The sequence below is a fragment of the Streptomyces sp. A012304 genome (genome assembly GCF_026008495.1).
Lineage (GTDB): Bacteria > Actinomycetota > Actinomycetes > Streptomycetales > Streptomycetaceae > Streptomyces.
Window position 1 is genome coordinate 1 of sequence record NZ_BQUN01000203.1, and the last position, 57,671, is coordinate 57,671.

Annotated in this window: 48 protein-coding genes (1 of these 48 running past the window's edge); 14 read left to right on the forward strand and 34 right to left on the reverse strand. The window is 72.3% G+C overall.

The features are described from left to right. Window positions 1–439, reverse strand: a 439-nt coding sequence (locus ALMP_RS41380; RefSeq protein WP_309299618.1) for a carboxyl transferase domain-containing protein, incomplete at its 3' end; no start/stop codon positions are given. Window positions 440–772: 333 nt separating this feature from the next. Between ALMP_RS41380 and ALMP_RS41385 the strand changes: the two genes are divergently transcribed. The 3 genes from ALMP_RS41385 (at window position 773) to ALMP_RS41395 (ending at window position 3,214) form a co-directional block, all read left to right on the forward strand. Beyond that, window positions 773–1,384, forward strand: coding sequence for a YceI family protein (locus ALMP_RS41385; RefSeq protein ID WP_264937186.1), 612 nt, complete (start codon window positions 773–775; stop codon window positions 1,382–1,384). Window positions 1,385–1,562: 178 nt separating this feature from the next. Next, complete coding sequence (locus ALMP_RS41390) at window positions 1,563–2,189, forward strand: hypothetical protein (protein ID WP_264937187.1); 627 nt, start codon at window positions 1,563–1,565, stop codon at window positions 2,187–2,189. 239 nt (window positions 2,190–2,428) lie between these two features. Beyond that, the gene (locus tag ALMP_RS41395) at window positions 2,429–3,214 is read left to right on the forward strand and encodes a trypsin-like serine protease (RefSeq protein WP_264937188.1); all 786 of its coding nucleotides are present in this window, start codon (window positions 2,429–2,431) and stop codon (window positions 3,212–3,214) included. An 88-nt stretch (window positions 3,215–3,302) separates the two neighbouring features. Here ALMP_RS41395 and ALMP_RS41400 read toward each other — a convergent pair whose 3' ends face one another. From ALMP_RS41400 to ALMP_RS41440, 9 genes are all read right to left on the reverse strand, one after another. Continuing rightward, window positions 3,303–4,655: a hypothetical protein gene (locus ALMP_RS41400; RefSeq protein ID WP_264937189.1), complete on the reverse strand. Its 1,353-nt coding sequence runs from the start codon at window positions 4,653–4,655 to the stop codon at window positions 3,303–3,305. 79 nt (window positions 4,656–4,734) lie between these two features. Further along, window positions 4,735–7,746, reverse strand: coding sequence for a carbohydrate binding domain-containing protein (locus tag ALMP_RS41405; protein ID WP_264937191.1), 3,012 nt, complete (start codon window positions 7,744–7,746; stop codon window positions 4,735–4,737). 174 nt (window positions 7,747–7,920) lie between these two features. Next, entirely contained in the window at window positions 7,921–9,531 is a 1,611-nt protein-coding gene (gene cimA / locus ALMP_RS41410; RefSeq protein ID WP_264937192.1) for a citramalate synthase, read from the reverse strand. Between the two features lie 433 nt (window positions 9,532–9,964). Beyond that, on the reverse strand, window positions 9,965–11,053 hold the full coding sequence (locus ALMP_RS41415; RefSeq protein ID WP_264937193.1) for a branched-chain amino acid aminotransferase: 1,089 nt from the start codon (window positions 11,051–11,053) through the stop codon (window positions 9,965–9,967). A gap of 241 nt (window positions 11,054–11,294) precedes the next feature. Then, window positions 11,295–12,338 (reverse strand): 3-isopropylmalate dehydrogenase, encoded by a 1,044-nt coding sequence (locus ALMP_RS41420; protein WP_264937194.1) that lies wholly within the window; start codon window positions 12,336–12,338, stop codon window positions 11,295–11,297. Between the two features lie 195 nt (window positions 12,339–12,533). After that, window positions 12,534–12,668, reverse strand: a complete 135-nt coding sequence (locus tag ALMP_RS41425) for a hypothetical protein (RefSeq protein WP_264937195.1) — start codon at window positions 12,666–12,668, stop codon at window positions 12,534–12,536. Window positions 12,669–12,941: 273 nt separating this feature from the next. Next, window positions 12,942–13,784 carry an alpha/beta fold hydrolase gene (locus ALMP_RS41430; RefSeq protein ID WP_264937196.1) on the reverse strand — a complete coding sequence of 281 codons (843 nt, stop codon included), beginning with the start codon at window positions 13,782–13,784 and terminating at the stop codon, window positions 12,942–12,944. A 66-nt stretch (window positions 13,785–13,850) separates the two neighbouring features. Continuing rightward, the gene (gene pruA, locus ALMP_RS41435) at window positions 13,851–15,482 is read right to left on the reverse strand and encodes an L-glutamate gamma-semialdehyde dehydrogenase (RefSeq protein WP_264937198.1); all 1,632 of its coding nucleotides are present in this window, start codon (window positions 15,480–15,482) and stop codon (window positions 13,851–13,853) included. A 40-nt stretch (window positions 15,483–15,522) separates the two neighbouring features. Further along, window positions 15,523–16,449 carry a proline dehydrogenase family protein gene (locus ALMP_RS41440; protein ID WP_264937199.1) on the reverse strand — a complete coding sequence of 309 codons (927 nt, stop codon included), beginning with the start codon at window positions 16,447–16,449 and terminating at the stop codon, window positions 15,523–15,525. 174 nt (window positions 16,450–16,623) lie between these two features. Between ALMP_RS41440 and ALMP_RS41445 the strand changes: the two genes are divergently transcribed. From ALMP_RS41445 to ALMP_RS41465, 5 genes are all read left to right on the forward strand, one after another. Next, entirely contained in the window at window positions 16,624–17,817 is a 1,194-nt protein-coding gene (locus tag ALMP_RS41445; RefSeq protein WP_264937200.1) for a CdaR family transcriptional regulator, read from the forward strand. A gap of 158 nt (window positions 17,818–17,975) precedes the next feature. After that, a complete protein-coding gene (locus tag ALMP_RS41450; RefSeq protein ID WP_264937201.1) occupies window positions 17,976–19,469 on the forward strand; it encodes an ABC transporter substrate-binding protein in 1,494 nt (497 codons plus the stop codon). Then, window positions 19,466–21,211 carry an ABC transporter permease subunit gene (locus ALMP_RS41455; protein WP_264937202.1) on the forward strand — a complete coding sequence of 582 codons (1,746 nt, stop codon included), beginning with the start codon at window positions 19,466–19,468 and terminating at the stop codon, window positions 21,209–21,211. Before ALMP_RS41450 ends, ALMP_RS41455 begins: the two co-directional genes overlap by 4 nt. Continuing rightward, the gene (locus ALMP_RS41460) at window positions 21,201–22,178 is read left to right on the forward strand and encodes an ABC transporter ATP-binding protein (protein WP_264937203.1); all 978 of its coding nucleotides are present in this window, start codon (window positions 21,201–21,203) and stop codon (window positions 22,176–22,178) included. The genes ALMP_RS41455 and ALMP_RS41460 overlap by 11 nt, the downstream gene beginning before the upstream one ends. Beyond that, window positions 22,175–22,852, forward strand: a complete 678-nt coding sequence (locus ALMP_RS41465; RefSeq protein WP_264937204.1) for a dipeptide/oligopeptide/nickel ABC transporter ATP-binding protein — start codon at window positions 22,175–22,177, stop codon at window positions 22,850–22,852. Before ALMP_RS41460 ends, ALMP_RS41465 begins: the two co-directional genes overlap by 4 nt. Window positions 22,853–22,945: 93 nt before the next feature. Here the strand turns inward: ALMP_RS41465 and serA are convergent, their stop codons facing one another. The 6 genes from serA to ALMP_RS41495 all read right to left on the reverse strand — a co-directional run bounded on the left by serA (window position 22,946) and on the right by ALMP_RS41495 (window position 32,920). Beyond that, the gene (gene serA, locus ALMP_RS41470) at window positions 22,946–24,535 is read right to left on the reverse strand and encodes a phosphoglycerate dehydrogenase (RefSeq protein WP_264937205.1); all 1,590 of its coding nucleotides are present in this window, start codon (window positions 24,533–24,535) and stop codon (window positions 22,946–22,948) included. A 246-nt stretch (window positions 24,536–24,781) separates the two neighbouring features. Next, on the reverse strand, window positions 24,782–25,780 hold the full coding sequence (gene ilvC, locus ALMP_RS41475) for a ketol-acid reductoisomerase (RefSeq protein WP_264937206.1): 999 nt from the start codon (window positions 25,778–25,780) through the stop codon (window positions 24,782–24,784). A 118-nt stretch (window positions 25,781–25,898) separates the two neighbouring features. Then, window positions 25,899–26,423 carry an acetolactate synthase small subunit gene (ilvN, locus tag ALMP_RS41480; RefSeq protein WP_059128941.1) on the reverse strand — a complete coding sequence of 175 codons (525 nt, stop codon included), beginning with the start codon at window positions 26,421–26,423 and terminating at the stop codon, window positions 25,899–25,901. A 29-nt stretch (window positions 26,424–26,452) separates the two neighbouring features. After that, window positions 26,453–28,303, reverse strand: a complete 1,851-nt coding sequence (locus ALMP_RS41485) for an acetolactate synthase large subunit (protein WP_264937207.1) — start codon at window positions 28,301–28,303, stop codon at window positions 26,453–26,455. 232 nt (window positions 28,304–28,535) lie between these two features. Further along, the gene (locus ALMP_RS41490; RefSeq protein WP_264937208.1) at window positions 28,536–31,541 is read right to left on the reverse strand and encodes a bifunctional diguanylate cyclase/phosphodiesterase; all 3,006 of its coding nucleotides are present in this window, start codon (window positions 31,539–31,541) and stop codon (window positions 28,536–28,538) included. Window positions 31,542–31,954: 413 nt separating this feature from the next. Beyond that, a complete protein-coding gene (locus tag ALMP_RS41495) occupies window positions 31,955–32,920 on the reverse strand; it encodes a 2-hydroxyacid dehydrogenase (protein WP_264937209.1) in 966 nt (321 codons plus the stop codon). 73 nt (window positions 32,921–32,993) lie between these two features. Here ALMP_RS41495 and ALMP_RS41500 point away from each other — a divergent pair, with 73 nt between their 5' ends. Continuing rightward, entirely contained in the window at window positions 32,994–33,992 is a 999-nt protein-coding gene (locus tag ALMP_RS41500; RefSeq protein ID WP_264937210.1) for an aldo/keto reductase, read from the forward strand. Window positions 33,993–34,174: 182 nt separating this feature from the next. Further along, window positions 34,175–35,332: a sorbosone dehydrogenase family protein gene (locus ALMP_RS41505; RefSeq protein ID WP_264937211.1), complete on the forward strand. Its 1,158-nt coding sequence runs from the start codon at window positions 34,175–34,177 to the stop codon at window positions 35,330–35,332. Between the two features lie 13 nt (window positions 35,333–35,345). Here ALMP_RS41505 and ALMP_RS41510 read toward each other — a convergent pair whose 3' ends face one another. From ALMP_RS41510 to ALMP_RS41540, 7 genes are all read right to left on the reverse strand, one after another. Continuing rightward, window positions 35,346–35,558 carry a DUF6191 domain-containing protein gene (locus ALMP_RS41510; RefSeq protein ID WP_264937212.1) on the reverse strand — a complete coding sequence of 71 codons (213 nt, stop codon included), beginning with the start codon at window positions 35,556–35,558 and terminating at the stop codon, window positions 35,346–35,348. A gap of 9 nt (window positions 35,559–35,567) precedes the next feature. After that, window positions 35,568–38,660 carry a LuxR family transcriptional regulator gene (locus tag ALMP_RS41515; protein WP_309299620.1) on the reverse strand — a complete coding sequence of 1,031 codons (3,093 nt, stop codon included), beginning with the start codon at window positions 38,658–38,660 and terminating at the stop codon, window positions 35,568–35,570. Window positions 38,661–38,800: 140 nt separating this feature from the next. Further along, on the reverse strand, window positions 38,801–39,028 hold the full coding sequence (locus ALMP_RS41520; protein WP_264937214.1) for a hypothetical protein: 228 nt from the start codon (window positions 39,026–39,028) through the stop codon (window positions 38,801–38,803). 200 nt (window positions 39,029–39,228) lie between these two features. After that, on the reverse strand, window positions 39,229–39,816 hold the full coding sequence (locus ALMP_RS41525) for a hypothetical protein (RefSeq protein ID WP_264937215.1): 588 nt from the start codon (window positions 39,814–39,816) through the stop codon (window positions 39,229–39,231). Between the two features lie 35 nt (window positions 39,817–39,851). Continuing rightward, the gene (locus ALMP_RS41530) at window positions 39,852–40,427 is read right to left on the reverse strand and encodes a GNAT family N-acetyltransferase (protein WP_264937216.1); all 576 of its coding nucleotides are present in this window, start codon (window positions 40,425–40,427) and stop codon (window positions 39,852–39,854) included. Then, window positions 40,405–42,639, reverse strand: a complete 2,235-nt coding sequence (locus tag ALMP_RS41535; protein WP_264937217.1) for an MMPL family transporter — start codon at window positions 42,637–42,639, stop codon at window positions 40,405–40,407. Before ALMP_RS41535 ends, ALMP_RS41530 begins: the two co-directional genes overlap by 23 nt. Before the next feature lie 221 nt (window positions 42,640–42,860). Next, the gene (locus tag ALMP_RS41540) at window positions 42,861–43,205 is read right to left on the reverse strand and encodes a hypothetical protein (protein WP_264937218.1); all 345 of its coding nucleotides are present in this window, start codon (window positions 43,203–43,205) and stop codon (window positions 42,861–42,863) included. A gap of 127 nt (window positions 43,206–43,332) precedes the next feature. Here ALMP_RS41540 and ALMP_RS41545 point away from each other — a divergent pair, with 127 nt between their 5' ends. Beyond that, window positions 43,333–44,145 carry a cyclopropane-fatty-acyl-phospholipid synthase family protein gene (locus ALMP_RS41545; protein WP_264937219.1) on the forward strand — a complete coding sequence of 271 codons (813 nt, stop codon included), beginning with the start codon at window positions 43,333–43,335 and terminating at the stop codon, window positions 44,143–44,145. A 62-nt stretch (window positions 44,146–44,207) separates the two neighbouring features. On the opposite strand, the gene gatB is transcribed toward ALMP_RS41545, so the two are convergent. The 5 genes from gatB to ALMP_RS41570 form a co-directional block, all read right to left on the reverse strand. Further along, window positions 44,208–45,722, reverse strand: coding sequence for an Asp-tRNA(Asn)/Glu-tRNA(Gln) amidotransferase subunit GatB (gene gatB / locus ALMP_RS41550; protein WP_264937220.1), 1,515 nt, complete (start codon window positions 45,720–45,722; stop codon window positions 44,208–44,210). Window positions 45,723–45,737: 15 nt separating this feature from the next. Further along, window positions 45,738–45,977, reverse strand: a complete 240-nt coding sequence (locus tag ALMP_RS41555; protein ID WP_264937221.1) for a hypothetical protein — start codon at window positions 45,975–45,977, stop codon at window positions 45,738–45,740. Further along, complete coding sequence (gatA, locus tag ALMP_RS41560) at window positions 45,974–47,467, reverse strand: Asp-tRNA(Asn)/Glu-tRNA(Gln) amidotransferase subunit GatA (RefSeq protein ID WP_264937222.1); 1,494 nt, start codon at window positions 47,465–47,467, stop codon at window positions 45,974–45,976. The genes ALMP_RS41555 and gatA overlap by 4 nt, the downstream gene beginning before the upstream one ends. Window positions 47,468–47,471: 4 nt before the next feature. Next, window positions 47,472–47,768 (reverse strand): Asp-tRNA(Asn)/Glu-tRNA(Gln) amidotransferase subunit GatC, encoded by a 297-nt coding sequence (gene gatC / locus ALMP_RS41565; RefSeq protein ID WP_018531282.1) that lies wholly within the window; start codon window positions 47,766–47,768, stop codon window positions 47,472–47,474. A 92-nt stretch (window positions 47,769–47,860) separates the two neighbouring features. After that, window positions 47,861–48,352: a cupin domain-containing protein gene (locus ALMP_RS41570; RefSeq protein WP_264937270.1), complete on the reverse strand. Its 492-nt coding sequence runs from the start codon at window positions 48,350–48,352 to the stop codon at window positions 47,861–47,863. Between the two features lie 230 nt (window positions 48,353–48,582). Between ALMP_RS41570 and ALMP_RS41575 the strand changes: the two genes are divergently transcribed. Further along, window positions 48,583–48,735 carry a hypothetical protein gene (locus tag ALMP_RS41575; RefSeq protein WP_264937223.1) on the forward strand — a complete coding sequence of 51 codons (153 nt, stop codon included), beginning with the start codon at window positions 48,583–48,585 and terminating at the stop codon, window positions 48,733–48,735. Between the two features lie 293 nt (window positions 48,736–49,028). Here ALMP_RS41575 and ALMP_RS41580 read toward each other — a convergent pair whose 3' ends face one another. From ALMP_RS41580 to ALMP_RS41600, 5 genes are all read right to left on the reverse strand, one after another. Further along, on the reverse strand, window positions 49,029–51,287 hold the full coding sequence (locus ALMP_RS41580) for a bifunctional diguanylate cyclase/phosphodiesterase (protein ID WP_264937224.1): 2,259 nt from the start codon (window positions 51,285–51,287) through the stop codon (window positions 49,029–49,031). 270 nt (window positions 51,288–51,557) lie between these two features. Further along, the gene (ligA, locus tag ALMP_RS41585; RefSeq protein WP_264937225.1) at window positions 51,558–53,750 is read right to left on the reverse strand and encodes an NAD-dependent DNA ligase LigA; all 2,193 of its coding nucleotides are present in this window, start codon (window positions 53,748–53,750) and stop codon (window positions 51,558–51,560) included. A gap of 15 nt (window positions 53,751–53,765) precedes the next feature. Then, complete coding sequence (locus ALMP_RS41590; protein WP_264937226.1) at window positions 53,766–54,764, reverse strand: methionine synthase; 999 nt, start codon at window positions 54,762–54,764, stop codon at window positions 53,766–53,768. A 68-nt stretch (window positions 54,765–54,832) separates the two neighbouring features. Next, window positions 54,833–55,522 (reverse strand): SDR family oxidoreductase, encoded by a 690-nt coding sequence (locus ALMP_RS41595; RefSeq protein ID WP_264937227.1) that lies wholly within the window; start codon window positions 55,520–55,522, stop codon window positions 54,833–54,835. A gap of 27 nt (window positions 55,523–55,549) precedes the next feature. Further along, window positions 55,550–56,110 carry a TIGR00730 family Rossman fold protein gene (locus ALMP_RS41600; RefSeq protein ID WP_264937228.1) on the reverse strand — a complete coding sequence of 187 codons (561 nt, stop codon included), beginning with the start codon at window positions 56,108–56,110 and terminating at the stop codon, window positions 55,550–55,552. 51 nt (window positions 56,111–56,161) lie between these two features. On the opposite strand from ALMP_RS41600, the gene ALMP_RS41605 reads away from it, so the two are divergent. Both ALMP_RS41605 and ALMP_RS41610 read left to right on the forward strand, forming a co-directional pair. Then, a complete protein-coding gene (locus tag ALMP_RS41605; RefSeq protein ID WP_264937229.1) occupies window positions 56,162–56,485 on the forward strand; it encodes a DUF427 domain-containing protein in 324 nt (107 codons plus the stop codon). A gap of 38 nt (window positions 56,486–56,523) precedes the next feature. Then, a complete protein-coding gene (locus tag ALMP_RS41610) occupies window positions 56,524–57,306 on the forward strand; it encodes an alpha/beta fold hydrolase (RefSeq protein ID WP_264937230.1) in 783 nt (260 codons plus the stop codon). Between the two features lie 48 nt (window positions 57,307–57,354). Here ALMP_RS41610 and mnmA read toward each other — a convergent pair whose 3' ends face one another. Continuing rightward, on the reverse strand, window positions 57,355–57,671 hold the 3' portion of the coding sequence (gene mnmA / locus ALMP_RS41615) for a tRNA 2-thiouridine(34) synthase MnmA (RefSeq protein WP_264937231.1). 814 nt of this gene lie beyond the right edge of the window; 317 of the gene's 1,131 nt are visible here — the last part of the coding sequence; its start codon lies beyond the right edge, outside the window — the gene reads right to left on this strand; its stop codon occupies window positions 57,355–57,357.

Sequence of the window (57,671 nt, forward strand, 5' to 3'; positions counted from 1 at the left end):
TGAGCGACACCAGCGGCGCACCGGCCGCGATCGCCATGTCCATGATCTTGTGGATCTTCGTGGCATGGGCCTCGCCCAGAGCGCCGCCGAAGATACGGAAGTCATGGGCGTACACGAAGACCGTACGGCCCTCCACCGTGCCCCAGCCGGTGATCACACCGTCGGTGTACGGCTTCTTGGCCTCCAGACCGAACCCGGTCGCCCGGTGCCGGCGCAGCTGCTCGACCTCCTGGAAGGACCCCGCGTCGAGCAGCAGCTCGATCCGCTCCCGGGCGGTCAGCTTGCCCTTGGCATGCTGCGCCTCGGTCGCCTTCTCGCTCGGCCCGGCCAGCGCCTGCGCCCGGATTCCGTGCAGTTCGGCGACGCGGCCGCGGGCGTCCGCGGGCTCCTCGATCGCCCCGTCGGTCGGGTCACCCGTCGCTTCTTCCAAAACGGTCATGTAGCGACCTTACGAAGAGCACCAAGCAAAGGGAGACGTCGACTCCGTACAGTCTCCGGCACGTTTTCCTGGTACCACTGAACAGAACCCGGGGGGCGTGCAGGCGTTCCGACTGCTCAGAGGGCTTCCCCGTTGTGGGGGTCACACAAAGGCGGGTGGGGAGACTCAGCGCACATTCAAGGAGGGGCGGGTACTCCGGTGGAGTGACGGGGTGAGCCTAACCGGTCTGGGATGTTGAAAATTAAACGGAATAGACCTACGGTGGTCCTCGTTGAACTCGTTGAACGTTCAACATCAACGACATCGATGGCCCCCGTCCCCAAGGAGCACGCCATGAACCTCTTCGGCCGCAAGAACACCGAGTCCAGCCCGACCGCCACCGCCTCGTCCGCCGTGAACCCGGAGCTCGCCGCGCTGACCGGCGACTACGCGATCGACCCGGCGCACTCGACGATCGGCTTCGTCGCCCGGCACGCGATGGTCACGAACGTCAAGGGGAAGTTCAACGACTTCACCGGTTCGCTGCACCTGGACGGTGCCGACCCGTCGCGTTCGACCGCCTCCATCGACGTCAAGATGGACAGCATCGACACCGGGTCCGCCGACCGGGACGGGCATCTGAAGAGCGCCGACTTCTTCCGGATCGAGGAGTTCCCGACCATGACCTTCCGCTCCACGAGCGCGGAGGCCCTCGGCGGCGACGACTACCGCATCACCGGTGACCTGACCATCCTCGGCGTCACCAAGCCGCTCACCATCGACCTGGAGTTCAACGGCTTCGCCAAGGACCCGTTCGGCAACGAGCGCGTGGGCTTCGAGGGCAAGGCGGAGATCCTGCGCTCGGAGTGGGGTCTGACCTGGAACGCGGCGCTGGAGACGGGCGGTGTGCTGGTGTCCGACAAGATCAAGCTGAACTTCGACATCTCGGCGATCAAGAACGCCTGACGCCTCGCCGGCGCTCCCTGACGCCACCTCCTGAGCGCGCCCGCCCTCCACTCTCCTCGAAGAGGGCGGGCGCTCGGCGTGCCGTCCGGTGCGGGTGCGCCACGGTCCGTGGCGCCGGTCGTTCATCAGGGCGCCCCTGCCGACGCGCGGCCGGGGAATCCCCGACACAGGAGGCGCCATGAGCACCAGGACCGGACCGCAGCACTACCCGGGCGCGAACCGCGACCACTGGTACCAGGACGACTTCGGCGGCGACCGCATGGAGGTCAACGTCGTCGTCCTGCACACCACCGAGGGCCGCTCCCTGCCCGACTACCGGGGTGGCGCCGCCGCCCCCAACCTGACGGCGGTGCCGGACCCGGCCGCCAAGAAGCTGACCTGGTACCAGCACTTCGACATCGACATCTCCTCCCGCGCCCTGGTCAACCGGCCCGGCGGTGTGGAGACGAACACGCTGAACGTCTGCCAGGTGGAACTGGTCGGCACCTGCGACCCCGAGCTGCACACCAAGTGGAGCACGAAGGGCCAGGCCCACATCTACTGGCCCAAGGCGCCCGACTGGGCGCTGGCCGGCGTGGCCCGCTTCCTGGCCTGGATGCACACCCACCACGGCGTCCCGCTGCGCGGTCCGGCCCTGTGGCCCGCGTACCCCGAATCCGCCGGGAACGCCGGGGGCCAGCGGATGAGTGCCTCCCGGTGGAACGCCTTCAAAGGCGTCTGCGGCCACATGCACGTCCCTGAGAACGCGCACGGCGACCCCGGGGCGATCGACTCCGAGCGGCTGCTGGAGCTGGCCAGGGGCTGAGGCGGCCGACGGCACTGCGGCGGCTCGGGGCTCCGGGCCGCGGCACCCAGGGCGTGCGCCTGGCTGAATCGCACCCCTTGTGTGAAGGCTTGCGGCGTTCTCATAATCCAGCAACAGATTTGACCTGCCCATGCCAGCGAATGGGCCTTCTTTTTCGGCCGCCTTTGTCATGCGCGCGTCAATCCCACGGTTTCACCCGGCTCCACACCCCAGGTCGACCCCCCACGGAAGGCATCACCTTGAAGAGACTCCTCACGACGATGAAGAGACTCGCGGTCGGCGCCGCGGCCGCCCTCGCGGTCGTCAGCCTCCAGCCCGTCTCCTCCGCGCAGGCCGCCCCCTCGCCCGTCGTCGGCGGAACCCGCGCCGCACAGGGCGAGTTCCCGTTCATGGTCCGGCTCTCGATGGGCTGCGGCGGCGCGCTGTACACCCAGCAGATCGTGCTCACGGCGGCCCACTGTGTGGGCTCGACCGGCCCCAACACCGGCATCACGGCCACGGCCGGTGTCGTGGACCTCCAGTCCACCTCCGGCCGGGTCCAGGTCCGCTCCACGTACGTGTACCGGGCCCCCGGCTACAACGGCACCGGCAAGGACTGGGCGCTCATCAAGCTCGCGCAGCCCATCAACCTGCCGACGCTGAAGATCGCCACCACCACGCAGTACAACACCGGCACCTTCACCGTCGCCGGCTGGGGCGCGGCCCGCGAGGGCGGGGCCCAGCAGCGCTACCTGCTGAAGGCGACCGTGCCGTTCGTCAGCGACGCCACCTGCCGCGCCTACGGCGGCTACTACAGCGACCTCGTCGCGAACGAGGAGATCTGCGCCGGCTACGCCGCCGGCGGCGTCGACACCTGCCAGGGCGACTCCGGCGGCCCGATGTTCCGCCGCGACGCCAACGACGCCTGGATCCAGGTCGGCATCGTGAGCTGGGGCGACGGCTGCGCCCGGCCCAACGCGCCCGGCGTGTACACCGAGGTCTCCACGTTCGCCTCGGCCATCGCCTCGGCGGCCGCCACCCTCTGAACCCCACCCCGGCAGCGGGGAACACGACGTCCACGGGCCCGGCGCGTTCCAGCGCCGGGCCCGTGCCCATGGCCGTGACCGAGGCGGATCAGAAACCTCCGCCGAAGTCCCCGCCGCCGCCGAAGTCCCCTCCCCCGCCGCCGAAGTCGCCGAAGTCGCCGGTGTCGAAGTCGGCGCCGGAGACGTCCCCGCCCTCGTAGCCGCCGAAGTCGCCGTAACCGGAGCCATAGTCGGAGCCGTAGGCCGGGGTGGCCATCATGCCGCCGAGCATCGTGCCGATCAGCAGGCCCGGCAGGATGCCGCCGCCGAAGTAGCCGCCCGCCCACGGGCCGTAGGCCGGTCCCGCCTCCCAGTAGGGGCGGCGGCCGTAGTCGGTGTCGACCTCGCGGACGACGGGGTCGCGGCCGTCGGCCAGCCGGGTGCGGTCCGCCGCGCAGACCGGAACCTCGCGCGCGGCCCCGCCGGGCGGCGCCCAGGCGGCGTCGGTGACGGACGGGCCGTGGCGCGGGTCGAAGAAGCAGGGCGGGCGGCGCTCGGGCAGCGGGGTGCCCGCCCTGCGGGCGGCGAGCCGCGCCAGGGAGAACCGGCCGTCCTCCAGGGCCTGGGTGACGGCGCGGACGTCCTCCGGTCTCGTCGCGGCCGCCATGAGCGACTTGGCCTGCTCGTAGGAGTCGAGGGCGTGTTCGTAGTCGGCGCGCATCGCGTCGTCGGCGCCCGGTTCGGCCGGATGGAAGTCGAGACGGTCGAGTTCCTCGCCGAAGGCCGTGATGTCCTCGTCGACCACGACCCGCAGCTTCTCCAGCGCGGCCCGCTGCTCCTGCGCGTGCCGCATGCGGTTGCGTCGTACGAGCGTGTACGCGCCCGCGCCGCCGGCCGCCAGGACCGCGCCGGCGGTGATCAGCGCGGCGGTCGAGACGCCGTCGCCGTCCGAGGGGCTCCAGCTCGCGGGGGCCGAGCCGCCCATGTTGGCCAGCGCGCGGTCGGTGAAGTCGTCGAGCTGGACGGCGGTGTCGCTCTCGCCCCGGACGCTGGTGACGAGGTTGCGGACGGCCGCGTTCGACAGGACCTCCTGATCGGCGCGGGCGTCGAAGGAGTCACCGAGCCGGATCGCGTACAGTCCGGTCACGCCGGTGGCCGTGCGCACGTCGGAGAAGAGGTTCTCGGTCGGCTGGTCGGCCGGCAGGACCGCCACGAAGACCGGCTTGTCGGCGCCCTCGATCTTCTTCTCCAGACTGCCCTCCTCCGCCGGGGAGAGCTGACCGGCAGCGGCCGGGTCGACGTAGACGGGGTCCTCGCGCAGCGCCTGGGCGATCGTGGACACGCTGCTCTCGGCCGCCGCGGGCGGGGCGCCCGCCCACAGCGGCGTCAGGATGGCGAGCACCAGCGCGAACAGCAGCCCGGTGAAGCCCCGGGCCGCCGGCGTGGCCATCTTCCTGCGCATACTTCGAAGCTACCCGAATATGGACAAAATAGGGCACCCTCGAAGGTTTCCGATGCCTCCGAGGGTGCTCCGGGTGGAACTAGGCGTTCCGGTACGCCTCGGTCAGCTTCCACACCGCCTGCGCGTACCGTCCGGTCAGCAGCAGGTGGTCGGCCTCGGCGAAGGGGCGCGCGACGGCGGCCGTCATCCGCTGGGCCTTCCGCTGCACGATCAGCCGGGCCTTGGTCACCAGCGCACGGCCGGCCCCGTCGGCGCCCGCCCGCTCGGCCGCCGCCGCCGCCGACGCGAGGGCGCGCAGCGTGTCCGCGCCGCCCGCCGGGACCTTCGTCAGGGTGGTCAGGCCCCAGCCGTAGGGGAACTGCGGGTCGTAGGAGGTGTCCCCGACGTTGATCGGCAGTTGCGCCTCCGACCTCGGCCAGGTGACCGGGAGCTGCCCGGTGAAGGGCCGCCTGCCGTACAGCACGTCGGCGACGCCGTCGCCCTCGGTGCCCGGCAGCCAGGACGCCACCAGCGCGTCGATCGCGTCGAGCCGGTCACCGATCAGCTGGGGGCGCCCGGAGACGATCAGCACCGCGCACCTCATCGCCGCGCACACCCGGTCGACAGCGGCCTGGTCGGCGGCGGACAGCAGCAGGTCGTGGCCGTTGCCCACGTCGCCGACCCCCTCGGCGTAGGGGGTCTCGCCGACGACGACCACGCCGACGTCATGGCCGTCGGTGGGCGCGGAGGCGTCCTTGGAGTAGGTGACGGATCCGCCGGCCCGGCGCAGGCCCTGAAGGATCGTGGTCCCGGGGGTGATGGCGCCGGACGCGCCCTGCCAGGTGACGGTCCAGCCGCCGGCCTGGTTGCCGATGTCGTCGGCGTTGGAGCCGGCGACGTAGACCTTCTGTGTCTTCTTCAGGGGCAGCAGGCCGCCGGCGTTCTTCAGCAGCACCTGCGACCCGGCGGCGGCCTCGCGGGCCACGGCGCGGTGGGCGGCGGAGCCGATGCGGGCGGCGTGGGTCGTGTCGGCGTAGGGCCGCTCGAAGAGGCCCAGCCGGAACTTCTGGGTGAGGATGCGGGAGACGGCGTCGTCCACGCGCCGTTCGCTGACGCGGCCGGCCCGCACCTCGTCGACGAGCGTGGCGCGGAAGTCCCGGTACGCGTACGGGACCATGATCATGTCGAGGCCCGCGTTCACGGAGGTCCGTACGTCGCTCGCGAGGTCGCCGGGGAGCTGGTCGATCGCCGCCCAGTCGCTGATGACGAACCCGTCGAAGCCCATCCTGCCCTTCAGGACGCCGTTGAGCAGGTCCGCGCGGGCGTGCATCTTCACCGGGCCCTGTCCGTCCCCGACGATGTCGAGGGAGGAGTACGACGGCATGACCGTGCCGACGCCCCGGTCGACGGCGTCCTGGTACGGGGCGAGATGGACGGCCTCCAGCTCCCGCCGGGTGACCTTGGTGACGCCCTGGTCGATGGTGTAGCTGCCGGTGGTGGAGGAGCCGTACGCGGTGCCGCCGTCGGCCACGAAGTGCTTGGCGGTGGCGAGGACCTTGTCGGCGCGTTTCAAGTCCCGTCCGTCGGCGGCCCCTTGGAATCCCTGGACGACGGTCTCCATCGCCTCGACGAGAGCCGGGTCCTCCCCGAAGGCCTCGTAGGAGCGGCCCCAGCGTTCGTCGCGGGTGACGCAGAGACAGGGCGCGAAGTCCCAGGGGACGCCGGTGGCGCGGACCTCGGTGGCGGTCACCTCGGCGGTCCTCCGGGCGAGTCGGGGGTCGCGGGTGGCGCCGATGCCGATGTTGTGCGGCATCACCGTGGCGCCGACCAGGTTGTTGTGCCCGTGGACGGCGTCGACGCCGTAGATCAGCGGGATCTGGAAGCGGGTGGCCTGCGCCCGCAGCTGGAAGCCGTCGATCATTTTGGCCCAGCCGTCGGGGGTGTTGGGCGTGGGGGTGGAGCCGCCGCCGGACAGCAGCGAGCCGAGGCCGTACCCGGCGATGTCCCCGGGCGCGGTGAGCGCGCCGCGCTCGGCCTGGGTCATCTGGCCGGCCTTCTCCTCCAGGGAGAGCCGGGGAAGGAGGTCGGCGACGCGTTCACCGACCGGCAACCGGCTGTCGAGGTACGGCAGTCCGTGCGCGTCGATCACGATCTGCGGGGTCTCGGCCGGGGACTTGGCGCCGGTGACGGTCAGCTTCAGCGGGACGGTCTCCGCCGCCTCGGCCGTCCGGTCCTTCAGCGTGGGCACCCGGACGGTGCGGGTGGTGCCGGAGGCGGTGCCGGCGGGGAAGGTGAACTCGCCCCGGACGGGCGTATGGTCGCCGTCGGTCGCGGTGCCGCCGCCGGTCTCGTACGCGACGGTCACCGGCTCGTCGACCGGCGCGGAACCGGTGGTGGCGAGGGTGACCCGGACGGTGGCCGTACCGCCCTCCGTCACCGGGTACACGGCGGCGTCGGTCGTCACCGAGGCGCGGCGGGACTGGTCGGCCCGGCCGTACAGCTCGACGCCGTCCATGGCGAAGTCGCCGCGTGTCCCCGCCGGGAGGGTGACGGCGTACCCCCACATCGCGGTCAGTCCGAGGACCTGGTCGATGCCGCCGACGGGCTGGTAGTCGGTGCGGTAGGTGAAGTCGGTGAAGGGGATCTCGATCCGCTTCCAGCCGGTGAAGTCGTCGGTGAAGGACGTGGTCCACAGCTCGGAGGCCTCGCCGTGGGCGCCGCCGTCCTTGAGCTCGAAGGTGATGCGGCGGCCGTTGTTCCGGCCCTCCCACCAGAAGCGGATGCCCTGGTGGGCGGACCAGTCGTGGGCGGGCTCCTGCGCGGCGTAGTCGTGGGTGAAGCCGCCCCAGCCGCTGATGTCGTAGTCGCCGGTGAGCACCTTCTCGCCCTCGGGGGCGTCGGGGCGGGCGGTCAGCCGGAGGGCGGGCGGGTCGTCGGTGTCGCTGCCCCAGGTGAAGATGCCCTCGGCGGGCTGGGCGGCGAAGGGGACTTCGCCCTCGAACCGGTCGACGACGGTGACGGCCGGGGACGGGGGGTCGGCCGCGTCGGCCGCGGACAGCGGCAGCAGGGTGGCGAGCAAGCTGGCGGAGACGAGCAGGGCGGCTCTTCGCATTGACCTTCCCTCGGGTCGCGGTGCGCTCAGGACTCTCGTCGTTCACTCGTGCCTTGGATCAAAGGTGAGTCAAAGGGCGCACCGCGGGCCCGTCAAGTGGGCCACGGCCCCGTCGGGACGTCCGCCGGCCGGGCTCGGGGCGGCGCGTCCGGTGGCGCCGCCCCGCCCCGGGGGCTACTCCGCGGGGTCGACTCCCGCGCGCAGCAGGCCGTACGTGTAGGCGTCCTCCAGCGCCTGCCACGACGCCGCGATCACGTTCTCCGCGACACCCACCGTCGACCACTCGCCCGCGCCGTCGGTCGTGGAGATCAGCACGCGGGTGGTGGACTGCGTGCCGTGCACGCCCTCCAGGATGCGGACCTTGTAGTCGACCAGGTCCAGCTTGGCGAGCTGGGGGTAGATCTTCTCCAGGGCGACGCGCAGGGCCCGGTCGAGGGCGTTGACCGGGCCGTTGCCCTCCGCCGTGGCGACGATGCGCTCGCCCTTGGCCCACAGTTTGACGGTGGCCTCGTTGGCGTGGCTGCCGTCGGGGCGGTCCTCGGCGATGGAGCGCCAGGACTCGACGTCGAAGTACTTCAGGGGCTTGCCCTCGACCTCGGCCCGCAGCAGGAGTTCGAAGCTCGCGTCGGCCGCCTCGTAGGTGTAGCCCTTCAGCTCGCGTTCCTTGACCCGCTCGACGACCCGGCCGACCAGCTCGCGGTCGCCGCCCAGGTCGATGCCCAGTTCCTTGCCCTTGAGCTCGACCGAGGCGCGGCCCGCCATGTCGGAGACCAGCATCCGCATGGTGTTGCCGACCAGTTCGGGGTCGATGTGCTGGTACAGGTCCGGGTCGATCTTGATGGCGGAGGCGTGCAGGCCCGCCTTGTGCGCGAAGGCGGAGACACCGACGTACGGCTGGTGGGTGGAGGGGGTGAGGTTGACGACCTCGGCGATGGCGTGCGAGATGCGCGTCATCTCCCGGAGCCTGCCCTCGGGGAGGACCTTCTTGCCGTACTTCAGTTCCAGGGCGGCGACCACCGGGAACAGGTTGGCGTTGCCGACGCGCTCGCCGTAGCCGTTCGCCGTGCACTGGACGTGGGTGGCGCCCGCGTCGACGGCGGCGAGGGTGTTGGCGACCGCGCAGCCGGTGTCGTCCTGGGCGTGGATGCCGAGGCGGGCGCCGGTGTCGGCGAGGACGGTGGAGACGACCGCCTGGACCTGCGCGGGGAGCATTCCGCCGTTGGTGTCGCAGAGGATGACGACGTCGGCGCCGGCCTCCGAGGCCGTGCGGACGACGGCCTTGGCGTACTCGGGGTTGGCGCGGTAGCCGTCGAAGAAGTGCTCGCAGTCGACGAAGACGCGACGGCCCTGGGAGCGCAGGTGGGAGACGGTGTCGCGGACCATCTCCAGGTTCTCCTCGAGCGTGGTGCGCAGGGCCAGTTCGACGTGCCGGTCGTGGGACTTGGCGACGAGGGTGATCACCGGCGCGCCCGAGTCCAGGAGCGCCTTGACCTGCGGGTCCTCGGAGGCTTTCGCGCCCGCCCGGCGGGTGGCGCCGAAGGCGACGAGCTGGGCGTGTGCGAAGTCGATCTCCTGCTGGGCGCGGGCGAAGAACTCGGTGTCGCGGGGGTTGGCGCCGGGCCAGCCGCCCTCGATGAAGCCGACGCCGAAGTCGTCCAGGTGCCGTGCGATCGCGAGTTTGTCGGCCACCGTGAGGTTGATGCCCTCACGCTGGGCGCCGTCGCGCAGAGTGGTGTCGAAGACGTGGAACGAGTCGTCGAGCTCGCTGGTTGCCGTCTCGGTCATGGTCTCAAGGCTCCTGTTGTGGATCTTCGGTCTTTACCGGAATGACCGGCTCCACCGTTCCTCCATGGTCCCTCGCGCTCTCGCTCCCGGATGCGGGTGGTCCAGGAAAACGAAAAACCTCTCGCGGGTGCGAGAGGTCTGCGCGCGGGTCGAGGACGACGGTGGCCGCCCGCACCTGGTCGTGCGTGGCGGTCACTGCGGACCGGCGCGCCTGCTGCCAATAATCGTGGCGAACGAGAGCACGGAGGCAGTCTGGCACACGCCGCACCGGCGTTCACGGCGTGTCTCAGGATGCGGGAAGCGCTCTCGCGGGCTCACTCGCGGACTCAGGGGCCGGTGAGGAGGCTCTCGTGGACCAACTCGCGCACCTGGCGCGGGACCTGCTGCCGCCACCGACGCCCGGGTCGGTGGCGGCCCCGAAGAATGGCGTGTGTCAGCCCAGCTGGTGCATCCAGCCGTGCTTGTCCTGCGCCGTGCCGCGCTGGATGTCCAGCAGGGCCTCACGGAGCTTCAGGGTGACCTCGCCGGGTTCGCCGCCCGACTGCTGCCACTCGGCGCCGGTGCGCTTGACCGTGCCGACGGGGGTGATGACGGCGGCGGTGCCGCAGGCGAAGACCTCGGTGAGGGTGCCGTTCTCGGAGTCGCGCTGCCACTGGTCGATGGAGACGCGGCCCTCCTCGGCCTCGTAGCCGAGGTCACGGGCGACCGTCAGGAGGCTGTCGCGCGTGACGCCCTCCAGGATGGAACCGGTCAGGGACGGCGTGACGATCTTGTCGCCGTAGACGAAGTACAGGTTCATCCCGCCGAGTTCCTCGACCCACCGGTGCTCGACCGCGTCGAGGTAGCAGACCTGGGCGCAGCCCTGGGCTGCGGCCTCGGCCTGGGCGAGGAGGGAGGCGGCGTAGTTGCCGCCGGTCTTGGCGTCGCCCATGCCGCCGGGGACGGCACGGACATGGTCCTCGGAGACCCAGATGGAGACCGGCTTGACGCCGCCCGGGAAGTAGGCGCCGGCCGGGGAGGCGATGACCAGGAACAGGTACTCGTTGGCGGGCTTCACGCCCAGGCCGACCTCGGTGGCGATCATGAAGGGGCGCAGGTAGAGGGACTCCTCGCCGCCGTGCGCCGGCACCCAGTCCTTGTCCTGCCGGACCAGGGCGTCACACGCCTCGATGAAGGTCTCCACCGGCAGTTCGGGCATCGCGAGGCGGCGGGCGGAGCGCTGGAAGCGCTTGGCGTTCTGGTCCGGGCGGAAGGTGGCGACCGAGCCGTCGGGGCGGCGGTAGGCCTTCAGGCCCTCGAAGATCTCCTGGGCGTAGTGCAGGACGTTCGTCGCCGGGTCGAGGGGGATCGGCGCGTACGGAACGAGCTGGCCGTCGTGCCAGCCCCGCCCCTCGGTCCACTTGATCGTCACCATGTGGTCGGTGAAGTGGCGGCCGAACCCGGGGTTGACCAGGATCGCCTCGCGCTCGGCGGCGGAGAGCGGATGGGCGGAGGGCTTCAGCTCGATCGTGGGCGTCGTCATGAATAGGTGTCCTTCACCGGTTGTAGTGACGGGCCGCGCTCACTCCCGCACGGTCGGTGGCCAGTGCTAGGACGTCCGAGCATTCCCTCATTCCGCGGCTCCGCGTTCGATTATCTCGCGGGGGCGACGGTGGAAGGAATCGGGGTGAATACGACCCAGGGGTTGATGGTGGCACCCGGCGAGGCATACGAAAAGCCGCCGGGTGCGGATGCGACCCGGCGGCTTGCGGTAGCGCGGCGGGTCAGCCGGCTACTCGTACGGCGAGCGCGTCGCCGATCTCCGAGGTGGAGCGGGCGGGCAGCGAGCCGCGCTCGGCGAGGTCGGCGGAGACGGCGTCCTCGATGCGGCCGGCCTCGGCCTCGTGGCCGAGGTGGCGCAGCAGGAGGGCGACGGACAGGACGGTGGCGGTGGGGTCGGCCTTGCCCTGGCCGGCGATGTCCGGCGCGGAGCCGTGCACGGGCTCGAACATGGAGGGGAACGCGCCGGACGGGTTGATGTTCCCGCTCGCGGCGACGCCGATGCCGCCGGAGACGGCCGCGGCGAGGTCGGTGATGATGTCGCCGAAGAGGTTGTCGGTGACGATGACGTCGAACCGCTCGGGCTGGGTGACCAGGTAGATGGTCGCCGCGTCGACGTGCATGTACTCGGTGGTGACCTCGGGGAACTCCTCGGCCACCTTGTTGAAGATGTTCGTCCACAGGTGACCGGCGAAGGTCAGCACGTTGTTCTTGTGGATCAGCGCGAGCTTCTTGCGCGGGCGGGCCTGGGCGCGGGCGAAGGCGTCACGGACGACGCGCTCCACGCCGAAGGCCGTGTTGACGGAGACCTCGGTGGCGACCTCGTGCTCGGTGCCCTTGCGGATCGTGCCGCCGTTGCCGGTGTACGGGCCCTCGGTGCCCTCGCGGACGACGACGAAGTCGATCTGCGGGTCGCCGGCGAGCGGGGTGGCGACACCCGAAAGCAGCTTGCTCGGCCGCAGGTTGACGTGGTGGTCGAAGGCGAAGCGGAGCTTGAGCAGGAAGCCGCGCTCCAGGACGCCGGAGGGGACGCTCGGGTCGCCGATCGCGCCGAGCAGGATGGCGTCGTGCTGCTTGAGGGCGGCGAGGTCGGCGTCGGTGAGGGTCTCACCGGTGGCGTGGTACCGCTTGGCGCCGAAGTCGTACTCCTTGGTCTCCAGCTTCACATCCTGCGGGAGGACGGCGGAGAGGACCTTGAGGCCTTCGGCCACGACTTCCTGCCCGATGCCGTCACCGGGGATCACTGCGAGATTGAGGCTGCGAGACATGCCCGGCACCCTACTCCTCGTCCCATGGGATGACATGGACCGTCCGCGATGCGGACAGTGGATGTCGTGCGGGACAGGGTAGTTCGCGGTGCGGCTCCCGGACCGGTGCGGCCGGCGGCCTGTGCCCTGATGACCCACAGGCGGCCCGGCCTGGCGCAGATGGCCTACAGGCGGGCCCGGCCTGGCGCGGATGGCCTACAGGTGGCCGGTCTCGCCGCCGTTGTCGCGGCGGTCGAGGGCGCGCTGGAGCGCGGCCGCGGCGTTCTTGCGGTCGGACTCGCTCGTGCGGGAGGCGTGGCGGACTCGGCGGCGGACGGTCGTCTCGGCCATGGGGCATCGACTCCTTGGAAAGCGCGGGGAGTGCGGAAAAGGGGGGTGCGAGACGCCGGAAGAGGCGGGGAGCTGCGGGGCCGCAGGGGTTGCCTGCACGGGCTCCGGCTCACGACCGCCATTCGCTGGGTCGAGCGAGACGTTCGGCTCCTACAAAGCTAAGCGAGGAACCCGCGACTGTCTCCACAATTACTCGGACTTCCTACTATCTGAGACAGTGCGATGGACCACATGGCGCTGACCTGCGGTTTCCTGGTCCGGGGCCGGGGCGGATCAGAGGGCCGTCAGCACGGCCGCCCGGAAGCCACGAGGGTCCTCCACCCACGGCAGGTGGCCGGCCTCCGGAAGGATCACGCGGCGCGCGTCGGGCAGGGCCCGTTCCAGTGAGTCCACCGCCGAGCGCGGACGGATGTCCCGTGCGCCGTCCACGATGAGGACGGGCACGTCGAGGCGCCGGCAGGCGGCGTACAGCTCCGGGGTGCCACAGGCCCGCTTGCTCTCCTCGTTGAGGGCCCTGTTGCCATCGGTGTTGACGGGGAACCAGGGGTCGGCCATGTCCCGGGCGTGCTCCAGGGCCCGTTCGCGGTCCTCGAACTCGACCGACCACTGGAGGACCGCGCTCTCGCGCTCCTCCTCCCGCGTCAGCGATCGGCGGCCCGTCAACTGCCGCCAGCGGGCCAGTCGCTCCGGGTGTTCGCCGAGCCGGGCCAGGAGATTCCTCCGGTACTCGGAGTGCCAGTCGGCGTTCGGGCCGATGCCCGTGCCGCTCACATAGACGAGCGCGCTCACCCGCTCCGGGTGCGCGAGGGTGTAGCCGAGCGCCAGCTGGGCGCCCCAGGAGTGTCCGAGCAGGGCGATCCGGCCGAAGCCGAAGTGGGCGCGGACCGCGTCCAGGTCGGCCACGAACCGTGCGCTCGTCCACGGCCCGTCGCACCGCTGCGAGCGCCCGCAGCCGCGCTGGTCCCAGCGCACGACGGTGACCCGGTCGCGAAGCATCGCGCCGACGTCCTCGAACATGTCCCACAGGCCGGGTCCGCCGTGGCACAGGACCAGCGGCTCCCCCTCGCCCGAGCGTGAAACCCACAGCCGTACGCCGTCGTCCGTCGTCACGGTCATGACCGCATCCTGCCCACGCGAAAGGGGCCGGGCAACCGCCCGGCCCCTCGGCACACCGGCGGACCGTCAGCCCATGTGCGGGTACGCGTAGTCGGTCGGCGGGACCAGCGTCTCCTTGATGGAGCGGGTCAGGGTCCAGCGCGTCAGGTTCTGCGGCGCGCCGGCCTTGTCGTTGGTGCCGGAGGCCCGGCCGCCGCCGAAGGGCTGCTGGCCGACGACGGCGCCGGTCGACTTGTCGTTGATGTAGAAGTTGCCGGCCGCGTAGCGGAGCTTGTCCATCGTGTACGCCGCCGCCGCGCGGTCGCCCGCGATGACCGAGCCGGTCAGGGCGTAGTCGGACACCGACTCCATCTGCGTCAGCATCTCGTCGTACTTGTCGTCCTCGTAGACGTGCACGGCGAGGACCGGGCCGAAGTACTCGGTGGTGAAGACCTCGTTCTCCGGGTCGGTGCACTCGATGACGGTCGGGCGGACGAAGTACCCGACCGAGTCGTCGTAGGAGCCGCCGGCGACGATCGTGCAGGCGGGGTCCTGCTTGGCGCGGTCGATCGCGGCCTTGTTCTTGGCGAAGGCGCGCTCGTCGATGACGGCGCCGATGAAGTTGGACAGGTCGGTGACGTCACCCATGGTGATGTAGTCGACCTCGGCGGCGAACTCCTCCTTGAAGCCGGAGTTCCAGATGGACGCCGGGATGTACGCCCGGGAGGTCGCCGAGCACTTCTGGCCCTGGTACTCGAAGGCGCCCCGGGTGAGGGCGGTCTTCAGCACCGCGCGGTCGGCGCTCGGGTGGGCGACCACGAAGTCCTTGCCGCCGGTCTCGCCGACCAGACGCGGGTAGGAGCGGTACTTCTCGATGTTGGCGCCGACCGTCTTCCACAGGTACTGGAAGGTCTTGGTCGAGCCGGTGAAGTGGATGCCGGCCAGGTCACGGTGGTTCAGGGCGACCTCGGAGACCTCGATGCCGTCGCCGGTGACGAGGTTGATGACGCCCTTGGGCAGACCGGCCTCCTCCAGGAGCCGCATCAGCAGCACGGCGGCGTGGGTCTGCGTCGGGGACGGCTTCCACACCACGACGTTGCCCATCAGGGCGGGCGCGGTCGGCAGGTTGCCCGCGATCGCCGTGAAGTTGAACGGCGTGATCGCGTAGACGAAGCCCTCCAGCGGGCGGTGGTCCAGCCGGTTCCACACGCCCGGGGAGTTGGCCGGGGGCTGCTCGGCCAGGATCTGGCGGGCGTAGTGGACGTTGAAGCGCCAGAAGTCGACCAGCTCGCAGGGGGTGTCGATCTCGGCCTGCTGGGCGGTCTTGGACTGGCCGAGCATGGTGGAGGCGGCCAGGGTCTCGCGCCACGGGCCGGCCAGCAGCTCCGCGGCGCGCAGCAGGATCGCGGCACGGTCGTCGAAGGACATCGCACGCCAGGCGGGCGCGGCGGCGAGGGCCGCGTCGATGGCGTCCTGGGCGTCCTGCCGGGTGGCGTTGGCGTACGTGCCCAGGCGGGCCTTGTGGTTGTGCGGCTGCACGACGTCGAACCGCTCGCCGCCGCCCATCCGCTTCTCGCCGCCGATGGTGCAGGGCAGGTCGATCGGGTTCTCGGCCAGCTCCTTGAGCTTGACCTCCAGCCGGGCACGCTCGGGCGAGCCGGGGGCGTAGCCGTGCACCGGCTCGTTGACGGGGGTGGGGACCTGGGTCACAGCGTCCATGAGATCCGTAACTCCTTGACTTGAGCGGGTGGTTCGGGGCTCAGCCCTTGCTGACCATGGAGCGGAGGAAGAAGCGCAGGTTCGCCGGCTTCTCGGCCAGCCGCCGCATGAAGTAGCCGTACCAGTCGGTGCCGTAGGCCGTGTACACGCGCATGCGGTGGCCCTCGGCGGCCAGCCGCAGGTGCTCCTCGCCGCGGATGCCGTACAGCATCTGGAACTCGTACTCGTCGAGCTTGCGGCCGGCGCGCCGGGCCAGCTCCTGGGCGACGGAGATCAGGCGCGGGTCGTGCGACCCGATCATCGGGTAGCCCTCGCCTTCCATCAGCGTCCGCAGGACACGGACGTACGCCTTGTCGATCTCGTGCTTGCGCTGGTGGGCGACCTCGGCGGGCTCCTTGTACGCGCCCTTCACGAGCCGTACGCGGCTGCCGTTCGCGGCGAGGCGGCGGGCGTCGGCCTCGGTACGGAAGAGGTAGGCCTGGATGACGCAGCCGGTCTGCGGGAAGTTCTTCCGCAGCTCCTCGTGGATGGCGAACATCGAGTCGAGCGTGGTGTGGTCCTCGGCGTCCAGGGTGACGGTGGTGCCGATGGCGGCGGCGGCCTCGACGACCGGGCGGACGTTGCGCAGCGCGAGCTCATGACCGCCCTCCAGCGCCTGGCCGAACATCGAGAGCTTCACGGACATCTCGACGCGGTCGCCGAGCTGAAGCTCCGCGAGCCGGTCGACGAGCCGCAGGTAGGCGTCGCGGGCGGCGGTGGCCTGCTCGGGTCGGGTGATGTCCTCGCCGACGACGTCCATCGTCAGCTCCAGGCCCTTGGCGGTGAGATCCTCGATGATCGGCACGATGTCGTCGACGGTCTCACCGGGGATGAAGCGGTCGACGACCTGCTTGGTCACCGGGGCCGCCGAGATCAGGCGTCGCATCCGGTCGCTGCGCGACGCGGCGAGAATCACGGGACCCAGCACGGGGCACCTCCACATACCAACCCATACGAGGCCGTACCCCGCATTCGGGGAACGGCACGGAGAACCACCGTGAAACCTAAGGATCCCTCCGATCGTCGGCCATCGACAGCTGTCACGCATCCGTGCCGCAGATCTCAGACAGATGTATGAAGGGCACGGTTCGACCGGCCTGGAATGCGGGAGAATGCCCAGGTGGCATCGGAACACAAGAGCGACTACCAGGAGCTGGTCGACGAGATCTCGGAGCTGCTCGGCGCCCCCGCGACCCTGGAGAGCCGTGACTTCGAACTGATCGCCTTCGGCGCGTACGACAGTGAGGGCGACCTCGACCCCTCGGCACTGGACCCGGTGCGCACCCGCTCGATCCTGACCCGGCGCTCCACGGCGGCCGTGCGGACCTGGTTCGAGAGCTTCGGCATCACCCGGGCGACCGCCCCCGTGCGCATCCCGCCCACCCCGGAGGCCGGCGTCTACCGGGGCCGCGTCTGTCTGCCCGCCCGGCACCGGGGGGTGGTCTTCGGTTACGTCTGGCTCCTCGACGACGATCCCGGCCCCTCCGACGCCCAGCTCGCCGCGGCGATGGAGGTGACCGGCCGGATCGGCGCCCTGCTCGCCGACGAGGCCCAGCACGGCGCCGACCTGACCCGGGAGCTGCGGGCGGTCCTGACCGCCGAGCGGGGCTGGCAGCGGGACATGGCGGTGGCGGAGCTGCGCACGGCCCTCGGGGCGCGCGGGGACGGCCCGCACACGGTGGTGTGCGTGGCGCCCTGGCCCTCGGCCGACCCGGACGACGCCCCGTCGCTGCGCACCCTGCCGGGGGCGGAGGCGCTGTGCACGGTGCCGTGGGGGGTGGCGGGGCAGTGCCTGGCGGTGCTGGTGCGGCTGCGGTCGACGGACGCCCCGGCGCCGGCGGTGTCGGTGGCGGGGCGCCTGCTGGAACGGGCGGGCGGACACGGGTCCGCCGCCGGGGTCGCCCCGGGCCGCGTCGGCCTCGCGGAGCTGGGCACGGCCTGGCAGGAGGCGTCGGCATCCGCCCGGGCCGCGCTGGCGGAGCCCCGCCTCGGGCCGACCGCCGAGTGGGCGTCCATCGGCCCCTACCGGCTACTGACCTCCCTCCCCGCGGACGGCGCCCACGACCCGGCCGTACAGGCCCTGTTGACACCCGCGCACCGCGAACTGGCCCGCACCGCCGAGGTGTACCTGGACCTCGCGGGCCAGGCGGGCCGTACGGCGGCGGAGTTGGGGATCCACCGGCAGACCCTCTACTACCGGCTCTCGCGGGTGGAGCAGCTGACGGGCCTGGACCTGGACGACGGCGAGGACCGGCTCCTGCTGCACATGGCCCTCAAGGCGCACCGGCTGCCCTGAGGCCGTCGCAGGCCGCCCAGGCCGTCGCGGACCGCATCCGCGGGCCGCCTTAAAGCCATCGCGCGATCACTTCCGGCCAGATATTGAAAACGATTGTCATCGTGCTACCGTCTGGCGCGACAGTTGATCCTTTGACCATCCCTCTACGGAGTGCCCCCGTGCGCCTGTCCGCCCGCCGCCTGCTCCCCGTCACGGCCCTCACGGCCGCCTCAGCGCTGCTCACCGGCTGTTTCACCGGCGACGGCGGCACGGCCTCCGGCGCGGACGGCAAGCGCGTCCGCCTCGCGATGATGCTGCCCCCGCGCTCGGGACTGTCGCCGCTCTCCGACGACGCCTTCAAGCTCTCCCGCTGGTCGACCGCCGAGACCCTGGTGAAGCTGGACGCGATCGGCGACGCCAAGCCCGCGCTCGCCACCTCCTGGCAGCAGAGCGGCAGGACCTGGAGCTTCGAGATACGCGACGGCGTCACCTTCCACGACGGCACGAAACTCGACGCCGAGGCCGTCGTCCGCTCCCTCACCAGGGCCGCCGCCGCCTCCCCCAAGCCCCGCATCCTGGACGGCGTCGACCTGATCGCGAAGGCCGCCGACGCCGACACGGTCACCGTCACCACCGCCGCCGAGGACCCCCTGATCCCGCAGCGGCTCAGCTCGCCGCAGCTGTCGATCCTCGCCGCCAAGGCGTACACGGGCAAGACGGTGAACCCGGTCGGCGCGGGCACCGGCCCCTTCGAGCTGACCGAGGTCAACGGCACCTCCTCCGCCACCCTCGACCGCTACGACGCCTACTGGGGCGGCAAGGCCAAGGCCCCCGGCATCGACGTGCGGTTCGTGCCCGACGGCACCGCCCGCGCCGCCGCCCTGCGCACCGGCGAGGCCGACATCGTCGAGGCGGTGCCGGTGTCGCAGGCCGCGCTCCTCGAGCAGGACCTGATCACCGAGGTGCCCATGCCGCGCACCAACACCCTGTACCTCAACACCGAGAAGGGCGTCTTCAAGGACGCCTCGCTGCGCGCCGCCGCCCGCGAGGCCATCGACGCGGAGTCGATCGTGAAGGGCGTGTACGAGGGCCGCGCCGACGTCGCCCAGGGTCTGCTCGGCCCGGCCCTGCCCTGGGCGGCCGGGCTGCGCAAGCCGGTGACCCGCGCCAAGCCGGGCACCCCGGCCGGGAAGACCGTCACCATCGGCACCTTCACCGACCGCGCCGAACTCCCCGAGGTCGCCGCCGCGCTGCAACAGCAGCTGCAGAAGGCGGGCTTCAAGGTGAAGCTCGACGTGCGCGAGTACGCCAACATCGAGTCCGACGCGCTGGCCGGTGCCTTCGACGCCTTCATCCTGTCCCGGGCCACCGTCCTGGACTCCGGCGACCCGGCCGCCTACCTGTACAGCGACTTCGCCTCCGACGGCTCCTTCAACATCGCCCAGCTGAGCGACCCGACCGTGGACACGGCCCTGAAGAAGGCCGGCGGGACGCCCGCCGGTGACGCCCGCCGCCAGGCCGTCATCGCCGCCGAGGCCGCCGTGCTCGCCACCGACGCGGCCGTGCCGATGCTGCACGAGCGGGTCATCCAGGGCGACGCCGCCGGGGTCGTCGGCGCCGCCCACGACCCGCGCGAGCGGGAGCTGGTCACGGCCGCCACGTACGTCAAGTGAGGCCGACCGCCGCCGGGGTGACCCGGGCCGTCTCCCTCCTCGCGGTGGTCGCGGCCGTGGGCCTGCTGCCCTGGCTCTCCGGCCGCGACCCCGCCCTGACCGTCCTGCGCGCCCGCTCCGCCGAACAGGAACCCACCCGGGAGGCCCTGGACGCCATCCGCCGCGACCTCGGTCTGGACGCGGGCCCGCTGTCCCTGCTGGGGAACTGGGCCGCCGGCCTGGTCCGCGGCGACCTCGGCACCTCCTGGGTGTCGGGCACCGACGTGCTGCCCTCGGTGACCGCAGGGCTCCAGGTGTCGCTGGCCCTGATGGGCGCCGCCCTCGGCGTGGCCGTGCTGCTCGCCGTCGTGCTGGTCGCCCCCGTCCTGGTGCGGGGGCGCGGATCGGCCGGGACGGGCGCCGCGATGCTGGCCGCCGTCCCCGAGTTCCTGCTGGCCACGGTGGGCCTGCTGGTGTGCGGGGTGTGGCTCGGCTGGCTGCCGACGTCCGGCTGGGCGGGCCCGGAGTACATGGTGCTGCCCGCCGTCGCCCTCGGCGTCCCGGCGGGCGGGCTGCTCGGCCGGCTGGTCGCGGACGCGCTGCCGGCCGTGCTGGAGGAACGGTGGGTGGAGTTGTGGCGCGGCGCCGGGGTGAGCCGGGCGCGGATCTCCGCCGCCGCGCTGCGCCGCGCCCTGCCGCCGCTCGTCCCGCAGTTCGGCATGGCCGCCGTCGGCCTGACCGGCGGCGCGGTCGCGGTGGAGACGGTCTTCGCGGTACCCGGCATCGGGCGTACGGCGCTGGGTGCGGCCAAGTCGCAGGACCTGCCGCTGCTCCAGGGCTCGGTGCTGGCCCTACTGCTGCTCGGTCTGGTCGCCGGCGCGCTGGCGGCCCTCCTCAGGCGCCGGCTGCTGGGCCCGGCCCTGCGGGACGCCTCACTCGCCCTGCCCCCGGTCCGCCCGGTCCGCGTCCCTCCCGCGGTCCCGCTGACCCTGGCCGCCGTCCTGCTCACGACGATCGGCTGGGGTCTGCTGCGCGACCCGTACGCCGTGAACACGGCGGCCCGGCTGGCGTCCCCCTCCTGGGCGCACCCGCTGGGCACCGACGGCCTCGGCCGGGACGTGCTGGCCCGCCTCGGCCACGGCGCGGCGGCGACGGTCGGCACCGCGGCGGCCGTCTGCCTGTTCAGCCTGGTCGTGTCGCTCGCGCTGGGCTTCCTGCCCGGCGTCGCGGCCGGAGCGGCGGACATCGCCAACGCGCTGCCCCCGGTCATCGCCGGCATCCTGGTCGCGGCGGCCGTGGGCCCCGGCACCGAGGGCGCGGCGCTGGCCGTCGGTCTGATCTCCTGGCCGGCCCTGGCCGCGCACGCGGCGGCGCTGGTGCAGGAGGTGCGGGCGTCGGCGTTCCTGACGGCCCAACGCGCCATCGGCGCGCCCCCGTGGTGGATCCTCACCCGGCACGTCCTGCCCTCGGTGGCCGCGCCGGTCGCCCGCCACGCCCTGCTCCGCCTCCCCGGCATCGCCCTCGCCCTGGCCTCCCTCGGCTTCCTCGGCCTGGGCGCCCAGCCGCCCGCCCCCGAGTGGGGGCTGCTCCTCGACGAGTCCCGCGCCTACGTGGAACGCGCCCCCTGGGCGGCCCTCGCCCCGGCCGTCGCGCTGGCCCTGCTGGCGGCGCTGGCGGTGTCGTCGGCTGCGTACGCCCAGGGCCGCGACACCGTACGCGCCATCCGGAGAACCACCCCGAAGGAGGCCCTCGTTGGTGTCTGACCCGCTGCTGTCGGTACGCGACCTGCGGATCGCCTTCGACGGGATCGAGGCGGTGCGCGGGGTCTCCTTCGACGTCCGCCCCCGTGAGGTGCTCGCCCTGGTCGGTGAGTCGGGCGCCGGGAAGTCGCTGACCGCGCGCTCCCTGCTGGGCACGGCACCGCGCGGGGCCACGGTGAGCGGCCGGATCCTGCTGGACGGCTCGGCCGACCTGGCCGCCGCGCGCGGGCGCCGTGTCTCGCTGGTGCCGCAGGACGCCCTGTCGGCGCTCTCGCCGGTGCACCCGGTCGGTGACCAGCTCGCCGCCGCCGTACGGTCGGTGACGGGCGTGTCCCGGCGGGAGGCGCGGGCCCGGGCCGTGGCCGCGCTGGAGCGGGTGGGCATCCCGGACGCCGCCCGGCGGGCGCGGGCCTATCCGCACGAGTACTCCGGCGGCATGCGGCAGCGGGCCGTGATCGCGATGGCCACCCTCAACGAACCCGACCTGGTCGTCGCCGACGAGCCGACCACCGCGCTGGACGCCGAGCGCCGCGAGCAGGTGCTGCGGGTGCTCGGCGAGCAGCGCGAGGCGGTCGGTGCCGCGCTGCTCCTCGTCACCCACGACCTGGACGTCGTCCGTGACCACGCGGATCGCGTCCTGGTCATGTACGCCGGCCGGGCGGCCGAACTGGGCACGGCCCCGGCGGTGCTGGACCGGCCGCGCGCCCCCTACACCGCCGGCCTGCTGGCCTCCCTCCCCCAGGACGGACCCCGGCGCCGCAGGCTGCCCACCCTCCCCGGCACTCCCCCGGCGCCGGGCGCCCTGCCGCCGGGCTGCGCCTTCGCGCCCCGCTGCCCCCTGGCGACCGACCGCTGCCGCACCGAGGAACCGGAGCCCCGGGAGGCCGACGGACGTCTGGTCGCCTGCCACCACCCGGACCGGGTCCCCACGGACGCGACGCAGCTGTTCGAGGAGGAGCAGCCGGTATGAGTCACCTGCTCGACGTGCGCGACCTCGTGGTCCGCTACGGCACCGCCACCGCCGTGGACGGCGTCTCCTTCGCCCTGGAGCCCGGCGAGACCCTCGCCCTGGACGGCCCGTCCGGCTGCGGGAAGTCCTCCACGGCCCTCGCGGTGCTGCAACTGCGCCGCCCGGCCGCGGGCGAGGTCCACTTCGAGGGCAGGGAGCTGACCTCTCTCACCGAACGGGAGCTACGGCCGCTGCGCCCGCGCATGCAGCCGGTCTTCCAGGACCCGTACGGCTCCCTCAATCCGCGCCACCGCATCCGTGACGCGGTGGCGGAGCCCCTGAAGGTGCAGGGCCGCTGGACCGACGCCGACGGCCCGGCCCGGGTCGCCGAACTCCTCGACCGGGTCGGCCTGGACCCGTCGTACGGCGCCCGCCGTCCGCATGAGCTGTCCGGGGGCCAGTGCCAGCGCGCCGGTATCGCCCGCGCGCTCGCCTCCGGGCCGCGGCTGCTGGTCCTCGACGAGCCGGTGTCGGCGCTGGACCCGTCCGTGCGGGCCGGTGTCCTGAACCTGCTCGCCGACCTGCGGGACGACCTGGGCCTCGGCTACCTGTTCATCTGCCACGACCGGGCGGTGGTCCGGCACTTCGCGGACCGGGTGCTGCGGATGCGGGACGGGCGCGTCGTCGCCGGGTAGCGGCCTCGGTCGTCCGACGCAGAACGCCACCCGAACGGCGAAAACGCCGGACGGGCCGAGTGGACTCGGCCCGTCCGGCGTTCGCGGTGGGTCTCAGACCAGGTTCACCGAGCGGGCCGACGTCGCGCCGATCTCCGCCGCGACCTCCGCCAGCACCCCGGCGGACACCGTGTCGTCGACGGTCAGGACGGCGAGCGCCTCGCCGCCGGCCGCCGCGCGCGCGACCTGCATGCCGGCGATGTTGATGCCCGCCTCGCCGAAGATGCGGCCCACGGTGCCGACGACACCGGGACGGTCCTCGTAGCGCAGCACGACCATGTGGTCGGCGAGCGCGAGGTCGACGTCGTACTCGCCGACCGCGACGATCTTCTGCACGTGCTTCGGACCGGCCAGCGTGCCGGAGACCGACACCTCCTCGCCGCCGGACAGCGTGCCGCGCACGGTGACGACGTTGCGGTGGTCGCTCGACTCGGAGCTCGTGGTCAGCCGCACCTCGACACCGCGCTCCTGCGCGAACAGCGGGGCGTTGACGTACGACACCGTCTCGTCGACGACGTCCTCGAAGACGCCCTTGAGGGCGGACAGCTCCAGCACCTTCACGTCGTGCTGGGTGATCTCGCCGTACACCTCGACGTCGAGGCGGACCGCGACCTCACCGGCGAGCGCGGTGAAGATACGGCCGAGGCGCTCGGCGAGCGGCAGGCCCGGCTTGACGTCCTCGGCGATGACACCGCCCTGGACGTTCACCGCGTCCGGGACCAGCTCGCCGGCGAGGGCGAGCCGCACCGACCTGGCGACGGCGATACCGGCCTTCTCCTGCGCCTCGTCCGTGGAGGCGCCGAGGTGCGGGGTGGCGACGACCTGGTCGAACTCGAACAGCGGCGAGTCGGTGCAGGGCTCCTTGGCGTACACGTCGAGACCGGCACCGGCGACCCGGCCCTCCTTGAGGGCGGAGTACAGCGCCTCCTCGTCGACGATGCCGCCGCGCGCGGCGTTGACGACGCGCACGCTCGGCTTGACCTTGCGCAGCGCCTCGTCGCCGATCAGACCGACCGTCTCCGGCGTCTTGGGCAGGTGGACGGTGATGAAGTCGGAGGTCTCCAGCAGCTCGTCCAGCGACAGCACCTTCACGCCCATCTGCGCGGCCCGCGCGGGCTGCACGTACGGGTCGTAGGCGACGACCTTCATGCCGAAGGCCGACATGCGCTGGGCGACGAGCGCGCCGATACGGCCGAGGCCGACCACACCGAGGGTCTTCTCGGCCAGCTCCACGCCGGTGTACTTGCTCCGCTTCCACTCGCCGTTCTTCAGCGCGGCGTTGGCCTGCGGGATGTTGCGGGCGGTGGCGAGGATCAGACCGCAGGCCAGCTCGGCGGCGGTCACGATGTTGGAGGTGGGGGCGTTGACGACCATCACGCCGGCCTTGGTGGCGGCGGAGACGTCCACGTTGTCCAGGCCGACGCCGGCGCGCGCGACGACCTTGAGCTTGTTCGCGGCGGCGATCGCCTCGGCGTCGACCTTGGTGGCCGAACGGATCAGGATCGCGTCGACATCGGCGATGGCCGGGAGCAGTTCGGCTCGGTCCGCTCCGTTGCAGTGCCGGATCTCGAAGTCCGGGCCGAGCGCGTCGACGGTGGCGGGCGACAGCTCTTCAGCGATGAGTACGACGGGTTTCGAGCTCACGTGAGTCCTCACAAGTCCAATGCGTGCGGACGGCCGTCCCGACGGCCGCAGGCGGAGGAGGGGCTAGCCGCGTGGAAGACGCACGACGCTGTGGGCCTGACGCGTATGTTGTGCAGCAGTGTAGTGCCGTGACACACGGCGCATTGCGCCTCTGCGGAAGGATCACCCGGACGTGGCCTGCCACGCCGGACAAGACGAAACGGGCTCGCGGCGGCGCCCCGCCCGGGGGCACCGCCGCGGCTCATGTCACGCCTCCTCGTCGACCCAGGACATGAGCTTGCGCAGCTGCTTGCCCGTGGTCTCCAGCAGGTGCTCGGAGTCCTGGGACTTGTACTCGTTGTACTTCTTCAGACCCCCGTGGTACTCCTCCATCCAGTTCTTGGCGAACGTGCCGTCCTGGATCTCGGCGAGGACCTTCTTCATCTCGGCCTTGGTGGCGTCGGTGATGATCCGCGGGCCGGTGACGTAGTCGCCCCACTCGGCGGTCTCGGAGACCGACCAGCGCATCTTCTCCAGGCCGCCCTCGTACATGAGGTCCACGATCAGCTTCAGCTCGTGCAGGCACTCGAAGTAGGCGATCTCCGGCTGGTAGCCGGCCTCGGTCAGGGTCTCGAAGCCCGCCTTGACCAGCGCGGCGGTACCACCGCAGAGGACGGCCTGCTCACCGAACAGGTCGGTCTCGGTCTCCTCGGTGAAGGTGGTCTTGATGACACCGGCGCGGGTGCCGCCGATGCCCTTGGCGTACGACAGGGCCAGCGAGAAGGCGTTGCCGGAGGCGTCCTGCTCGACGGCGGCGATGCACGGAACGCCGCGGCCCTCCTCGTACTGGCGGCGGACCAGGTGGCCCGGGCCCTTCGGGGCGACCATGGCGACGTCGACGCCGGCCGGGGGCTTGATGAAGCCGTAGCGGATGTTCAGGCCGTGGCCGAAGAACAGCGCGTCGCCGTCCTTCAGGTTCGGCGCGATGTGCTCCTCGTAGACCTGGGCCTGGATCGGGTCCGGCACCAGGATCATGATGACGTCGGCCTCGGCGGCGGCCTCCGCCGGCGTCACCACGCGCAGGCCCTGCTCCTCGGCCTTGGCCTTGGACTTGGAGCCCTCGTGCAGACCGACCCGCACGTCGACACCCGAGTCACGCAGCGACAGCGCGTGGGCGTGGCCCTGGCTGCCGTAGCCGATGACCGCGACCTTGCGGCCCTGGATGATGGACAGGTCGGCGTCAGCGTCGTAGAACAGCTCGGCCACTTTGGGTTCTCTCCTTGAGTGCAGGTGTTGCGTCCCACCGTATGACGGCGAGGGTGGGGGAAGTTTCGGGGTCTCGGTATACGGGCGGCCGGTGTCCCCCGACCGCCCGAATCCGTCGTTACGCCGACCGGTCGAGAGCGCGCAGCGAGCGGTCCGTGATCGAACGGGCGCCGCGGCCGATCGCGATCGTGCCGGACTGGACCAGTTCCTTGATGCCGTACGGTTCCAGCATCTTCAGCATGGCGGACAGCTTGTCGCTGCTTCCGGTGGCCTCGATGGTCACGGCCTCCGGGGAGACGTCCACGGTCTTGGCGCGGAACAGCTGGACGATCTCGACGATCTGGGAGCGCGTCTCGTTGTCGGCGCGCACCTTCACCAGAACGAGTTCCCGCTGCACCGCCTGGGCCGGCTCCAGCTCGACGATCTTCAGCACGTTGACGAGCTTGTTGAGCTGCTTGGTGACCTGCTCCAGCGGCAGGTCCTCGACGTTCACCACGATGGTGATGCGGGAGATGTCGGGGTGCTCGGTGACGCCGACCGCGAGCGAGTCGATGTTGAAGCCGCGGCGGGAGAAGAGGGCGGCGATCCGGGCGAGGATGCCCGGGGTGTTCTCCACCAGGACGGAGAGCGTGTGCTTGGACATGTCGGGTTGCTCTTCCTTGCCGGTCGTGGTCAGTCGTCTTCGTTGTCGCCGAAGTCGGGGCGGACGTCCCGGGCGGCCATGATCTCGTCGTTGGACGTGCCGGCGGCGACCATCGGCCACACCATGGCGTCCTCGTGGACCACGAAGTCGATGACGACCGGGCGGTCGTTGACGGAATTCGCCTCTTCGATGACCTTGTCGAGGTCGGCCGGGTCCTCGCAGCGGATCGCGTAGCAGCCCATGGCCTCCGACAGCTTCACGAAGTCGGGGACGCGGGTGCCGCGGGCGGCGGGGTTGACGTCGTCCGGCCCGGAGTGCAGCACGGTGTTGGAGTAGCGCTGGTTGTAGAACAGCGTCTGCCACTGGCGCACCATCCCGAGGGCGCCGTTGTTGATGATGGCGACCTTGATCGGGATGTTGTTCAGGGCGCAGGTGGTGAGCTCCTGGTTGGTCATCTGGAAGCAGCCGTCACCGTCGATCGCCCAGACCGTCTGCGACGGGGCTCCCGCCTTGGCGCCCATGGCGGCCGGGACCGCGTAGCCCATCGTGCCCGCGCCGCCGGAGTTCAGCCAGGTGGCGGGCTTGTCGTACTGGATGAAGTGCGCGGCCCACATCTGGTGCTGGCCGACGCCCGCCGCGAAGATCGTGCCCTCGGGCGCGAGCCGGCCGATGCGCTCGATGACCTGCTGCGGGGAGAGCGAGCCGTCCTCGGGCTGGTCGTATCCGAGGGGGTAGGTCTCGCGCCAGCGGCTGAGGTCCTTCCACCAGGCGCTGTAGTCGCCCTGGTTGCCCTCGCTGTGCTCCTTCTGCACGGCCTGGATCAGGTCCGCGATGACCTCGCGGGCGTCCCCGACGATCGGGACGTCGGCGGCGCGGTTCTTGCCGATCTCCGCCGGGTCGATGTCCGCGTGGACGATCTTGGCGTACGGGGCGAAGCTGTCCAGCTTGCCGGTGACGCGGTCGTCGAAGCGGGCGCCGAGGGCGACGATCAGGTCGGCCTTCTGCAGACCGGTGACGGCGGCCACCGAGCCGTGCATGCCCGGCATGCCCAGGTGCTGCGGGTGGCTGTCGGGGAAGGCGCCCAGCGCCATCAGGGTGGTGGTGACGGGCGCGCCGGTCAGCTCGGCGAGGACCTTCAGCTCCGCGGTGGCGCCGGCCTTCAGGACACCGCCGCCGACGTACAGGATCGGCCGCTTGGCGGCGGTGATCAGCTTGGCGGCCTCACGGATCTGCTTGGCGTGCGGCTTGGTCACCGGGCGGTAGCCGGGCAGGTCCATGGTGGGCGGCCAGGAGAAGGTGGTCTTCGCCTGGAGGGCGTCCTTGGCGATGTCGACCAGGACCGGGCCGGGGCGGCCGGTGGAGGCGATGTGGAACGCCTGCGCGATGATCCGCGGGATGTCCTCGGCCTTGGTGACCAGGAAGTTGTGCTTGGTGATCGGCATGGTGATGCCGACGATGTCCGCCTCCTGGAAGGCGTCCGTGCCGATCGCCGAGGAGGCGACCTGGCCGGTGATCGCGACCAGCGGCACGGAGTCCATGTGGGCGTCGGCGATCGGCGTGACCAGGTTGGTGGCGCCGGGGCCGGAGGTGGCCATGCAGACGCCGACCTTGCCGGTGGCCTGCGCGTAGCCGGTGGCCGCGTGGCCGGCGCCCTGCTCGTGGCGGACCAGGACGTGGCGCACCCGGGTGGAGTCCATCAGCGGGTCGTAGGCGGGAAGGATCGCCCCGCCGGGAATGCCGAATACCGTGTCGGCGCCGACCTCCTCGAGAGAACGGATGAGGGACTGCGCACCCGTGACGTGCTCGACGGACGCGGAGTGCTGTCCTCCGGATCGGGGCCGCGGCTGCGGGTGATGGGCCCCGGTGGCCTGCTCGGTCATCGGCATTCTCTTCTCGATGCTGAGGGTTTATGCGTGTTTTGTACGGTGTGCGACTGCTGCTGATGCAACAAAAAACCCCTCGTGCCGAAAGGCAAGCGAGGGGAGCGCGCCGGGTGGGGTCGCTGGGAGTCCGGGTCCGTCCGGAGCGTCACCAGCTTCAGCCGACGCGCTTGCCAAGTACGAGAATTCGGGTGCGCATGGCATTGACCCTCCCCCCGGCGCGCACCGACTGTCAAGTGGGTGGGACAGGCGTCTCATTATGTGAGCGCAGTGAACTCCCGCTGCCCAGGACGGCGGCCACACCACTGGTGTACACCCCCGCGCCGCCGCCCGCGAACGCCGGCTCGACGGGCCCGTGCGGCACCGGGTACTGGCCGCGGCCGAGCGCCCTGCGCAGCCGGTACTCGTCGAGCGACCCGGAGAAGGCCATGCCCTGCCCGTGCGTGCAGCCCATCGAGCGCAGGGCCACGACCTGCTCGGGCAGGTCGACGCCCTCCGCCACGGACTGGAGCCCGAGATCGCCGGCGATCCGCAGCAGCCCATTGGTGATCTTGTGCAGCCGTGCCGACTCGACGACGCCCTCGACCAGACCACGATCGAGTTTCAGTATGTCGACGGGGAGCCGGCGCAGGGCCGTTATGGCCACACAGCCGCCGCCGAAGCCGTCCAGGGCGATGCGCACGCCGAGGCGCTTGAGCGCGCCCAGCCGCCGTTCCAGCTCGTCCAGCGGCACCCTGGGGTCTATGTCGGACAGCTCGATCACCAGCGACCCGGACGGCAGCCCGTGCCGCGTCAGCAGGGCCTCGACCGAGCCCAGCGGCATCGACCGGTCCAGCAGGCGCCGGGCGTCCACCCGGACGACCACCGGTACGTTCAGCCGGCTCGCGGCCCGGTCGGCGGCCTGCGCGACCGCCTCCTCCAGCACCCAGCGGCCCAGCTCCGCGGTCTTGTCGCTGTCCTCCGCGACCCGCAGGAACTCCGCGGGCGTGAAGAGCACGCCCTGTGAGGAGCGCCAGCGCGCCTCGGCGGCGACCGACGAGATCCGGCCGTCCTCCAGCCGCACCACCGGCTGGTGCAGCAGCGCGAACTCCCCGTCGTGCAGAGCGGCCCGCAACCGCGTCGCCAGCTCCGCCTTCCGTACGACGTCCTGCTGCATCTGCGGCTTGTACAGCTCGACCCGGCCCTTGCCGCCCGCCTTGGCGCGGTACATGGCGAGGTCGGCGTTGCGCAGCAGCTCACCGGCGCCGAGCCCGGGTTCGGCGAAGGCCACGCCGATGGACGCGGCGACCCGTACCTCGTTGCCGTCGATGGCATAGGGCTGGGAGAGGGTGACCCGCAGGCGGTCGGCGAGCTCCAGGATGTGGCCTTCGCGGGCGGCGCGGTCGCGGGTGGTGTCGCCGACGATCAGGGCCGCGAACTCGTCGCCGCCCAGCCGGGAGGCGGTGTCGCCCTGCCGGACGGCGTCCTGGAGCCGGCGGGCGGCCTGGACGAGCAGTTCGTCCCCGGCCTGGTGGCCGATGGTGTCGTTGACCGCCTTGAAGCCGTCGAGGTCGATGAAGAGGACGGCCGTGTTGCGCAGGGCGGTGCCCCGGTCGGAGCTGCGGCGGCCGGAGAGCGCCTGCTGGACGCGCCGGGTGAACAGGGCGCGGTTGGGCAGGTCGGTGAGCGGGTCGTGCTCGGCGTTGTGCTGGAGCTGCGCCTGGAGGCGCACCCGTTCGGTCACGTCCCGGCTGTTGAAGATCAGGCCGCCGTGGTGGCGGTTGACGGTCGACTCCACGTTGAGCCAGCCGCCGTCGCCGGAGCGGAAGCGGCACTCGATGCGGGTGGTGGGTTCCTCCTGGGGGCTGGCGGCGAGGAAGCGGCGCACCTCGTGCACCACGCAGCCCAGGTCCTCCGGATGGATCAGGTTGGCCAGTTCCGTGCCCACGAGTTCCTCGGCGGGCCGGCCGTAGACGCCTGCGGCGGCCGGGGAGACGTACCGGAGGATTCCGCTGGGGGCGGCGATCATGATGACGTCGCTGGAGCCCTGCACCAGGGAGCGGAAGTGGTTCTCCTTCTGCGCCAGTTCCTGGGTGAGGGTGATGTTGTCGAGCAGCATGATGCCCTGGCGCACCACGAGGGCGAGCACCACGGCGCCCCCGGTCAGCAGGACCACGCGGTCGACGCTGCGGCCGTTGAGGACGTTGTACAGGATCCCCAGGAAGCAGACGGCGGCGGCGAGATAGGGCGTGAGGGCGGCGAGGGAGCCGGTGATGGGCCGGGTGGCCGGATACCGGCCGGGGTCGCCTCCGGAGCCGGGTGGCGGCTGCACGGGCGGATGGCCGCCCGGGCGCTGGCCGGGCACGTGCTCGTGCACCACGCGCGAGTGGCCCTCGTCCGGCGCGCCGCGCTGGCGGGAGGCGGCCCAGGGGGCGTAGGCGAGGAGCAGCGAGCCCGCGAACCAGCCCGCGTCGAGGAGCTGGCCCGAGCGGTAGCTGTTGTGCATCAGCGGGGAGGTGAACAGGGCGTCGCACATCACGGTCAGCGCGAGGGCGCCGACGGCCGTGTTGACCGCCGTGCGGTTGGCCCACGAACGCCGGAAGTGCAGCACCAGCACCATGCTCACCAGGGCGATGTCCAGCAGCGGGTACGCCAGACTCAGCGCCGCGTGCGCCACGCTCGGGCCGTCGAGCTGCGCGGCCTGCGCGAGGGCGAGGCTCCAGGAGAGGGTGAGCAGCGAGCCCGCGATCAGCCAGGCGTCCAGCACCAGGCAGACCCAGCCGGCCTTGGTCACGGGCCGGGCGGCGAGCACGAGCAGGCCCACGATCGCGGGCGGCGCGAAGCACAGGAAGAACAGGTCGGCGTAGCTGGGGGTCGGCACGGGCCGGTTCAGGACGACCTCGTACCAGCCCCAGACCAGGTTGCCCAGGGCGGCCATCGTCGAGGAGAGCGCGAACAGCAGCCAGGCCGACCGGAAGCGGACGCGGCGGGTGCGCGCGTACAGGAAGCAGGAGACCGCGGCGGCGCCCGCGGCGGCGCAGAGACCGAAGTCGCCCATGATCAGGGCGAGCTGGTCGGAGCCCCAGCCGAGCGCGGAACCGACGGCGTAGGCCGCGCACACCAGGGCCAGCAGCAGTTGGTGGACCGTGCTCGACGCCCAGCGGCCGGAGGACGGCCGCTCGGCCGGCGGAGCCGCCGCCGTGGGCTGGGCCCGCAGTGCCGCGTCGAGGAGGGTCGTGGAGGTCGGCGGCGACGTCACCGGGGCCTCCCGGTCCGCTCCGTCGCGGGGTCCCGCGGGGCCCGGTGCGCCGGGTGGGCATGCCTGCCCAGGGCGCTGTTCCCGCGCCGGTGATGGCTGCGCCGAGTCCCGGGACCTGCGGGGCCACCGCATGCGCGCGCGGCCGTGCAACAGGGCCGTCGGCGGCGACTCCGCCGCGTCGGATCGTTCGTCCATAGGCCGTGCATCGCCCGTCGCCCCCCTCACAGTCTGAAATGTGCGTCCCCGGCGCCGAACGGTGCACGGCGCAGCCCCTGTCGGGACGATACACCAGTCTCGTCACTCAGGGACATAGTTCCTCTACGCTCAGTGACGACCAGCGGCGACGCGCGTACGGCCCGCGTCCGAAGGACTGCGGAGGGTGCCCGAACCGGATCACGCGCGTCCCGTGCCCGTCATGCTTCGTCGGTGGCGCCCGTCGTAAGGATCACGTGGCGCAGGGGCTCCTGGTTCACGAAACGGTGCAACTGATCCACCAACAGGCGTTTGGCGCGCGGCAGGAAGGCGGACGTGGGGCCGCCGACGTGCGGGCTGATCAGCACGCCCGGCGCCCGCCACAGGGGGTGGCCGGGGGGCAGCGGCTCGGGGTCGACGACGTCCAGGGCCGCCGTGATGCGGCCGGTCTCCAGCTCCGCCAGCAGCGCCTTGGTGTCGACGACGGCTCCCCGGGCGACATTGACCAGCAGCGCGCCGTCCTTCATGCGGGCGAGGAACTCGGCGTCGACCAGGCCGCGCGTGCTGTCGGTGAGGGGCGTGGAGAGGATCACGACGTCCGCCTCCGGCAGGAGGGAGGGCAGTTCGGTGAGTGGGTGCACCAGGCCGCGCGCCGTGGTGCGCCGGGAGCGCGCGACGCGCGCCACCCGCGCGACCTCGAACGGAACGAGCCGGTCCTCGATGGCCGCGCCGATGGCCCCGTAGCCGACGACGAGCACGTTCTTGTCGGCGAGCGCCGGGTGGAAGCCGCCCTGCCAAAGCCCCTGGTCCTGGGCGCGCACGAACTGGGGGATGCCGCGCAGGGCGGCCAGGGTCAGGGTGAGCGCCAGCTCGGCCGTGCTCGCCTCGTGCACCCCGCGCGCGTTGCACAGCCGTACGCCGGGCGGGATCGACGGCAGCACGGCGGTGATGTCGTCGACGCCCGCCGTCAGCGTCTGGATGAGCCTGAGGTGCGGCATCCGCTCCAGCGGCCGCACCTTGACGTGCTGCCGCTTCATGTACGGCACGACGTACACGACGCAGTCGGCGGGGTCGCCCGGGAAGGCCTGCCGGCCGTCCTCGCCCCCGTCCCAGAGAAGGTAGTCGAGGCCCTCGGGGAGGCCCTGGATCTCGTCCGGCGGGATGGGAAGCCACACGTCAGCAGTCATGTCTGGAGGCTATGTCAGGCACGCGCGCGTGCAGAGGTTAGGTTGGGGGCCGGGAAAGGGAGGTTCGCGGCAGGTGGAGCGCAGGACGATCGGCGCGGGGGCGCTCTCGGTGGGGGCCGTCGGTCTCGGGTGCATGCCGATGAGCTGGGCGTACAGCGGGTCGCGGCAGCGGGGGGACGCGTCGCTGCGGGCCGTGCACCGGGCGCTGGATCTGGGCGTCTCCCTGCTGGACACCGCCGACATGTACGGCCCGTTCACCAATGAGCTGCTGGTGGGGCGGGTGCTGAAGGAGCGGCGCGCGGACGCGTTCGTGTCGACGAAGGTCGGGCTGCTGGTGGGTGAGCAGCACATCGTGGCCAACGGCCGGCCGGGATATGTGAAGCGGGCCTGCGACGCCTCGCTGAGGCGGTTGCAGACGGACGTCATCGACCTCTACCAGCTGCACCGCGCCGACCCGGAGGTGCCGGTGGAGGAGACCTGGGGGGCGATGGCGGAGCTGGTCCGCGCGGGCAAGGTGCGGGCGTTGGGGCTGTGCGCGGTGGGGGCGCGGGGCGGCCGGCGCTCGGGCGGGCGGCTGTACGACGCGACGATCCGGCAGTTGCGTCGGGTGCAGCAGGTCTTCCCGGTGAGCGCGGTGGAGGCGGAGTTGTCGGTGTGGTCGCCGGAGGCGCTGGAGACGCTGCTGCCGTGGTGCGAGCAGCGCGGGGTGGGTTTCCTGGCGGCGATGCCGTTGGGGAATGGTTTCCTCACCGGCACGCTGACGCCGGGCGAGGGTTTCGAGCCGGACGACATGCGGGCCCGGCATCCCCGTTTCACCGCCGAGATGATGGCCGCGAACCAGCCGATCGTCGCCGGCCTGCGCCGGGTCGCCGCACGGCACGGCGAGGACGTGACGGCCGCGCAGGTGGCGCTGGCGTGGGTGCTGGCCCAGGGGCGCCATGTGGTGCCCGTGCCCGGGGCCAAGCAGGAGCGGTGGGTGACGGAGAACGCGGGGGCGGCCGGGGTGCGGCTGTCGGAGCGCGACCTGGCGGAGGTGGCGGAGCTGCCGGCCGCCCAGGGGTCGTGGGAGTAGGGCCGGGGCACGTCCTCATGCGTATCGGTTCGCGTGGCCGGGGCAGCCTCTCGGTATCGGCTCGCGTGGCCGGGGCGCCTCCACTTCCGTATCGGTTCGCGTGATCGGGAACCCGTGGGGCGCGAGCGGTGTAAGACAAGTAGAACCCGCGCTGGAACCGCTCCGTCGAAGGGACCCAGATCGTGCATCGTCGAGCAGTGACGGCCGTGCTGGCCGCGAGTGCGCTCCTGTTGGCGGCCGGCTGCTCCTCCGACGGCGGAGGAGCCCCGGACCGAGCGAGCCCGTCCCCGAGCCCGACGGCGGCCGGGTCCTCCCCCGCCGGGCAGGCGGAGCCGACCCCGCCCGCCAAGGGCACGGTCACGGTGGTGCGCACGGTCGCCGAGGGCCTGAACTCCCCCTGGGGCCTCGTGCCGCTCCCCGACGGCGGCCTGCTGGTGGCCTCCCGCGACGAGGGCACGATCGTCAAGGTCGACGAGAAGACGGGCGCGAAGACCGAGCTGGGCGAGGTCCCGGGCGTCTCGGCGGACGGCGAGGGCGGCCTGCTCGGCATCGCCCTCTCCCCGGACTACGCCTCCGACCGCATGGTCTACGCCTACTTCACCTCCGCCTCCGACAACCGTGTCGTGCGCATGCTGTACGACCCGAAGCGCCCGGTCGGCGAGCAGTTGGGCGCACCCGACACGGTCTTCCGGGGCATCCCCAAGGGGTTCGTGCACAACGGCGGCCGGATCGCCTTCGGCCCGGACCGGATGCTGTACGTGGGTACGGGCGAGAGCGGTGACAAGGGCCTGTCCCAGGACAAGGAGTCCACGGGCGGCAAGATCCTGCGCCTGACCCCCGAGGGCGAGCCGGCCCCGGGCAACCCCTTCCCCGACTCCCCCGTGTACTCGTACGGGCACCGCAATGTGCAGGGCCTGGCCTGGGACGCCGAGCAGCGTCTGTTCGCCTCGGAGTTCGGCCAGGACACCTGGGACGAGCTGAACGCGATCGCGCCGGGCGCCAACTACGGCTGGCCGGAGGCGGAGGGCGAGGCCTCCGACGCGCGGTACCGCGACCCGATCGCGCAGTGGGGTCCGGACGAGGCCTCCCCCAGCGGCATCGCCCACGCCGAGGGCTCGATCTGGATGGCGGGGCTGAGGGGCAAGCGTCTGTGGCGTGTCCCGTTGAAGGGCACGGAGGCGTCGGCGGCCCCGCAGGCCTTCCTGACGGGCGAGTACGGCCGGCTGCGCACGGTGGTCGCGGCGGGCGGCGACAGGCTGTGGGTGACCACCAGCAACACCGACGGCCGGGGCGCGCCGCAGGGGGGTGACGACCGGATCCTGGAACTGCGGGTGAGCTGAGGCGGCTCGCGGTTCACTGCCCGGCCCGCGGGCCGTCGTCCCCTTCGGGCTCCTGCCCGGGCCGCGTCGCGGGCCGCCGGACGACGACCTTGCCGGAGGTGAGGTCTATCGGCCCGCGTCCCGGGTCGCCGTCGCCGACGTCCACTCGGGTCAGCTCCAGCCGGTTCTGCTCGTCCCGGGTGTGCTTGCGGCCGGGTGCGAACAGTTCCTCGAACATGTTGAACACGGCGCCTCCCTAATAGGCTCCGTCATTGTCGCTCAGCCGTTCGATCCCCGGCTCCGTGGGGAACATTTCCAGCCGATGGGCGACGGCCGCCGCCTCGCCCCGGCCCGAGACGCCGAGCTTGCCCAGGATGTTGGAGACGTGGACGCTCACGGTCTTCGGGGAGATGAACAGTTCCGCGGCGATCTGGCGGTTCGTGCGGCCGGCGGAGACCAGCCGCAGGACGTCACGTTCCCGGCTGGTCAGGCCGAGGGCCTCGGCGGGGTCGGCGGGGGCGGGGCGCCGCCTGGGCGCGGGCAGCAGGGTGAGGCGGGCGCGCTGGGCGAGCAGGGCGACCGCGTCGGTGAGCGGGCGGGCGCCGAGGTGCGCGGCGACGGCGTGGGCGAGGCGCAGCAGCTCGGCGGCGCGGTCGCGCTCGTCGTCGCCGCCGATGGTCAGCAGCGCCTCGGCCAGGCGGTACCGGGTGCGGGCGAGGTCGTAGGGGCGCTCCAGCGCCTCGAACGCGGTGACGGCGTCGGACCACTCGGCGGGGGCGCCGTGGCCCTCGGCGCGCAGCAGCTCGGCGCGCAGCCAGAGGGCGTGGGCGTGCCAGACGGGGACGGCGGTGGCGAGCCGTTTGGCGGTGGTGCGGATACGGCCGAGGAGCGCGGCACGGCCCTCGTCGTCGGCGGCGGGCAGGGCGCGGGCGTCGCCCTCGACGGCGGCGGCGGTGACGAGCAGGGGCCAGGCGTAGCGATGGGTGCCGGGCGGGAAGCCGCGGTCGAGGACGCGCGTGAGGTGGGACCTCGCCTCGGGGAGGCGGTTCTCGGCGGCGGCGACGGCGACGGCGATGCGGGTCAGTGGCAGATCGTACTGGGGGGCGGGTTCGTGCGCGGCGAAGAAGCCCCGTGCGGCGTCCAGCAGGCGGGTCGCCTCGGCGAGGTCGCCGCGGTCGAGGGCGAGTTCGGCGCGGCGGGTGGCGTGGGCGCCGCGGGTCGCGCTGCCCTGCCCGATCCGCCCGGCGGCGGCACAGGTCCGCTCCGCCTCGTCCCAGCGCCCGAGGGCGAGCAGGGACTCCGTGTGGTTGATCCGCACCAGGGCCTCGGCGTCGGGCAGTCCGTGCCGGGCGGCGAAGACGATGCCCTCCTCCAGGATCGGCAGGGCCTCCAGGGAGCGGCCGACCGCCTCGAGTTCGGAGGGGAGGTTGACGTACACGTTCAGCGTGACGGAGGAGATGTCCTCGGCGAGCGCCCGCTCCTTGACGCGGTGGAGCTCGGCGAGGCCGGTCTCGACGTGGCCGGCCTCGACCATGAGGATGCCCAGGATCTGGTGGGCGTGGAGTTCGGTCTGGCGGGCGCCGACCATGCGGGCGTACTCCACGGCGCGCTCGGCGGCGGCGTAGGCGTCGGGTCCCGGGTCGTGCACCATCGACCAGTTGGCCACATGGGTGAGGATCTCGGCGTGCACCCCGCTGGGCGGCAGGCCGCGCACCAGCTCCTGGGCGGTGGCCAGCTCCTGACGGCCGCTGCCGCGGCCCACCGCGAACACCAGCCGGGAGCGCTGCACCCAGAACCAGGCGGCGCGCAACGGGTCGTCCCCGTCCGTCAGCAGGTGCAGGGCCCGGTTGGTGATCTTCAAGGCGCGTTCGCGTTCCCCGCAGCGGCGGCCGGCGACGGCGGCCTCGGCCATCAGGTCGAGGTAGCGCAGCGGGGTGGCGGCGGGGTCGCGGCCGTCGGCGGTCCGCGGGTGCGGTGCGGGCGGCGGGGGCGGGTAGGCCTCGGCGTAGTCGACGGGGCGCAGGGTGGCCCGTACCGCCTCGGGGGTGGAGTCCCACAGTTCCATCGCGCGTTCCAGGAGCCGGAGTTGCTCGCTGTAGGCGTGGCGGGAGCGGGCGATGAGGGAGGCGTCCAGGACGGCGGGCAGGGCCCGGGCGGGGTCGTGGGCGTGGTACCAGTAGCTGGCCAGGCGCATGACGCGCTCGTCGGCGGGGACGAGCGTCGGGTCGGCCTGGAGGGCCTCGGCGTAACGGCGGTTGAGGCGGGAGCGTTCGCCGGGCAGCAGGTCGTCGGCGACGGCCTCGCGGACCAGGGAGTGGCGGAAGCGGTAGCCGTCGTCGGCGGGGGTGGGGAGCAGGATGTTGGCGCCCACGGCGGCCCGCAGCGCCTCGATGAGGTCGTCCTCGGTGAGTCCGGCGACGGCTGCGAGCAGCCGGTACTCGACGGTGGAGCCCCCCTCGGCGATGATCCTGACGACCTTCTGGGCGTCCCCGGGCAGCGCCTCGACCCGGACCAGCAGCAGGTCGCGCAGGGAGTCGGTGAGGCCGGTGCGACAGCCATCGGCCGCGGCGACGGCGAGTTCCTCGACGAAGAAGGCGTTGCCGTCGGAGCGTTCGAAGATGGCGTCGACCTGGGCGGGGTCGGGTTCGGCGGCGAGGATCCCGGCGATCTGACGGCCGACCTCCTCGCGGGTGAGGCGGGCCAGGTCGATACGGCGGACGGTGCGCAGCCGGTCGAGTTCGGCGAGGAGGGGGCGCAGCGGGTGGCGGCGGTGGATGTCGTCGGAGCGGTAGGTGGCGAGGACGACGAGGCGGCCGGTGCGCAGGGTGCGCAGCAGGTAGGACAGGAGGTGGCGGGTGGAGGCGTCGGCCCAGTGCAGATCCTCCAGGGCGAGGATCACGGTGCGGTCGGCGGTGACGCGTTCCAGGAGGCGGGCGGTGAGTTCGAAGAGGCGGGCGGTGCCCTCGTCGTCGTGCCCACCGGTGCCGGCCTCGCCCAACTCCGGCAGCAGCCGGGCGAGTTCCGTCTCCTGGCCGGCCGCTGCGGCGGCCAGTCGGTCGGGCAGGGCGCGGCGCAGGGCCCGCAGGGCGGTGGAGAACGGGGCGAAGGGAAGGCCGTCGGCGCCGATCTCGACGCAGCCGCCGAGCGCGACGACGGCGCCTCGGCCCTCGGCGACGGTGGCGAACTCCTCGACCAGCCTGGTCTTGCCGACCCCGGCCTCACCGGCGATCACCAGCGCCTGCGGCTCGCCCGCGCCGGCCCGGGCGAGCGCCTCGTCGAGGACGCCCAACTCCTCGGCCCGGCCGACGAATACGGGACTGACGGACCTGCTCTGCACAACAGCGAGCATCGCACAGGGCGGCCCGGCCCCCCCAGCCGATATCGACGGGCGCGGCGTGGAGACGGTGGGGCCGGAAGCGGACGGCTCCCCCACCGCGCGCGTGGGAGCGGTGGCGCCGGAAGCCGGCGACTCCCCCACCGCGCGCGTGGTCACGTGGAGCGCGCGGGTCGCAGGCGACGGGGACGGCGGCTATCGGACGCGCCGGCGGCGTTTAGGGGTTCCGCGCCGCCGGTGGCGGGCGTCGTGCGGGACGCGCGGGCGACGGCCTCGCGGCGGGCGGCGCGGCGGCCTCGGGTGGCCTCGCGGGCCAGGCGCTCCTCCTGGGCCTGGCGGATGAGTTCGGCGGAGCGCATCTGGTGGAGCTCGTAGGCGTACATGGTGTGTCCCTCGGGAGAGTCGGTTGTCGCGGCTGGTCCGCCGCGTTGCCTCAACCTTCGTCGCCCAGGGGGGTCCGCCACATCGGGAGAGTTCCGCATCTTCGGCGGCGGGCGGGGCCTTAGACGCGTGTGAGGGGTCTCAGGGCGGTCCGTAAGGTGCTTACGGACCGCCCTGAGACCCCTCCGGGGCCTGCGGCGGCTCAGCTCGCCGACGGCAGTCCGAGCAGCGCGTCGGTGTACTTCAGGACGGCCAGCAGCAGTCCGACGACGCCGAGGGTGATGCCCGCCCAGGCGACCGACTTGATCCACGGCGCCTGCGGCCTGCCGGGCGCGCCGAAGGCGGGCCGGGCCAGCACCACGACACCGGTGATCAGCGCGGCCAGCGCGAACAGACCGGCCCACAGGGCGGTGGTCTGCCAGGCGTCGCCGTAGACCGCCTGGATCTGCTGCGCGACGCCCGCGTCGGTCGAGGTCTCCAGCTGGCCGACGAGGGTCTCGCGGGCGGAGGCGACGGTGCCGACCCAGCCGCCGGTGAGCGAGACCAGGCCGAGCGCGGCGGAGACCACGGCGCCGGCGCCCTGGCCGACACCCGTGGGGCCGTCCTGCTTGGTGTCGCCGTCGGCGGCGGTGCCGGCCTCGGCCGGCGTCACCTCGTCGGTGGTGTCGCTCGTGTCGGTGGTGTCGCCGGTGCCCGTCGCGGCGACGTCCGTCGCCTCGTCGTCGCGCTTCGCCTCGGCGGCCTCGGCGCCCGTGGCCGCGCCGTCCTCGTCAACAGTCTTGGTTCCCATGCCTCGCACCGTACGGACGCTCTCTGAGAGGTCTCTTAATGGTCGTTGTGAGCGGCACGCGCGCGTGCGGCGCGCCACTCGGGGGCCAGCACCGACCACACTTCGAGGTCGTGCCGTACCCCACCATAGGGGTGGGCCTCGCGCTGGACACCATCGCGGGTCATGCCCAGCCGTCGGGCGACGTTCAGGCTGGGCACGTTCCCCGAGGCGGCGATCCACTCGATCCGGTGGATGCCGCGCCGCTCGACGGCGAAGTCGATGAGCACCCGCATCGCGCGCGTGACCAGTCCGCGCCCGGTGCCGGCGGGTTCCAGCCAGCAGCCGACCTCGCAGTTGCCCCGCGCGGCGTCGAAGTTGAGGAAGAGCACCCCGCCGACGAGCTTGCCCTCCAGCCACAGGCCGTGCAGCGAGCCGGTGTCGGCGGCGCGCATGTCGGCGTAGCGCTGGAGCACCTCGCGCGCGGAGGCGGTGTCGGTGGCGTTGGCGCCGAAGCCGATGTACTGGTTGATGAACTCCCGTCCCCGCTCCAGGTGCGCGAGGAACTCCTCGGCGTGCCAGGGCTCCAGGGGGCGTAGTTCGGCTCCGTCGTCACCCAGTGGTATCGCGTACATCCGGCTGCCGCTCCTTGTCGAGTTCGAGGTCCTCCACGACCTGGGCGAGCTTCTCATGAGCGGCACGGGTCTCGGGCGGTTCGATGCTGATGCGGGGCAGTCGGCGGTCCAGCCAGCGCGGCAGCCACCAGTTGGCGCCGCCGAGCAGATGCATCAGGGCCGGCACCAGCAGTGTGCGGAGCACGAAGGCGTCGAGGGCGACGGCGGCGGCCAGCGCGATGCCGAACATGGCGATCACGCGGTCGCCGCTGAGGACGAAGGCGAGGAACACCGAGATCATGATGACCGCCGCGGAGTTGATCACCCGGCTGGTCTCGGCGAGGCCGACGCGCACGGCCCGCCGGTTGTCGCCGGTCTCCAGCCACTCCTCGTACATCCGGCTGACCAGGAACACCTGGTAGTCCATGGAGAGCCCGAAGAGGACCGACACCATGATCACGGGGAGGAAGGGTTCGATCGGTCCGGCGCGGCCCAGGCCCAGCAGTTCGCTCCCCCAGCCCCACTGGAAGACCGCGACGACCACGCCGAAGGCGCCGGCGACGGCGGCGACGTTCATCACGGCGGCCTTGAGCGGGATGCCGACGGAGCGGAAGGCGAGCAGCAGCAGGACGCAGCCCAGACCGACGACGACCCCGACGAACAGCGGCAGCTTGCCGACGATGACCTCGGCGAAGTCGTCGTACCCGGCGGTGACGCCGCCGACCTGCACATCGAGCGAGGTGCCCGCCTCGGCGCGCGGCAGCACCTCCGCGCGCAGCCGGTCGACGAATTCGCTGGTGCGCTGCGACTGCGGGGCGGACTCCGGTACGACGGTGAGGTACGCGGTGTCGCCGCCGGCGCTGTACGTCACCGGGGTCACGGACGCCACGCCCTCGGTGGAGCGCAGGGTGGCGTCGAGGTTGTCGAGGGCGAGCCGGTCCTCGGCGCCGTCGACGTGGGTCACCAGCGTCAGGGGGCCGTTGACGCCGGCGCCGAAACCGTCGGCGAGGAGGTCGTAGGCCTGGCGGGTGGTGGCGGACGCGGGGCCGTTGCCCTGGTCGGAGGTGCCCAGGCGCAGCCCGGCCGTCGGCAGGGCGAGGACGGTGACGACCACGAGGGCGAGGGTGCCGAGCAGCTTGGGGTGACGTTCCACGAACGCCGACCAGCGGGCGGCGAAGCCGGTCGGCAGCTCGGGTTCGGGTCCGTGCTCGGCGAGGCGGCGCCGTTCGCGGCGGCTGAGGGCGCGCGGGCCGATGAAGGAGAGCAGGGCGGGCAGCAGGGTCACGGAGGCGGCGACGGTCAGGACGACGGTCAGGGAGGCGGCTATCGCGACGCCGTTGAGGAAGTTCAGGCGCAGGATCAGCATCCCGAGCAGGGCTATGCAGACGGTGGCGCCCGCGAAGACGACCGCGCGTCCCGTGGTCGCCACGGCGTTCTCGGCGGCCTCCGCGACCGGCAGCCCGCGCTTCAGGCCGCGCCGGTGCCGGGTGACGATGAACAGCGCGTAGTCGATGCCGACACCCAGCCCGACGAGCATGCCGAGCATGGGCGCGAAGTCGGCGACGGTCATGGCGTGCCCGAGCAGCACGATCCCGGCGTACGCGGTGCCGACCCCGACCAGGGCGGTGACGATGGGCAGCAGGGAGGCGGCGAGCGAGCCGAAGGCGAGGAACAGCACGACCGCGGCGACGACCACGCCGACGATCTCGGCGAGGTGCCCGCCGGAGGACTCGGTGAGCGCGATGGCGCTGCCGCCCAGCTCCACCTGGAGCCCGTCCGTTTCGGCCGACTTGGCGAGGTCGACGACGGCCAGCGCCGCACCCCGGTCGATGTCCTCGGCCCGCTCCTCGAAGACGACCGTGGCGTAGGCGGTGCGCCCGTCCCGGCTGATCCGGGCGGCGCCCTGGTCGTCGTAGGGGCTGGTCACGGAGGCGACGGCCGGCAGATCCGCGATCCGCTCCAGGGTGCGGGTCATGGTCTGCTCGACGTCGGCGGCGCGGACGGTGCCCGAGCCGGTGTGCCAGACGACGGTGTCGCTGTCGCCGCCGAGTCCCGGGAAGCCGTCCTCCAGCAGCCGGGTGGCACGGCCGGACTCGGTGCCGGAGACGTCGTAGTCGTTGGAGTACGTGGAGCCGGTGAGCGCGGCGGCGCCGGCCGTGCCGCCGAGGACGAGGAGCCAGAGCAGGAACGCGACGAGGCGGTGCCGGACGCACCACTGTGCAAGGGCTGCCACGAACGTGCTCCCGGAGGTCAAATTGTGGATCTTTGGCCGGGAAACAGTCGCGCCTGAACCGAACAGCCCGCAAAGAACGATGAGCGATGCGAGGACACTCTTCCAGGCGAACGTGATCGTTGGCCGCGTTCGTGGGGTTCTTCACAAGAGTGGGAGACAGATCACAGGACAATAACGCCGACTCTGTCCTGTCGGCGTCGGCCCGGGGTGCCGGGTCCCCGTCAGTCGGACTGGTCGCCGAACGCCATCACCATCACACCGGCGATCAGCAGCCACAGCGCGCGCCGGGTGCGGCCCCGGGCGCCCAGGAAGGCGGCCAGCGCGCAGACGGCGGCGCCGAGGGCGTAGGCGGCGGGGACCAGGGCCGGAGCGGAGCCGGTGAGGCGCAGGAGGGCGGCCGCGAGACCGGCGAGGGTCAGCAGGGCGCCGGTGCCGGTCGCCGTCCAGCGGGCCCGTCGCGCCTCTTCGATCTCTTCGATCTCCTCGGGCTCTTTCTCCTCGGGCTCTTCGCCCTTGCCGACCTCCTCGTTCCTCTCGGATATCTCGGAATCACTGCGTCCACTCATGGCGGGCGAGCGTAGCGCGTCGCGCCGGAACAGGGGATGCGGGGTGGTCACCGACGCAGGCATGTGCATTATTTGAGTGTTCGACTTTACTCTTCCTTTGCCCTTCTGTCTGAGGAGCGTGTCACCGATGCAGGACATCACCTCGAAGACGGCCTCGAACGAAGACCTCACCCAGCGGCTGACCCTCGCCCACTACCCGCGCAGCAACGGCTACGACGCCCGCTGGATGATCGAGAACCACATGGGCCCGAACCCGCTGTGGTTATTGGAGTGGCTGGCCCCCGCCCTCGGCATGGACACCCTGCGCTCCGGCGCGAGCGTCCTCGACCTGGGCTGCGGCCGGGCGATGACCTCGATATTCCTCGCCAAGGAGTACGGCGCCCAGGTCACCGCCGTCGATCTGTGGATCGAGCCGGACGACAACGCGCGGCGCGCCGCCGAGGCCCAGGTGTCCGACCGGGTGCTGCCCCTGCGGGCCGAGGCGCACGACCTGCCGTTCGCCGAGGGCGGCTTCGACGCGATCGTGAGCATCGACGCGTACCACTACTTCGGCACCGACGACCTCTACCTGGCCACGCTGACCCGGCTGCTCAGGCCCGGCGGGCGGATCGGCGTCGTCGTACCGGCGCTGCGGGCGGAGCTCGACGGCGTCGAGCCGCCGGAGCACCTCAGGGCGTACTGGGAGCGGGATGCCGGCTTCTGGGCGTTCCACTCCGCCGACTGGTGGCGGCGCCACTGGACACGCAGCGGAGCCGTCGAGGTGGAGGTGGCCGACTGGCAGCCCGACGGCTGGCGGGACTGGCTGCTGTGGTGCGAGGTGGTGGCGGAGGAGAGCGACGACCCGGTGCACGCGGAGACCTGCCGCTGGTGCGCCGAGATGCTGCGGCTCGACGAGGGCCGCACGCTGGGCTACGTACGGCTCGTGGGACGCCGTGTCTGACAGACGACCGGGGTGATGCACCAGGTCCGGTGCATCACCCCGGGGTCTGTGCGCAACCGGGCTCAGCCTTCGCTGACGCCCAGCTTCTGCAGGATCAGCTCCTTGACGCGCGCCGCGTCGGCCTGACCCCGGGTCGCCTTCATGACCGCGCCGACCAGGGCGCCCGCCGCGGCCACCTTGCCGCCGCGGATCTTGTCGGCGATGGCCGGGTTGCCGGCGATGGCCTCGTCGACGGCCGTGCCCAGTGCCGAGTCGTCGGAGACGACCTTCAGCCCGCGCTTGTCGACGACCTCGTCCGGGGTGCCCTCGCCCGCGAGGACGCCCTCGATGACCTGGCGGGCCAGCTTGTCGTTCAGGTCGCCGGAGGCGACCAGCTGGGCCACCCGGGCCACCTGCTCGGGGGTGATCGCCAGCTCGTCGAGGGCCTTGCCCGACTCGTTGGCACTGCGGGCCAGTTCGCCCATCCACCACTTGCGGGCCGAGGCCGCGTCGGCACCGGCGTCGATCGTGGCGACGATCGGCTCCAGCGCGCCGGCGTTGAGGATCGCCTGCATGTCGGTGGCCGAGACACCCCACTCCGCGAGGAGGCGGGTGCGGCGGGCCAGCGGCGGCTCGGGCAGCGCGGCGCGGATCTCCTCGACCCACTCGCGCGAGGGCGCGACCGGAACGAGGTCCGGCTCGGGGAAGTACCGGTAGTCCTCGGCCTCCTCCTTCACCCGGCCCGAGGTCGTCGAGCCCGTGTCCTCGTGGAAGTGCCGGGTCTCCTGCACGATCGTGCCGCCGGACGACAGCACCGCCGCGTGCCGCTGGATCTCGAAGCGGGCCGCGCGCTCCACGGACCGCAGCGAGTTCACGTTCTTCGTCTCGGAGCGCGTGCCGAACTTGTCGGCGCCCTTCGGCATCAGCGACAGGTTCACGTCGCAGCGCATCTGGCCCATCTCCATACGGGCCTCGGAGACACCGAGCGCGCGGATCAGCTCGCGCAGCTCACGGACGTACGCCTTCGCCACCTCGGGAGCGCGCTCGCCCGCGCCGACGATCGGCTTGGTGACGATCTCGATGAGCGGGATGCCGGCCCGGTTGTAGTCCAGGAGCGAGTGCGAGGCGCCGTGGATACGGCCGGTCGCGCCGCCGACGTGCGTCGACTTGCCGGTGTCCTCCTCCATGTGGGCGCGCTCGATCTCCACGCGGAAGACCTCGCCGTCCTCCAGCTGCACGTCGAGGTAGCCGTCGAAGGCGATCGGCTCGTCGTACTGGGAGGTCTGGAAGTTCTTCGGCATGTCCGGATAGAAGTAGTTCTTCCGGGCGAAGCGGCACCACTCGGCGATCTCGCAGTTCAGCGCGAGACCGATCTTGATCGCGGACTCGACGCCGGTCGCGTTGACGACCGGGAGCGCGCCGGGCAGGCCGAGGCAGACGGGGCAGGTCTGGGTGTTCGGCTCGGCGCCCAGCGCCGTCGAACAGCCGCAGAACATCTTGGTCTTGGTGCCGAGTTCGACATGGACCTCAAGGCCCATGACGGGGTCGTACGACGCCAGCGCGTCCTCGTACGACACCAGGTCGGTCGTGGTGGTCACGGTGAAACTTCCCTCTCAGCCCAGCAGGACGTCGTCGTCGCCCAGCCGCTTCAACTCGCGGTAGAGAATGGCCAGGTTGGTGACGACAGCCGCGCCGGTCACGACGGCGTCGAGCAGCCGCAGCGTGTCGTTGTCGGTCCGGGCCTTCTTGATCTGCTTGACCACGCCGATCACGCCGAACGCCGAAGTGGCCATCGACACGTACAGACCGGACTTGGACTTCTTGAAGCCTTTGGCCTTGGACAGTGCGCTCACAGCGACGGAGCCTCCTCGAGAAGCGGGTGACCCCACTTTTCCACGAAGGCGGCCTCGACGGCGGCGCCGACCTTGTAGAGCCGCTCGTCCTTCAGCGCCGGGGCGATGATCTGGAGGCCGACCGGGAGGTTGTCCTCCGGGGCGAGACCGCAGGGCAGCGACATGGCCGCGTTGCCCGCCAGGTTGGTCGGGATGGTGCACAGGTCGGCCAGGTACATCGCCATCGGGTCGTCGGCGCGCTCGCCGATCGGGAAGGCGGTGGTGGGCGTCGTGGGCGACACGATCACGTCCACCTGCTCGAAGGCCTTCTCGAAGTCGCGCGTGATGAGCGTGCGGACCTTCTGGGCGGAGCCGTAGTAGGCGTCGTAGTAGCCGCTCGACAGGGCGTAGGTGCCGAGCATGATGCGGCGCTTGACCTCGGGACCGAAGCCCGCCTCACGGGTGAGGGAGGTGACCGCCTCGGCGGAGTTCGTGCCGTCGTCGCCGGAACGCAGGCCGTAGCGCAGGCCGTCGAAGCGGGCGAGGTTGGAGGAGCACTCGCTCGGCGCGATCAGGTAGTACGCCGACAGCGCCAGGTCGAAGGACGGGCAGTCCAGCTCGACGATCTCGGCGCCCAGCTCCTTCAGCAGCGCGACCGACTCGTCGAAGCGCTGGAGCACGCCCGCCTGGTAGCCGTCGCCGCGGAACTGCTTGACGACACCGACGCGCATCCCGGCGACGCTGCCGTTGCGGGCGGCCTCGACGACCGGCGGGACCGGGGCGTCGATGGAGGTGGAGTCGAGCGGGTCGTGCCCGGCGATGACCTCGTGCAGCAGGGCGGCGTCCAGGACCGTACGGGCGCAGGGGCCGCCCTGGTCGAGGGAGGAGGAGAAGGCCACCATGCCGTAGCGGGAGACCGCGCCGTACGTCGGCTTCACGCCGACCGTGCCGGTGACCGCGGCCGGCTGGCGGATGGAGCCGCCGGTGTCGGTGCCGATGGCGAGGGGGGCCTGGAAGGAGGCGAGGGCGGCGGAGGAACCGCCGCCGGAGCCGCCGGGGATGCGGGTGAGGTCCCAGGGGTTGCCGGTGGGCCCGAAGGCGCTGTTCTCGGTGGAGGACCCCATGGCGAACTCGTCCATGTTGGTCTTGCCGAGGATGACGACGTCGGCGGCCTTCAGCTTCTTGGTGAGCGTCGCGTCGTACGGCGGGATCCAGCCCTCGAGGATCTTGGAGCCGACGGTCGTGGGCATGCCCTCGGTGGTGAAGATGTCCTTGAGCGCCAGGGGGACCCCGGCCAGCGGACCGAGCTTCTCGCCGCGCTCGCGCTTGGCGTCGACGGCACGGGCCTGGGCCAGGGCGCCCTCGCGGTCGACGTGGAGGAAGGCGTGCACCTTCTCGTCGACGGCCTCGATGCGGGCCAGATGGGCCTCGGTGACCTCGACGGCCGTGAGCTCGCCGGAGGCGATCTTCGCGGCGATCTCGGCGGCGGTGAGCTTGATGATGTCCGTCATGGGATCAGTCCTCCCCCAGGATCTGCGGCACCTTGAAACGCTGCTGCTCCTGGGCAGGGGCGCCGGAGAGCGCCTGCTCGGGGGTGAGCGACGGACGGACCTCGTCCGCCCGCATGACGTTCGTCAGCGGGAGCGGGTGCGAGGTCGGCGGTACGTCTTGGTCGGCGACCTCGCTGACGCGGGCGACCGCGCCGATGATGTCGTCCAGCTGTCCCGCGAAGTGGTCGAGCTCTTCGGGCTTCAGCTCCAGACGCGCCAGCCGGGCGAGGTGGGCGACCTCCTCGCGCGTGATGCCAGGCATGCAGCGTTCCTCTGGGGTGAGTGTGTGTGGTTTGGGCCCAATCCTAGGGGGCGGGGACAGGTGCCCGTGAAACGGTTCGCCGCGGCCCGGCGTCAGCGCCGCCCCTCCCACGCCTCGCTGCGCAGGAAGTGGTTGTCGTAGAGCTCCTGCACCTCGAGGATGCTCTCCGGTCCCACCTCGCCGAGGCGGATGCGCTGGAGGTGGCGGAAGTACTCGAACCGCTCGACGCCCGGGGTGATGACGATGAGGAGGTCGGCGGTGCTGCCGGGGGCGGCGGCGAAGGCGTGCGGCTTGCCCGGCGGGACCACGACCAGGTCGCCGGGTTCGGCGGTGACGATGTCGTCGCCGGACAGGACCTGGGCCTCGCCGTCGAGCAGGAAGAACATCTCGGCGGAGTTGCGGTGCAGGTGCGGGCGGGCGCCGTCGGCGCCCTCGCCGAGGGTGACGCGGACGGTGGACAGCGCGCCGCCGGACGCGCTGCTGTCCGCGAGCAGCTTGACGGCGACGGGGTCGCCGCCGACGACCTCCGCGTCGGCGTCACGGACGACCACGGAGTCGTCGAACTTCGGCACGAACAGCGACATGTGCATCCCCCTGGGGTTCGGTGCGGGACGGGCTGACGGGACGGGCTGGGCGGCGAAGGACGGTCCGGCGCCGATCAGGACAACGATCGCGGTGGCGAAGTGGATCCCGAAGGCCACGGCTCCAGTACCGCCGTGGCGCGGCACGATCGCGGTGGCGAAGTGGATCCCGAAGGCCACGGCTCCGGTACCGCCGTGGCGCGGCACGATCGCGGTGGCGACGAGCGGCGCGCATGAACCAGGCCTCGGCCCGGGCTCGCGACGAAGACGAGCAGGGCGAGGCCGAGGACGCCGAAGGCGGCGTCCCCGAGGCCCTCGACCGTGAGGTGGGCGGCGCCCCCGTCCGCCTTGCCCGGCACGCCGTAGCCGGCGGCGGAGGCCCCTGACGGAGACGCACTGGGCCGACCCGCACGGCTGGTCACGCCGACACGCGGCGGCCGCCTGCCGGAGTGGGCCCACGAGCACGGCCGGAGCCGCTGATCGCCCGCATCGCGGCCGCGGGAGCCGATCCGAACCCGCCCCTCCACCAGCCCGGGGCGGCGCCCCCGCATCGCTTCGCGACCGCCCGGAGCCGATCCGGACCCGCCTCCACCGGCCGGGGGCGGCGCCCCCGCATCGCGGCCGCCAGGAGCAGACCCTGGCCCGCCCCCCACCGGCCCGGGGCGGCGCCCCCCAGCGGCTATTCGTCGGCCGCCGCCGCGGGCAGGGCCGCCGCCGGGCGCTGCCAGCCGCGAGAGCCCCGGGCCCGCAGCCACGCCGTCGTCTCCTCGGGCGGCATCGCCGCCGCGACCAGCCAGCCCTGTACGGCGTCACAGCCGAGGTCGCGCAGCCGCTCCCAGGTCTCGTCGTCCTCCACGCCCTCGGCGACGACGAGGAGGCCGAGGGAGTGGGCGAGGTCGACCGTGCAGCGCACGATCTCCGCGTCCTCGGCGTCCACCGCCAGCCGGGCCACGAAGGAACGGTCGATCTTCAGCTCGCTCACCGGCAGGCGGCGCAGATGGACGAGGGAGGAGTAGCCGGTGCCGAAGTCGTCGAGGGACATCTTCACACCGTGTCCGGTCAGCCCGTTCAGGGTGTCGGCGGCGCGCTGCGGATCCTCCAGCAGGACGTGTTCCGTTATCTCCAGCTGGAGCGCTCCCGCCGGGACCCCGTGCCGAGCCAGCCGCGCGGCGACCGAGCCGGCGAAGCCGGGGGTGTGCACATCGCGCGGGGAGACGTTCACCGCGACCGGTACGAACAGCCCCTGGGCGCGCCACTTGGCGACCTGCCCGAGCGCTGTCTCCAGCACGTACTCCGTGAGGTGCGGCATCAGCCCGGACGACTCGGCGATCGCTATGAACTCGTCCGGCGGGACCTTGCCGCGCTCCGGGTGCACCCACCGCACAAGGGCCTCAAGGCCGGCGACCTGGCCGTCGAAGCGGACCTTGGGCTGGTAGTGCAGCTGGACCTCGTGCGCGTCGAGCGCGCGCCGCAGGTCGCCCAGCAGCCCGAGCCGGTCGGGGGTGTTGGAGTCCCGCTTGGACTCGTAGACCTCGACGCCCGTACGGTCCCGTTTGGCCTGGTACATCGCCACGTCCGCCCGGCGCAGCAGCCCCTCCGCGTCGAGCGCGTGGTCGGGGAAGACGGCGACGCCGGCGCTGGCCTCCAGCACGAGGGTGAGCCCGTCCAGGTCGAGCGGCGAACTGAGGGCGGAGACCAGACCGCGGGCGACCCGGGTCGCGGAGGTCGTGGAGTCGGCGACGGGAAGTAAGACGGCGAACTCGTCACCGCCGAGCCGGGCCACCTCCGCCCCGCGCGGCAGGGCCAGTCGCAGCCGGTCGGCTATCTGGAGCAGCAGCCGGTCACCGGCGAGATGACCGAGCGTGTCATTGACCGAGCGAAAACGGTCGAGGTCGATCAGCATGAGTGCGGCCCGGGCGCCGATGCGCTCGGCGTCGTCCAGGGCGGTCCAGATGCGCTCGCCGAGCCACTGGCGGTTGGGGAGCCCGGTGAGCGGATCGCGCAGTTGCTCCTCCGCGCGGGCGCGGGCCATCCACAGCGTGGAGTCGAGGGCGATCAGCGGGATGGCGAACAGCGGCAGCATGATCGGCTTGGCCACGGCCACCACGCACACCAGCGGGGCTATGCCGAGCAGGGCGACGGCGACCAGGCCCTGCCTGACCACCGCGGTGCGGGCGACGGTGGGCAGGCCGCCGGAGCGTGGCGCGTGCAGATACCAGAGCAGCACGCGGGTGACCGAGAGGTAGGCGACGGCGACCAGCACCACCTGGGGCGCGGTGTAGACCGTCCAGGTGTCGGGCGTCCAGGGGTTCTCGACGGACGGCACCCGCCCGCCGGCCGCCAGCAGCAGCGCCCCGGCGCCGATGCCGAGGACGTCCACCGCGCCGTGCAGGGCGCCCTGCCGCCAGCGGTGGCGGCGGGCTATGCCGACCAGCACGACGACGGTGAGGCTGACCAGGCCGGCCGGCACCCAGCCGTACAGGAGCAGGACGGCGAGGGTGAGGGCGGCGCCGGAGCCGGTGCCGCCCCACCAGCGGGCCCGGCCGAGCAGGACCAGATGGCCTACGACGACACCGGTCAGCAGGGCCAGCGACCAGCCGACGGTGCCGGACGGGAAGAGCGCGTGGTTGCCGGTGAAGGCGCGGTAGAAGCCGGCGCCGAGGGCGAACCCGGCCGCCGCGACGACCGCCGCGGGCAGCGCGGGCCAGGACAGGTGCCGGTCGGGTTCACCGCCGGGCAGCCCGTGGGCGACGGGGACGGGGAGCAGGGCGGGCGCGCGCGGCTCCACCGAGGTGCGCGCGGTGTGCGGGGCGCCGGGGCGCGCTTCCGCGCCCGGGGGCCGTTCCGCCCACACCACCCAGCGGCTGCCCCACCAGGCGCCGGTGACCCGGCGCCGGCGCAGCCCTGAGTCGGGGGCGGCGCTCTCGGTCGGTTCCATTCCCGTCCCTCTCACAGCCGGCGGTGCCCACGCCACGCGGCCCGGTGCCCGACAGCCCTTGGGCGGCGCCGCGTTGGAAGACCCTTCCCCGTGCCCGTCACGAGCGCGGGGATGCCCCGACCGCAGCTGGGCACGGCAGGCGCACATCTCAACAGTAGGCCGCAGAAGGCTTCCACGGGCAGCGGTCGACGACGGTTGCCCGAATGCGCCCCGGCCACCCGTATGCATCTGATATGCGCCGATCGGGTGGCCTTCAACCGCTGTCGCCCGCTACTCCGCTGCCGGAAGCGCGGCTTCCGCGGCGGCCTTCGGGCCCTGTTCCAGCAGGACCGTGAAGCCGTCCTCGTCCAGGACGGGCACCTTGAGCTGCATCGCCTTGTCGTATTTCGATCCGGGACTGTCACCCACAACGACGAATGACGTCTTCTTCGAAACCGATCCGGTCACCTTCGCTCCGCGGCTCTGGAGGGCGTCCTTGGCGCCGTCGCGGGTGAAGTGCTCCAGCGTGCCGGTGACGACGACGGTGAGGCCTTCGAGCGGACGCGGACCCTCGTCCTCGCCGGAGCTCTCCTCCTCCATACGGACGCCGGCTTCCTTCCACTTGCGCAGGATCTCCTGGTGCCACGCCTCAGCGAACCACTCCTTGAGGGAGGCGGCGATGGTGGGACCGACGCCCTCGGTGTTCGCCAGCTCCTCCTCGCTCGCCTGCCGGATGCGGTCGATGGAGCGGAACTCGCGCGCGAGCGCCTCGGCGGCCACCGGTCCCACGTGCCGGATGGACAGGCCGGTGAGGATCCGGGCGAGCGGGCGCTGCTTGGCGGCCGCGATGTTCTCCAGCATGGCCAGCGCGTTCTTCTTCGGCTCGCCCTGCTGGTTGGCGAAGACCGTGACGATCTTCTCCTCGCCGGTCTTCGGATCCCGCTTGGGCAGACCGCTGTCCTGGTCCAGGACGTACGCCTTGATGGGCAGCAACTGCTCGACGGTGAGGTCGAACAGGTCGCCCTCGTCGGTGAGCGGCGGGTCGGCGGGCTCCAGCGGCTTGGTGAGGGCGGCGGCGGCGACATACCCGAAGTGCTCGATGTCCAGCGCCTTGCGACCGGCCAGGTAGAAGAGCCGCTCGCGCAACTGGGCGGGGCAGGTGCGGGCGTTGGGGCAGCGCAGGTCGACGTCGCCCTCCTTCATCGGCCGGAGCGCCGTACCGCACTCGGGGCACTCCGACGGCATCACGAACTCCCGCTCGGTGCCGTCCCGCAGGTCGACGACCGGGCCCAGGATCTCCGGAATGACGTCACCGGCCTTGCGCAGCACCACCGTGTCGCCGATGAGGACGCCCTTGGCCTTGACGACGTCCTGGTTGTGCAGGGTGGCGAACTCCACCTCGGAGCCGGCCACCGTCACCGGCTCGACCTGGGCGTACGGCGTGACACGGCCCGTGCGGCCCACGCCCACGCGGATGTTGACGAGTTTGGTGTTGACCTCCTCCGGCGCGTACTTGTACGCGATCGCCCAGCGCGGCGCGCGCGCCGTCGAGCCGAGGCGGCCCTGGAGCCGGATCTCGTCGAGCTTGACGACCACCCCGTCGATCTCGTGCTCCACGGAGTGGCGGTTCTCGCCGTAGTGCGCGATGAACCGCCGTACGCCGTCGAGGTCGTCGACCACCTTGTTGTGCAAGGAGGTGGGCAGGCCCCAGTGTTTGAGGAGGTCGTAGGCCTCGGAGAGACGGCTGAGGCCCTCGTAGCCCTCCAGGGCGCCGATGCCGTGGACCACCATGTGCAGGGGGCGGGTCGCGGTGACGCGCGGGTCCTTCTGGCGCAGCGAACCGGCCGCCGCGTTGCGCGGGTTGGCGAAGGGCTTGTCGCCGGCCTCGACCAGACGGGCGTTGAGCTCCTCGAACTTCTCCATCGGGAAGTAGACCTCGCCGCGGATCTCCACGAGCGTGGGCACGCCGTCGCCCGCGAGGCGGTCGGGGATCTCCGCGATCGTGCGCACGTTGGGCGTGATGTCCTCGCCGGTGCGGCCGTCGCCGCGGGTCGCCGCGCGCGTGAGCCGGCCGTTCTCATAGGTGAGGTTGACGGCGAGGCCGTCGACCTTCAGCTCGCACAGGAAGTGGTAAGGGGAGGCACCGACGTCCTTGTGGACACGCTCGGCCCAGGCGGCCAGCTCCAGGTCGTCGAAGGCGTTGTCCAGCGAGAGCATGCGCTCGCGGTGCTGGACGGCCGTGAACTCCGTCGCGTACGCGCCCGCGACCTTCTGGGTCGGCGAGTCGGGCGTGCGCAGCTCGGGGTACTGCTCCTCCAGCGCCTCCAGGGAGCGCAGGAGGCGGTCGAACTCCGCGTCGCTGATGACGGGAGCGTCCTTGACGTAGTACCGGAAGCGGTGCTCCTCGATCTGCTCAGCGAGCTGCGCGTGCTGCTCCCGTGCCTGCGTGGGCACCGTCGTCTCCGCTTGCTTGTCGCCGGCCACCGTGTTGTCCTCCCGTTACTCTGGGTTGTCCGCGAGGGATCTCGCCGCCCGGACGCAGTGAGCGAGCGCCTGCCGCGCGTACGCGGGGGAGGCCCCCGCGAGGCCGCACGCCGGAGTGACCGTGACCGCTTCCGCGAGAAGCCCCGGTGACAGCCCCAGCCTGCGCCACAGCGTCCTGACACCCATGACGCTACCGGCAGGGTCTGACAACGGGCCGTCCACGCCCGGCACCACACCGGCGAACAGCCGGGTACCCCCTTCCACGGCCTCGCCGATCACCTCGTCGTCACGCTCGGTGAGGAGCGAGAAGTCGAAGGAGACGGCGGCCGCTCCGGCCCGGCGCAGCAGCGCGAACGGGACGTCCGGCGCGCACGAGTGGACCACGACCGGGCCGCCGCCGTGCACCCCGACGACCTCCCGCAGGATCGCCTCCACGACCTGGCGATCGACGGCTCGGTGGGTGCGGTAGCCGCTGGCGGTGCGCACCCGGCCGCGCAGCACGGCCGTGAGGGAGGGTTCGTCGAGCTGGAGCACGAGCTGGGCGCCCGGGACCCGGCGCCGCACCTCCGCGAGGTGCAGTCGCAGGCCCTCCGCGAGGGAGGCGGCCAGGTCGCGGCAGGCGCCGGGGTCGGAGAGGGCGGCCTCGCCGTTCTTCAGCTCGAGGGCGGACGCCAGGGTCCAGGGCCCGACCGCCTGGATCTTGAGCTGTCCCTCGTGCCCCTGCGTGAACTCCTCCAGCGCGTCGAGGTCCTCCCCCAGCCACGACCGCGCCCGCCGGGTGTCGCGGCCGGGACGGTCACCGATCCGCCAGCCGCTGGGCTCCACGCGCGCGTACAGCTCCACCAGCAGACCCGCCGTGCGGCCGATCATGTCGGCGCCGGGGCCGCGGGCGGGCAGCTCGGGGAGGAACGGGAAGTCCTCGAAGGATCCGGTGGCGGTCTTGGCGGCCTCTCTGGCGTCGCCGCCGGGCAGGGAGCCGATGCCGGTGGCGGGGCCGAAGCGATTGTCGTTCACGGGTGAAGCCTACGTAGGCCCCGCCCCCGCCCGTGTGCCGCGGCCCCGCACACCGGACCGGGACGGTGTCATCCGCCCGGCCGTACCGTGAGATCGTTGACCTCCGCGTCCCTCGGCAGGTCCAGCGCCATCAGGATCGTCGTCGCCACCGACTCGGGGTCGATCCACCGGGCGGGGTCGTACTCCTTGCCCTCCTGCTGGTGGACCTTGGCCTGCATGGGGCTCGCCGTGCGGCCGGGGTAGACGGAGGTGACGCGGACGCCGTTGGAGTGTTCCTCGTGGCGCAACGAGTCCGCCAGAGCCTTCAGTCCGTGCTTGGAGGCGGCGTAGGCGGACCAGTCGGCGTGGGCGTTCAGGCCGGCGCCGGAGTTGACGAACACCACGTGTCCACGGCTCGCGCGCAGCTGGGGCAGGAAGTGGCGGGTCAGCTCGGCGGGCGCGATCAGGTTGACGTTGAGCTGGTGCCGCCAGGACTTGGGGGTCAGGTCGCCGACCGCGCCGAGGTCGACGACCCCGGCGATGTGCAGCAGGGAGTCGACGCGGTCGGGGAGCGTCTGGTGGGAGAAGGCCCAGGACAGCCTGTCAGGGTCGGCCAGGTCCCCGACGAGCGTCTTCGCGCCGGGGAACTCCGCCGCCAGCTCCTTAGCGCGTCCCGCGTCGCGCGCGTGGAGCACGAGGTCGTCCCCGCGCGCGTGGAGACGGCGGGCGACGGCCGCGCCGATGCCGGAGCCCGCACCGGTGATCACATGAGTAGCCATGCCCGCCATGCTCGCATCACCGGCGGGTCAGGCGACGCCCCGGTCGGCGGCGGCCGCTGACGTCGCAGCCTCCAGGTAGGCCAGCGCCCCGACCGGCTCCTCCGCGAAGAAGACCAGGTCGGTCAGGGGCCGCGGCAGGAACCCCTCGTCCTCCATGCGCCGGAACTGCTGTTCGAGACCGTCGTAGAAGCCGGCGGTGTTCAGCAGGACGACGGGTTTGTCGGTGTGGCCGTGCTTCTTCAGCTCCAGGATCTCGGTGGCCTCGTCGAGGGTGCCGGTCCCGCCGACCATGACGACCACCGCGTCGGCCTTCTCCAGGAGCAGCTTCTTGCGTTCGGCCAGGTCCCTCGCGATCACCATCTCGTCCACGCCCGGACGGGCCTTCGCCGCCAGGAACTCCACCGAGACGCCGGCCAGCCGGCCGCCGGCCTCCTGCACCCCGTCGGCGACCACCTTCATCAGGCCCACGTCGGATCCGCCCCACACGAGCGTGTGGCCGCCCTTGCCGAGCAGTTCGGCGAACTCGCGCGCGGGGCGCGTGTAACGGTCGTCGAGATCGGCGGCGGAGAGGAAGACACAGATACGCATGGGGTCACCGTACGCGGGAAGAACCGGGGCCCCGCGAGCGCTTTCTGCGGTATGGCCCATGGACACACCATCACCATCGAGCGGGGCGGGCGGCACGTCAGGGTCGTCCACGACGGCCGGGTGCTGGCCGAGAGCGACCGCCCCCTGGTCCTGCGCGAGACCGGCTGTCCGGTGCGGTACTACCTCCCCGCCGAGGACGTACGGCTGGACCTGCTGACGCCCTCCGACACCCGTACGTACTGCCCGTTCAAGGGCACCGCCTCCTACTGGTCGCTGCCGGAGGCGCCCGACCTGGTGTGGGCGTACCCCGATCCGAAGCCGGACGTCAGGGAGATCAAGGACCACCTCTGCTTCTACGAAGTGGAAGTGTCGTAGGCCGATGACGTCCGTGCCGTGCGGCAGTCTGGACAGGCATGGACAAGAAGACCCTTTCCCGCGACGGCACCGCCCTCGCGTACGCGCGTGCCGGGCAGGGCCCGGCGGTCATCCTGGTGAGCGGCGCGATGTCGACGGGCGGCACCGTGGCGCCCCTCGCCGGGCTCCTCGCGCACGACTTCACCGCCCTGTGGTACGACCGCCGGGGCCGCGGCGAGAGCGACGACACGGCGCCCTACGCGGTGGAACGCGAGCTGGAGGACCTGGCCGCGCTGATCGACGCGGCGGGCGGCGAGGCGGCGCTGTACGGCATCTCCTCGGGCGGCGCGCTGGCCCTGCGCGCGGCGGCCGCCGGACTGCCGGTGAGCCGGGTGGCGGTGTACGAGACGCCGTTCGCGGACTTCTCCGAGGGCGGCGCGGAGGAACGCGCCACGTACACCGCGCGGCTGACCGAGGCGCTCTCCCAGGGCAGGCGCGGGGAGGCGGTCGAGCTGTTCCTGCGGCTGACGGGCCTGGCCGAGGAGATGATCCGCAGCGCCCGCCAGTCACCGATGTGGGCCGCCATGGAGGAGATCGCCCCGACCCTCGCCTACGACGACGCCGTCATGGGCGACGGCCTCGTGCCCCGGGAGCGGCTCGCGTCGACCGGTGCGCCGGTGCTGGCGGTCGCGGGGGCGGCGAGCCCGGCCTGGCTGCGCCGGGCCGTCCAGGAGGTCGCGCGGGCCGTGCCCCGGGGCACCTACCGGGAGCTGGAGGACCAGACGCACATGGTGGACCCGAACGTGCTGGCGCCGGTGCTGGCCGAGTTCTTCGGCGCCTGAAGACCCGCCCTCGACAGCCGGCGACCTCGCCGCGGCCGGGGGTGGTTCTCAGGCCACGGCGGTCGTCGCGCGGGTGGTCGAGGCGATCGTCGCCGAGCCCACCACGCGCGTGCCGTCGTACAGGACGATCGCCTGGCCGGGGGCCACACCCCGGACCGGGGCGGTGAAGGCGACCTCCAGGCGGCCGTCGACGAGTTCGGCGGTGACCTCGGTCTCGCCGCCGTGGGCACGGAGTTGGGCGGTGTAGGTGCCGGGGCCGGTGGGGGCGGCTCCGCACCAGCGGGGCTTGACGGCGGTCAGCCCGGTCACGTCCAGGGCGGCGGCGGGGCCGACCGTCACCGTGTTGTCCACCGGCGAGATGTCGA

Coding starts and splice junctions, on each gene's coding strand:
- ALMP_RS41385 (WP_264937186.1), top strand. CDS start 773: ATGAACCTCTTCGGCCGCAAGAACACCGAGTCCAGCCCGACCGCCACC.
- ALMP_RS41390 (WP_264937187.1), top strand. CDS start 1,563: ATGAGCACCAGGACCGGACCGCAGCACTACCCGGGCGCGAACCGCGAC.
- ALMP_RS41400 (WP_264937189.1), bottom strand. CDS start 4,655: ATGCGCAGGAAGATGGCCACGCCGGCGGCCCGGGGCTTCACCGGGCTG.
- ALMP_RS41405 (WP_264937191.1), bottom strand. CDS start 7,746: ATGCGAAGAGCCGCCCTGCTCGTCTCCGCCAGCTTGCTCGCCACCCTG.
- cimA (WP_264937192.1), bottom strand. CDS start 9,531: ATGACCGAGACGGCAACCAGCGAGCTCGACGACTCGTTCCACGTCTTC.
- ALMP_RS41415 (WP_264937193.1), bottom strand. CDS start 11,053: ATGACGACGCCCACGATCGAGCTGAAGCCCTCCGCCCATCCGCTCTCC.
- ALMP_RS41420 (WP_264937194.1), bottom strand. CDS start 12,338: ATGTCTCGCAGCCTCAATCTCGCAGTGATCCCCGGTGACGGCATCGGG.
- ALMP_RS41425 (WP_264937195.1), bottom strand. CDS start 12,668: ATGGCCGAGACGACCGTCCGCCGCCGAGTCCGCCACGCCTCCCGCACG.
- ALMP_RS41430 (WP_264937196.1), bottom strand. CDS start 13,784: ATGACCGTGACGACGGACGACGGCGTACGGCTGTGGGTTTCACGCTCG.
- pruA (WP_264937198.1), bottom strand. CDS start 15,482: ATGGACGCTGTGACCCAGGTCCCCACCCCCGTCAACGAGCCGGTGCAC.
- ALMP_RS41445 (WP_264937200.1), top strand. CDS start 16,624: ATGCGGGAGAATGCCCAGGTGGCATCGGAACACAAGAGCGACTACCAG.
- ALMP_RS41465 (WP_264937204.1), top strand. CDS start 22,175: ATGAGTCACCTGCTCGACGTGCGCGACCTCGTGGTCCGCTACGGCACC.
- ilvN (WP_059128941.1), bottom strand. CDS start 26,423: ATGTCCAAGCACACGCTCTCCGTCCTGGTGGAGAACACCCCGGGCATC.
- ALMP_RS41485 (WP_264937207.1), bottom strand. CDS start 28,303: ATGACCGAGCAGGCCACCGGGGCCCATCACCCGCAGCCGCGGCCCCGA.
- ALMP_RS41495 (WP_264937209.1), bottom strand. CDS start 32,920: ATGACTGCTGACGTGTGGCTTCCCATCCCGCCGGACGAGATCCAGGGC.
- ALMP_RS41515 (WP_309299620.1), bottom strand. CDS start 38,660: ATGCTCGCTGTTGTGCAGAGCAGGTCCGTCAGTCCCGTATTCGTCGGC.
- ALMP_RS41520 (WP_264937214.1), bottom strand. CDS start 39,028: ATGTACGCCTACGAGCTCCACCAGATGCGCTCCGCCGAACTCATCCGC.
- ALMP_RS41525 (WP_264937215.1), bottom strand. CDS start 39,816: ATGGGAACCAAGACTGTTGACGAGGACGGCGCGGCCACGGGCGCCGAG.
- ALMP_RS41530 (WP_264937216.1), bottom strand. CDS start 40,427: ATGTACGCGATACCACTGGGTGACGACGGAGCCGAACTACGCCCCCTG.
- ALMP_RS41540 (WP_264937218.1), bottom strand. CDS start 43,205: ATGAGTGGACGCAGTGATTCCGAGATATCCGAGAGGAACGAGGAGGTC.
- ALMP_RS41545 (WP_264937219.1), top strand. CDS start 43,333: ATGCAGGACATCACCTCGAAGACGGCCTCGAACGAAGACCTCACCCAG.
- gatA (WP_264937222.1), bottom strand. CDS start 47,467: ATGACGGACATCATCAAGCTCACCGCCGCCGAGATCGCCGCGAAGATC.
- gatC (WP_018531282.1), bottom strand. CDS start 47,768: ATGCCTGGCATCACGCGCGAGGAGGTCGCCCACCTCGCCCGGCTGGCG.
- ALMP_RS41570 (WP_264937270.1), bottom strand. CDS start 48,352: ATGTCGCTGTTCGTGCCGAAGTTCGACGACTCCGTGGTCGTCCGTGAC.
- ALMP_RS41575 (WP_264937223.1), top strand. CDS start 48,583: ATGAACCAGGCCTCGGCCCGGGCTCGCGACGAAGACGAGCAGGGCGAG.
- ALMP_RS41580 (WP_264937224.1), bottom strand. CDS start 51,287: ATGGAACCGACCGAGAGCGCCGCCCCCGACTCAGGGCTGCGCCGGCGC.
- ALMP_RS41595 (WP_264937227.1), bottom strand. CDS start 55,522: ATGGCTACTCATGTGATCACCGGTGCGGGCTCCGGCATCGGCGCGGCC.
- ALMP_RS41600 (WP_264937228.1), bottom strand. CDS start 56,110: ATGCGTATCTGTGTCTTCCTCTCCGCCGCCGATCTCGACGACCGTTAC.
- ALMP_RS41605 (WP_264937229.1), top strand. CDS start 56,162: ATGGCCCATGGACACACCATCACCATCGAGCGGGGCGGGCGGCACGTC.
- ALMP_RS41610 (WP_264937230.1), top strand. CDS start 56,524: ATGGACAAGAAGACCCTTTCCCGCGACGGCACCGCCCTCGCGTACGCG.